General features: G+C 61.8%; 59 protein-coding genes and 3 tRNA genes (2 of these 62 only partly in view). 31 read left to right on the top strand and 31 right to left on the bottom strand.

The annotated features are described in order from the left end of the window. The 8 genes from DES43_RS09005 to DES43_RS23330 form a co-directional block, all read left to right on the top strand. Nucleotides 1–370, top strand: the end of a protein-coding gene (locus DES43_RS09005) for a phage major capsid protein (RefSeq protein ID WP_166647721.1). Its footprint begins 791 nt before the window's first position; 370 of the gene's 1,161 nt are visible here — the last part of the coding sequence; its start codon lies beyond the left edge, outside the window; it ends in the stop codon at nucleotides 368–370. A 3-nt stretch (nucleotides 371–373) separates the two neighbouring features. Beyond that, entirely contained in the window at nucleotides 374–649 is a 276-nt protein-coding gene (locus tag DES43_RS09000) for a head-tail connector protein (protein WP_133675002.1), read from the top strand. Next, nucleotides 646–1,173, top strand: a complete 528-nt coding sequence (locus DES43_RS08995) for an HK97 family phage prohead protease (RefSeq protein ID WP_133675000.1) — start codon at nucleotides 646–648, stop codon at nucleotides 1,171–1,173. The genes DES43_RS09000 and DES43_RS08995 overlap by 4 nt, the downstream gene beginning before the upstream one ends. Next, nucleotides 1,170–2,381, top strand: coding sequence for a phage portal protein (locus DES43_RS08990; RefSeq protein ID WP_133674998.1), 1,212 nt, complete (start codon nucleotides 1,170–1,172; stop codon nucleotides 2,379–2,381). The genes DES43_RS08995 and DES43_RS08990 overlap by 4 nt, the downstream gene beginning before the upstream one ends. After that, nucleotides 2,378–2,575 carry a hypothetical protein gene (locus DES43_RS08985; protein ID WP_133674996.1) on the top strand — a complete coding sequence of 66 codons (198 nt, stop codon included), beginning with the start codon at nucleotides 2,378–2,380 and terminating at the stop codon, nucleotides 2,573–2,575. Before DES43_RS08990 ends, DES43_RS08985 begins: the two co-directional genes overlap by 4 nt. Then, nucleotides 2,563–2,910, top strand: a complete 348-nt coding sequence (locus DES43_RS08980) for a phage head closure protein (protein WP_245514545.1) — start codon at nucleotides 2,563–2,565, stop codon at nucleotides 2,908–2,910. Before DES43_RS08985 ends, DES43_RS08980 begins: the two co-directional genes overlap by 13 nt. Next, nucleotides 2,907–3,446, top strand: coding sequence for a hypothetical protein (locus tag DES43_RS08975; RefSeq protein WP_133674994.1), 540 nt, complete (start codon nucleotides 2,907–2,909; stop codon nucleotides 3,444–3,446). Before DES43_RS08980 ends, DES43_RS08975 begins: the two co-directional genes overlap by 4 nt. A gap of 351 nt (nucleotides 3,447–3,797) precedes the next feature. After that, entirely contained in the window at nucleotides 3,798–4,796 is a 999-nt protein-coding gene (locus DES43_RS23330; protein ID WP_133675025.1) for a tyrosine-type recombinase/integrase, read from the top strand. Here DES43_RS23330 and DES43_RS08965 read toward each other — a convergent pair. From DES43_RS08965 to DES43_RS08945, 5 genes are all read right to left on the bottom strand, one after another. Then, nucleotides 4,755–4,831 (bottom strand) — tRNA-Arg (locus tag DES43_RS08965). The two genes, DES43_RS23330 and DES43_RS08965, sit on opposite strands and share 42 nt — an antisense overlap. Before the next feature lie 45 nt (nucleotides 4,832–4,876). Then, nucleotides 4,877–5,182, bottom strand: coding sequence for an ETC complex I subunit (locus DES43_RS08960; protein ID WP_133674992.1), 306 nt, complete (start codon nucleotides 5,180–5,182; stop codon nucleotides 4,877–4,879). A 109-nt stretch (nucleotides 5,183–5,291) separates the two neighbouring features. Next, nucleotides 5,292–5,368: transfer RNA gene (locus tag DES43_RS08955), tRNA-Pro, on the bottom strand. Nucleotides 5,369–5,518: 150 nt separating this feature from the next. Continuing rightward, on the bottom strand, nucleotides 5,519–6,046 hold the full coding sequence (locus DES43_RS08950; RefSeq protein WP_035026044.1) for an OsmC family protein: 528 nt from the start codon (nucleotides 6,044–6,046) through the stop codon (nucleotides 5,519–5,521). Between the two features lie 240 nt (nucleotides 6,047–6,286). Beyond that, nucleotides 6,287–7,456, bottom strand: coding sequence for a cystathionine beta-lyase (locus tag DES43_RS08945; RefSeq protein WP_035026047.1), 1,170 nt, complete (start codon nucleotides 7,454–7,456; stop codon nucleotides 6,287–6,289). Between the two features lie 443 nt (nucleotides 7,457–7,899). Here DES43_RS08945 and DES43_RS08940 point away from each other — a divergent pair, with 443 nt between their 5' ends. The 4 genes from DES43_RS08940 (at nucleotide 7,900) to DES43_RS08925 (ending at nucleotide 12,194) form a co-directional block, all read left to right on the top strand. Continuing rightward, a complete protein-coding gene (locus tag DES43_RS08940; protein ID WP_035026050.1) occupies nucleotides 7,900–8,928 on the top strand; it encodes an amino acid ABC transporter substrate-binding protein in 1,029 nt (342 codons plus the stop codon). A gap of 98 nt (nucleotides 8,929–9,026) precedes the next feature. Next, on the top strand, nucleotides 9,027–10,211 hold the full coding sequence (locus DES43_RS08935; RefSeq protein WP_051520520.1) for an amino acid ABC transporter permease: 1,185 nt from the start codon (nucleotides 9,027–9,029) through the stop codon (nucleotides 10,209–10,211). Nucleotides 10,212–10,214: 3 nt separating this feature from the next. Further along, the gene (locus tag DES43_RS08930) at nucleotides 10,215–11,375 is read left to right on the top strand and encodes an amino acid ABC transporter permease (RefSeq protein ID WP_035026053.1); all 1,161 of its coding nucleotides are present in this window, start codon (nucleotides 10,215–10,217) and stop codon (nucleotides 11,373–11,375) included. Between the two features lie 15 nt (nucleotides 11,376–11,390). Beyond that, complete coding sequence (locus DES43_RS08925; RefSeq protein ID WP_035026056.1) at nucleotides 11,391–12,194, top strand: amino acid ABC transporter ATP-binding protein; 804 nt, start codon at nucleotides 11,391–11,393, stop codon at nucleotides 12,192–12,194. A gap of 106 nt (nucleotides 12,195–12,300) precedes the next feature. Here DES43_RS08925 and DES43_RS08920 read toward each other — a convergent pair whose 3' ends face one another. Beyond that, nucleotides 12,301–13,524: an FAD-dependent monooxygenase gene (locus DES43_RS08920; protein WP_035026058.1), complete on the bottom strand. Its 1,224-nt coding sequence runs from the start codon at nucleotides 13,522–13,524 to the stop codon at nucleotides 12,301–12,303. Nucleotides 13,525–13,548: 24 nt separating this feature from the next. Beyond that, nucleotides 13,549–13,794: a zinc-finger domain-containing protein gene (locus DES43_RS08915; protein ID WP_035026219.1), complete on the bottom strand. Its 246-nt coding sequence runs from the start codon at nucleotides 13,792–13,794 to the stop codon at nucleotides 13,549–13,551. A gap of 163 nt (nucleotides 13,795–13,957) precedes the next feature. On the opposite strand from DES43_RS08915, the gene DES43_RS08910 reads away from it, so the two are divergent. Next, entirely contained in the window at nucleotides 13,958–16,159 is a 2,202-nt protein-coding gene (locus DES43_RS08910; protein ID WP_035026059.1) for an RNA degradosome polyphosphate kinase, read from the top strand. Next, nucleotides 16,159–17,694 (top strand): exopolyphosphatase, encoded by a 1,536-nt coding sequence (gene ppx, locus DES43_RS08905; RefSeq protein WP_035026061.1) that lies wholly within the window; start codon nucleotides 16,159–16,161, stop codon nucleotides 17,692–17,694. The genes DES43_RS08910 and ppx overlap by 1 nt, the downstream gene beginning before the upstream one ends. 33 nt (nucleotides 17,695–17,727) lie before the next feature. Here the strand turns inward: ppx and DES43_RS08900 are convergent, their stop codons facing one another. The 9 genes from DES43_RS08900 to moaA form a co-directional block, all read right to left on the bottom strand. After that, nucleotides 17,728–18,231: an Lrp/AsnC family transcriptional regulator gene (locus DES43_RS08900; protein ID WP_051520521.1), complete on the bottom strand. Its 504-nt coding sequence runs from the start codon at nucleotides 18,229–18,231 to the stop codon at nucleotides 17,728–17,730. 73 nt (nucleotides 18,232–18,304) lie between these two features. Continuing rightward, nucleotides 18,305–19,174 carry an NAD(P)-dependent oxidoreductase gene (locus DES43_RS08895; protein WP_035026063.1) on the bottom strand — a complete coding sequence of 290 codons (870 nt, stop codon included), beginning with the start codon at nucleotides 19,172–19,174 and terminating at the stop codon, nucleotides 18,305–18,307. A gap of 61 nt (nucleotides 19,175–19,235) precedes the next feature. Continuing rightward, the gene (locus DES43_RS08890; protein WP_035026065.1) at nucleotides 19,236–20,069 is read right to left on the bottom strand and encodes an ABC transporter permease; all 834 of its coding nucleotides are present in this window, start codon (nucleotides 20,067–20,069) and stop codon (nucleotides 19,236–19,238) included. Then, entirely contained in the window at nucleotides 20,066–20,779 is a 714-nt protein-coding gene (locus DES43_RS08885; RefSeq protein ID WP_035026067.1) for an ABC transporter permease, read from the bottom strand. Before DES43_RS08885 ends, DES43_RS08890 begins: the two co-directional genes overlap by 4 nt. Before the next feature lie 107 nt (nucleotides 20,780–20,886). Beyond that, complete coding sequence (locus tag DES43_RS08880; RefSeq protein ID WP_035026070.1) at nucleotides 20,887–21,663, bottom strand: ABC transporter substrate-binding protein; 777 nt, start codon at nucleotides 21,661–21,663, stop codon at nucleotides 20,887–20,889. A 184-nt stretch (nucleotides 21,664–21,847) separates the two neighbouring features. Further along, entirely contained in the window at nucleotides 21,848–22,357 is a 510-nt protein-coding gene (gene mobB / locus DES43_RS08875; protein WP_035026073.1) for a molybdopterin-guanine dinucleotide biosynthesis protein B, read from the bottom strand. Next, nucleotides 22,354–22,974: a molybdenum cofactor guanylyltransferase MobA gene (gene mobA / locus DES43_RS08870; RefSeq protein WP_035026075.1), complete on the bottom strand. Its 621-nt coding sequence runs from the start codon at nucleotides 22,972–22,974 to the stop codon at nucleotides 22,354–22,356. The genes mobB and mobA overlap by 4 nt, the downstream gene beginning before the upstream one ends. Nucleotides 22,975–22,985: 11 nt before the next feature. Further along, nucleotides 22,986–23,906 (bottom strand): DMT family transporter, encoded by a 921-nt coding sequence (locus tag DES43_RS08865; RefSeq protein ID WP_035026076.1) that lies wholly within the window; start codon nucleotides 23,904–23,906, stop codon nucleotides 22,986–22,988. Nucleotides 23,907–23,991: 85 nt separating this feature from the next. Then, the gene (moaA, locus tag DES43_RS08860; protein ID WP_035026077.1) at nucleotides 23,992–24,987 is read right to left on the bottom strand and encodes a GTP 3',8-cyclase MoaA; all 996 of its coding nucleotides are present in this window, start codon (nucleotides 24,985–24,987) and stop codon (nucleotides 23,992–23,994) included. A 170-nt stretch (nucleotides 24,988–25,157) separates the two neighbouring features. On the opposite strand from moaA, the gene DES43_RS08855 reads away from it, so the two are divergent. Continuing rightward, a complete protein-coding gene (locus DES43_RS08855; protein ID WP_035026078.1) occupies nucleotides 25,158–25,514 on the top strand; it encodes a gamma-butyrobetaine hydroxylase family protein in 357 nt (118 codons plus the stop codon). 57 nt (nucleotides 25,515–25,571) lie between these two features. Here the strand turns inward: DES43_RS08855 and DES43_RS08850 are convergent, their stop codons facing one another. Continuing rightward, on the bottom strand, nucleotides 25,572–26,033 hold the full coding sequence (locus DES43_RS08850; RefSeq protein WP_035026080.1) for a MarR family winged helix-turn-helix transcriptional regulator: 462 nt from the start codon (nucleotides 26,031–26,033) through the stop codon (nucleotides 25,572–25,574). Between the two features lie 49 nt (nucleotides 26,034–26,082). Between DES43_RS08850 and DES43_RS08845 the strand changes: the two genes are divergently transcribed. After that, the gene (locus tag DES43_RS08845) at nucleotides 26,083–26,997 is read left to right on the top strand and encodes an alpha/beta hydrolase (RefSeq protein WP_035026082.1); all 915 of its coding nucleotides are present in this window, start codon (nucleotides 26,083–26,085) and stop codon (nucleotides 26,995–26,997) included. A 3-nt stretch (nucleotides 26,998–27,000) separates the two neighbouring features. Here the strand turns inward: DES43_RS08845 and DES43_RS08840 are convergent, their stop codons facing one another. Next, on the bottom strand, nucleotides 27,001–27,396 hold the full coding sequence (locus tag DES43_RS08840; RefSeq protein ID WP_035026084.1) for a rhodanese-like domain-containing protein: 396 nt from the start codon (nucleotides 27,394–27,396) through the stop codon (nucleotides 27,001–27,003). Nucleotides 27,397–27,576: 180 nt separating this feature from the next. Between DES43_RS08840 and DES43_RS08835 the strand changes: the two genes are divergently transcribed. Further along, complete coding sequence (locus DES43_RS08835; RefSeq protein WP_035026085.1) at nucleotides 27,577–29,433, top strand: L,D-transpeptidase family protein; 1,857 nt, start codon at nucleotides 27,577–27,579, stop codon at nucleotides 29,431–29,433. On the opposite strand, the gene DES43_RS08830 is transcribed toward DES43_RS08835, so the two are convergent. Further along, complete coding sequence (locus tag DES43_RS08830) at nucleotides 29,430–29,657, bottom strand: DUF2842 domain-containing protein (RefSeq protein WP_035026087.1); 228 nt, start codon at nucleotides 29,655–29,657, stop codon at nucleotides 29,430–29,432. The two genes, DES43_RS08835 and DES43_RS08830, sit on opposite strands and share 4 nt — an antisense overlap. Nucleotides 29,658–29,808: 151 nt before the next feature. Here DES43_RS08830 and DES43_RS08825 point away from each other — a divergent pair, with 151 nt between their 5' ends. Continuing rightward, a complete protein-coding gene (locus DES43_RS08825; protein ID WP_166647720.1) occupies nucleotides 29,809–30,903 on the top strand; it encodes a COX15/CtaA family protein in 1,095 nt (364 codons plus the stop codon). Here the strand turns inward: DES43_RS08825 and DES43_RS08820 are convergent. Genes DES43_RS08820 through speB form a run of 3 tightly spaced genes read right to left on the bottom strand, consistent with a single transcriptional unit; the run spans nucleotide 30,887 to nucleotide 33,677 of the window. Further along, a complete protein-coding gene (locus tag DES43_RS08820; protein ID WP_035026091.1) occupies nucleotides 30,887–31,729 on the bottom strand; it encodes an aminoglycoside phosphotransferase family protein in 843 nt (280 codons plus the stop codon). The genes DES43_RS08825 and DES43_RS08820 overlap by 17 nt on opposite strands. Next, nucleotides 31,726–32,658, bottom strand: a complete 933-nt coding sequence (gene argC / locus DES43_RS08815) for an N-acetyl-gamma-glutamyl-phosphate reductase (protein WP_035026093.1) — start codon at nucleotides 32,656–32,658, stop codon at nucleotides 31,726–31,728. Before argC ends, DES43_RS08820 begins: the two co-directional genes overlap by 4 nt. 29 nt (nucleotides 32,659–32,687) lie before the next feature. Beyond that, nucleotides 32,688–33,677, bottom strand: coding sequence for an agmatinase (gene speB / locus DES43_RS08810; protein ID WP_035026224.1), 990 nt, complete (start codon nucleotides 33,675–33,677; stop codon nucleotides 32,688–32,690). Between the two features lie 178 nt (nucleotides 33,678–33,855). Between speB and DES43_RS08805 the strand changes: the two genes are divergently transcribed. Then, a complete protein-coding gene (locus tag DES43_RS08805) occupies nucleotides 33,856–35,148 on the top strand; it encodes a DUF445 domain-containing protein (RefSeq protein ID WP_035026094.1) in 1,293 nt (430 codons plus the stop codon). A 134-nt stretch (nucleotides 35,149–35,282) separates the two neighbouring features. Continuing rightward, the gene (locus DES43_RS08800) at nucleotides 35,283–35,783 is read left to right on the top strand and encodes a MaoC family dehydratase (RefSeq protein ID WP_035026096.1); all 501 of its coding nucleotides are present in this window, start codon (nucleotides 35,283–35,285) and stop codon (nucleotides 35,781–35,783) included. 7 nt (nucleotides 35,784–35,790) lie between these two features. Here the strand turns inward: DES43_RS08800 and DES43_RS08795 are convergent, their stop codons facing one another. Then, nucleotides 35,791–36,486: a fumarylacetoacetate hydrolase family protein gene (locus DES43_RS08795; RefSeq protein WP_035026098.1), complete on the bottom strand. Its 696-nt coding sequence runs from the start codon at nucleotides 36,484–36,486 to the stop codon at nucleotides 35,791–35,793. Nucleotides 36,487–36,689: 203 nt separating this feature from the next. Here DES43_RS08795 and serS point away from each other — a divergent pair, with 203 nt between their 5' ends. The 4 genes from serS to DES43_RS08775 all read left to right on the top strand — a co-directional run bounded on the left by serS (nucleotide 36,690) and on the right by DES43_RS08775 (nucleotide 40,831). Continuing rightward, complete coding sequence (gene serS, locus DES43_RS08790) at nucleotides 36,690–37,994, top strand: serine--tRNA ligase (protein ID WP_035026099.1); 1,305 nt, start codon at nucleotides 36,690–36,692, stop codon at nucleotides 37,992–37,994. Then, complete coding sequence (gene surE / locus DES43_RS08785; protein WP_035026102.1) at nucleotides 37,994–38,752, top strand: 5'/3'-nucleotidase SurE; 759 nt, start codon at nucleotides 37,994–37,996, stop codon at nucleotides 38,750–38,752. Before serS ends, surE begins: the two co-directional genes overlap by 1 nt. Beyond that, nucleotides 38,749–39,396 carry a protein-L-isoaspartate(D-aspartate) O-methyltransferase gene (locus DES43_RS08780; protein WP_035026104.1) on the top strand — a complete coding sequence of 216 codons (648 nt, stop codon included), beginning with the start codon at nucleotides 38,749–38,751 and terminating at the stop codon, nucleotides 39,394–39,396. The genes surE and DES43_RS08780 overlap by 4 nt, the downstream gene beginning before the upstream one ends. Before the next feature lie 187 nt (nucleotides 39,397–39,583). After that, nucleotides 39,584–40,831, top strand: coding sequence for a M23 family metallopeptidase (locus tag DES43_RS08775; RefSeq protein WP_035026105.1), 1,248 nt, complete (start codon nucleotides 39,584–39,586; stop codon nucleotides 40,829–40,831). Nucleotides 40,832–40,911: 80 nt separating this feature from the next. Here the strand turns inward: DES43_RS08775 and DES43_RS08770 are convergent, their stop codons facing one another. Then, entirely contained in the window at nucleotides 40,912–41,793 is an 882-nt protein-coding gene (locus DES43_RS08770; RefSeq protein ID WP_035026107.1) for an ATP-binding protein, read from the bottom strand. 176 nt (nucleotides 41,794–41,969) lie between these two features. On the opposite strand from DES43_RS08770, the gene yajC reads away from it, so the two are divergent. The 4 genes from yajC (at nucleotide 41,970) to DES43_RS08750 (ending at nucleotide 46,215) form a co-directional block, all read left to right on the top strand. After that, on the top strand, nucleotides 41,970–42,305 hold the full coding sequence (gene yajC / locus DES43_RS08765; protein ID WP_035026109.1) for a preprotein translocase subunit YajC: 336 nt from the start codon (nucleotides 41,970–41,972) through the stop codon (nucleotides 42,303–42,305). A gap of 63 nt (nucleotides 42,306–42,368) precedes the next feature. Then, nucleotides 42,369–44,936: a protein translocase subunit SecDF gene (secDF, locus tag DES43_RS08760; RefSeq protein WP_035026110.1), complete on the top strand. Its 2,568-nt coding sequence runs from the start codon at nucleotides 42,369–42,371 to the stop codon at nucleotides 44,934–44,936. A gap of 39 nt (nucleotides 44,937–44,975) precedes the next feature. Next, the gene (locus DES43_RS08755; protein WP_035026111.1) at nucleotides 44,976–45,365 is read left to right on the top strand and encodes an Mth938-like domain-containing protein; all 390 of its coding nucleotides are present in this window, start codon (nucleotides 44,976–44,978) and stop codon (nucleotides 45,363–45,365) included. A 4-nt stretch (nucleotides 45,366–45,369) separates the two neighbouring features. Continuing rightward, on the top strand, nucleotides 45,370–46,215 hold the full coding sequence (locus DES43_RS08750; protein ID WP_035026113.1) for a phytoene/squalene synthase family protein: 846 nt from the start codon (nucleotides 45,370–45,372) through the stop codon (nucleotides 46,213–46,215). 3 nt (nucleotides 46,216–46,218) lie between these two features. On the opposite strand, the gene trmFO is transcribed toward DES43_RS08750, so the two are convergent. The 3 genes from trmFO to DES43_RS08735 form a co-directional block, all read right to left on the bottom strand. Further along, nucleotides 46,219–47,628 carry a methylenetetrahydrofolate--tRNA-(uracil(54)-C(5))-methyltransferase (FADH(2)-oxidizing) TrmFO gene (gene trmFO, locus DES43_RS08745; protein WP_035026115.1) on the bottom strand — a complete coding sequence of 470 codons (1,410 nt, stop codon included), beginning with the start codon at nucleotides 47,626–47,628 and terminating at the stop codon, nucleotides 46,219–46,221. A gap of 339 nt (nucleotides 47,629–47,967) precedes the next feature. Further along, nucleotides 47,968–48,108, bottom strand: a complete 141-nt coding sequence (locus DES43_RS08740) for a DUF1127 domain-containing protein (RefSeq protein ID WP_084496468.1) — start codon at nucleotides 48,106–48,108, stop codon at nucleotides 47,968–47,970. Nucleotides 48,109–48,156: 48 nt separating this feature from the next. Then, a complete protein-coding gene (locus tag DES43_RS08735; RefSeq protein ID WP_084496469.1) occupies nucleotides 48,157–48,297 on the bottom strand; it encodes a DUF1127 domain-containing protein in 141 nt (46 codons plus the stop codon). 236 nt (nucleotides 48,298–48,533) lie between these two features. On the opposite strand from DES43_RS08735, the gene DES43_RS08730 reads away from it, so the two are divergent. Next, nucleotides 48,534–49,655 (top strand): DUF2157 domain-containing protein, encoded by a 1,122-nt coding sequence (locus DES43_RS08730; protein WP_035026121.1) that lies wholly within the window; start codon nucleotides 48,534–48,536, stop codon nucleotides 49,653–49,655. After that, the gene (locus DES43_RS08725; protein ID WP_035026123.1) at nucleotides 49,652–50,239 is read left to right on the top strand and encodes a GDYXXLXY domain-containing protein; all 588 of its coding nucleotides are present in this window, start codon (nucleotides 49,652–49,654) and stop codon (nucleotides 50,237–50,239) included. Before DES43_RS08730 ends, DES43_RS08725 begins: the two co-directional genes overlap by 4 nt. A gap of 61 nt (nucleotides 50,240–50,300) precedes the next feature. On the opposite strand, the gene DES43_RS08720 is transcribed toward DES43_RS08725, so the two are convergent. Beyond that, a tRNA-Leu gene (locus tag DES43_RS08720) sits at nucleotides 50,301–50,385 on the bottom strand. Nucleotides 50,386–50,744: 359 nt separating this feature from the next. Here DES43_RS08720 and tig point away from each other — a divergent pair. After that, the gene (tig, locus tag DES43_RS08715; protein ID WP_035026225.1) at nucleotides 50,745–52,217 is read left to right on the top strand and encodes a trigger factor; all 1,473 of its coding nucleotides are present in this window, start codon (nucleotides 50,745–50,747) and stop codon (nucleotides 52,215–52,217) included. Between the two features lie 217 nt (nucleotides 52,218–52,434). Here tig and DES43_RS08710 read toward each other — a convergent pair whose 3' ends face one another. The 3 genes from DES43_RS08710 to DES43_RS08700 form a co-directional block, all read right to left on the bottom strand. Next, the gene (locus tag DES43_RS08710; RefSeq protein WP_133675019.1) at nucleotides 52,435–52,974 is read right to left on the bottom strand and encodes an NUDIX hydrolase; all 540 of its coding nucleotides are present in this window, start codon (nucleotides 52,972–52,974) and stop codon (nucleotides 52,435–52,437) included. Nucleotides 52,975–53,180: 206 nt separating this feature from the next. Continuing rightward, nucleotides 53,181–53,678, bottom strand: a complete 498-nt coding sequence (gpt, locus tag DES43_RS08705; protein WP_035026126.1) for a xanthine phosphoribosyltransferase — start codon at nucleotides 53,676–53,678, stop codon at nucleotides 53,181–53,183. 111 nt (nucleotides 53,679–53,789) lie between these two features. Next, on the bottom strand, nucleotides 53,790–53,989 hold the 3' end of the coding sequence (locus DES43_RS08700; protein ID WP_035026129.1) for a universal stress protein. Its footprint extends 634 nt past the window's final position; the window shows 200 of its 834 coding nt (coding positions 635–834); its start codon lies off the right edge, out of view — the gene reads right to left on this strand; the stop codon is at nucleotides 53,790–53,792.

The following is a 53,989-nucleotide window of genomic DNA, read 5'->3' as shown; positions in this document are numbered from 1 at the left end:
CGACCTGATCGGCGCGCTCGCGCTCGACGACGTGACCGGCACCACGGGCTTCCTGACGAACCCGGCCGTTACCAACGCCGCGCGGAAGATCAAGTTCGACGCCGATAGCAATCGGCCGCTTTCGATCGCGGAGACGTTCCACGGCGAGCGTGTGGTTTCTACGAATCAGGTTCCGGGCTCCGGATCGCCGGCCGCGCATCCGCTCATTTTCGGCGCGTGGTCGAACCTTCTCGTCGGGTATTGGAGCGGCATCGACATTTTGACCAACCCTTACAAGGACGCGTCGAAGGGCGGGCTTTGGCTGCATGCGTTCCTCGACGCTGATGTCGCGGTGCGCCACGACGAAGCGTTTGCGTGGAAAGCTATCTAACGCATGGCGCTTTCGCTTGCGGAGGCCAAGGCGCATCTCCGGGTCACTTTCGACTCGGACGATGCGTACATTGAAAGCCTCATCGACGCGGCGATGGACTATGTGAGTGCGATCGGGGTGGGCTTTGATAGCCCGCCCCAACCCGCCGTGGTCCATGCCGTCAAGCTTCTAATCAGCCATTGGTATAGCGCGCGCGATGCGGCCGGCGAGAAGCCGAGCCATGCCGTTCAATTCGGCGTTGACGCCCTTTTAGCGCCCTATCGGGAGATCCATCTATGACCATCGAAAAACGCGCGGCGACCGAGACCCGCGCAGAAGGTCGAAAGCTGATCGGCTATGCCGCGGTCTTCGACCAAGAAACCCGCATTGCGGACTTCCACGAGGTGATCCGCAGGGGCGCGTTCTCCGGCTCGCTGGCGGACGGCAAAGACAAGCTCGCGCTGGTCGACCATGATTCCGGTAAGGTGCTGGCCCGGACCAAGAGCGGCACCCTCCGTCTCCATGAGGATGAGCGCGGCCTGCGCTTCGAAATCGATCTGCCAGAGACCACGCTCGGCCGGGACATACTCGCCCTTGCCTCTCGTGGCGATCTGGGCGGGGCCAGCTTCGCATTCACCGTGCCTGACGGCGGCGAGGCGTGGAGCGGTGACAAGCGCGAACTGCGCAGCGTCGTCCTGCATGAGATCAGTGTCGTCCAGTCCTTCCCGGCATATGGCGGAACGACCGTGCAGGCCCGGTCGCGTCAGCAGCGTACGGACGCTGATCGCCGCATTGCCCTACTCGAACTGGAGGCCGCGCAATGAAGTGGTGGCCCTTCGGAAAGGCAGAGCAGCGCATAGCGTCAGACGACCCGTTCCTTGGCGAGTTCCTTGGTGCGCGCTGGCAGGCGCGGGCCGACATCGAGAAGGCCAGCGGCCACGCCGTCGCCCATCGGTGCATCAGCGTCATTGCGGAGAACCTCGCCAGCGTCCCGCTGAAGCTTTATCGGCGCACCGAAAACGGCGGCCGCGAGGCTGCGACGGACCATCCGCTCTATGCCGTCCTGCATGACCAGACCGCGCCGACGCTTACCGCATTCGAGGCGCGCGAATGGCTGCTGGCGTCGGTCCTGACCTACGGCAACGGCTTCGCGAAGATTGAGCGGAACGGTCGCGGACAGGTTGTCGCCCTGCATCCCCTCATGGCCGGATCGGTGACGGTCGAGCTTCTGAAGAACGGCCGATTGCGCTACAAGCACGCTCTGCCAGACGGCGGGACCGATGTGCTGCTTCAGGAGGAAGTACTTCACCTGCGTTATCGGACCAAGGACGGCATCCTCGGGATGAGCCCGATCCAGATCGCCGCGGCGGCCTTCGGTCTGGCGCTGGCGCAACAGGATCAAGCCGGGAGCGCTGCGGAGAACGCCTTCCGCCCCTCCGGTGTCCTAACCTTCCCGAACAAGCTCGGCGCTCCGGGTAAGGACGATGCGCTCGAAAAGTTCCGGGCTCGGTTCATTGGCCAGTTGAAGGCAAATGATCCAATCGTGTTGGACGGAGGCGCTACATGGTCGCCTATCGCCATGAGCAGCAGGGATGCCGAGTTCCTTGAGTCACGCAAGCTTTCCAATCTGGACGTGGCAAGGGTCTACGGCGTTCCGCCGTCAGTCGCCGGCATTGTGGACGGGCAGAACTACTCCAGCATCTCGGAAGAGAGCCGGGCGCTGGTGTCGCGATGCCTCGCGCCCATGGCGAAGCGCATCGAGCAGTCGCTAAACGTTGCCTTGCTGACCCCGGAAAGCCGGAAGGCGTTCTTCATCGAACATGATCTGGCGGGCCTGCTTCGTGGTGACCTGTCGACCAGATACGCGGCTTACCGCGTCGGCCGCGAGGGGGGATGGCTCAACGTCAACGAGATCAGGGCCTTTGAAAACCTGTCATCGATCGGCGCGGACGGTGATCAGTACATCCAGCCCCTCAACATGGGATTGGTCGGGGCGAACGATAACCGAGGCAGGCTGGAGGACGCGGCATGACGAGCGCCATTGAAATCAGACGCCAGCTTGCCGCGATGGATGAGGCCGGCTGGGCAATGGTCGGGCTTGAGGATGAAGGCTGCGGCTGGATGCGATACATGCGCGACGATGAGCATCCGCGGTTCATGCGCCAGTACCGAAACCTGCGCGACAAACTCTTCGAGGAAGAGGAGCCGAACCAATGGCTGCACTGACCACCGCTGGCGATCTTCGCGAGGTGATCGACATCCAGAACTATGTGGAAGTCGATGACGGCTATGGAGGCGTCATTCAGGAATGGCAGACCGCCTTCACCGCGCCGGCCCGCATCCAGATCCTGCGCGGCACCGAGACGGTGATGGCCGCCCGCCTCGCCGGGACGCAGACCATCGCGATCACGATGCGCTGGCAACCTGCCATGGCCGATGTGACGCCTGCATGGAGGGCGAAGAACGGCCGCACCGGCACAATGTACAATATCCGCAGCGTCGAGCCTGATGAGCGGCGCGCTTGGGTGAACCTGCTCGTGGAATCGGGAGTTCCGGCATGACCGACCTGACCGTCAACGTGATGGGCGTGAAGATGACGCCGCGCTCGCCAGATTTCTCGCGGAAGTGGACGCCCATGGCGTTCATCGACATCACCATCCCGGAGCTTCAGATGGAGGTGAACGGTGCGCTTCTGGCGCACCAGAAGGGGAAGTACCTCGCCCATTCCCCGAAACCGACCGCGCGGGGATCGGGGGTGCAGTGGGCGATCAATTCCCCTCTCGCCAAGATCGTGGCAGAGAAGGCTGTGCGGCAGTACGAGGCCATGGGGGGCAAGATGCCGCCCGAGCCGAAACCGCTGCGCCAGTTCATACCGCTCCACGAGCTGGAGCTGTCGCCTGATGAGGGCGTGCCGCTGGAGGAGCGGGTCGAGGATGCGCTGGAGATCGAGGCCCGCAAGCGCGGAGTCGAATGCTTCACAGAAATCTGGACCCGACCCGAGCCCGAGGCCGATGACGACGAGGCTGTCGACGGGCTGCACCGGACGCTGGGTATTGATCCTGCGGTGTCGGAGGCATGTGACCGTGCCGGCCTGTGACATCCTTCCTCGTGGCCTTCGTAGGGCACAGGCGGCGGCGTATCTCGGGATCAGCCCCAGTCATTTCGACAAGCAGCGGCAGGCCGGGGCAATCCCGGCCCCGCGCCAGCTATTCGGAGTTGAGCTTTATGATAGACACGACCTAGATTTGCTTTTCGACGGCAAGGCCATGGTGGCCTGCAACGACAACTATTGGGACAAGGCGTGCGCGAGAAGCGGTTGAAATACGTCAACGTGTATACGGACAGGACCGGGAAGCGGCGGATCTATCTTCGCCGCCCCGGTCATCCCCGTATTGCTCTACCTGGCCCGTATAAATCGGAGGCCTTCTGGAAGGCCTATCATGCTGCGATGGACGCTACCGAGCAGGCGGAGAAGACCACGAGGAACGCGCCCGGCACGATCGGCGCGGCCATAGTCGGTTACTATGCATCGACCGAGTTCAGGGCCTTGGCCTCATCGACGCAGGCGGTCTATCGCGGCATCCTTGAGCGGTTTCGGGAGAAGCATGGTGATGGTCCGATTGCGACCATCAAGACGCACCATGTGAACAACCTGATCGACGAGATGGCGGACACGCCGGCAGCGGCAAGCAACTTCCGCAAGCGGCTGATCGGGGTCTTCGACTATGCTGTGGGAGCAGGGCTCCGAACGGACAATCCGGTCAGGGCGGCCAAGAAGCCGAAGATCAAGACCGATGGGCATCGCACATGGACGGAGCACGACATCGCTGCCTATCGGGCTCGGTGGCCTGAGGACACGCCGCAGCGAGTCGCGATGGAGATTCTTCTCCACACCGGCCTCCGACGGTCGGACGCGGTTCGAATCGGCTGGGCGAACCTGCATGACGATCTGATCGTCGTGAAGGCGAAGAAGACCGGTGCTGAGCTTCATATCCCGGTCCATGCAGACCTGCGGCGCTTCATCCAGAAGTGCCCTCGATCGGCCGCGACCTTCATCTCGAAAGGCAATGAGAAGGCACGGTCGGAGAAGGCCTTCTCGGCCTATATCTCGGGCGCGGCAGCGAAGGCAGGACTTCCGGAGGGATCATCTCCTCATGGTCTTCGCAAGGCCGCCTGCCGCCGTCTGGCGGAAGCCGGATGCTCCGCCCTGGAGATCATGTCGATCACCGGCCACACCGACATCCGAGAGGTCGAGCGCTACTGCCGTGAGGCTCAACGCAAGCTTCTGGCGCGATCTGCTATGGACAAATCGGCCAAGGCCTTCGACACTGAATTGACTAACGGCAATCCTGTTAGTCAGAATACCGAGGATAACACCTTGGAAAACAACGGAGAAATAAGAGAATGGCGATCCCGGCAGGATTCGAACCTGCGACCATCGGCTTAGAAGGCCGGTGCTCTATCCGGCTGAGCTACGGGACCGTACGTCCGCCGCAGGCGTTTCATCCTGCGTGGCGGATATGTTGTTCAATGCGTCCAGGGTGTGCGGCGGTCATAGCGGAAGTTGTCGGCATATGAAATCTGGCGCCGCTTCGGCAGATTGCGTTCCTGGAGGCGATAAGCCAGACCTTCACGCTCGGCATAGGCGATCGCCTCTTCCTTCGTCTGGAAACGAAGCCTGATCTGGCTCTTCATGTCGCCGGAGGTCGTGTAGCCCATAAGGGGGTCGATCTTGCGCGGCTGTTCGGGTTCGAACTCCAGAACCCAGTAGCCGGTCTTTGCGGTGCCGGATTGCATGGCAGTCTTGGCGGGACTGAAAATGCGCGCGGACATGGAAACCTCATTGCTGTTCGGCCATTCAGCCGTTGCCGACTGCTTACTGCGCAAAGAGCGCGGCGGCAAGATCGCAAACGCCGCAGCATGGTTTTCCAACGGTGAAAAGTGGTCGGAGTGGCGTGATTCGAACACGCGACCCCCTGATCCCAAATCAGGTGCGCTACCAGGCTGCGCTACACTCCGATGACCGTCTCCTGAAAGGCAGCAGGCCGAGTGCCGACCTCAGAAGATGACGGATGCCGTATCAGCACGATTGCCCGTACGCAAGCCCGCTTTTGAAACTTACCGATCGGAAAGCATCTGATTTCGGCTGATGCAGCTGAGGCTTGCAGCCTATACGGCTTCGAGTTCGGAAACCTTGTTGTGACGGAGATCGAGTTCCACCGGCGTCGGATTGCGAAGAATGTCCAGAACGGGGCAGTGACGGTCGACTATGCTCTTGAGCCGAAGCAGATCCTGCTCGGGCGCCGTGCTGTCGATGGTTACTTCGGCAACGATCCCCTGAAAACCGGGGCGAACGGATTTGTCGACGTTGAACAGGCCCCGCAGATCGATGTCGCCTTCTATCCGTACCGACACGCCGTTTACCGGAATGCCCAGAGCATCCGCATAAAGCCGGTAGGTGATCTCCTGACACGAGCCGAGAGCGGCGAGGATGTATTCGACAGGATTGGGCGCGGTGTCGGTTCCTCCAAGCACTTCCGGTTCATCGACAGCGACATTGAACTGCCGGATGGCAACGTTGCTGTTCACGCCTTCGCCGAGACGGGAACGGGCGGCGAACTTCGCCCGGGCGTTCCCCGGCTCTGCGGAGAGCGCTGCGTTCGTGCTGTCGAATGCGGTCTTGAATCTGAAACTCATGTTGGTGCGTCCTCGCCGACAAACCGGGCCTGTTGTTGCAAGGCCGAAGTCTGCCGATGCAGGCGCATCGGATAAAGGAATGCGCTGCCCTCGAACGAGGCGTTGTGAGAATGATTTTTTGGAGATCCGGACCTTGAAGAGAATGCTGAAAGGCAGAACCCTCGCCGTTCAGGTGAGAGGGTTCCTGTAGCCTGCAAAAATGCCCGCGATATTGTCGCGCGCGTCAAGGCAGGGACGATTTCAGACCGCTGCGGCCGCTTCGAGTCCACGCTGGATGTCGGCCTTCAAATCCTCCACGTCTTCCAGCCCGATCTGGAGACGTATGACCGGGCCTTCATAAGGTCCTTTGGCGATCGTGCGGTCGGCCAGCGAGACCGGTACCGCGAGGCTTTCATATCCGCCCCACGAATAGCCCAGCCCGAAAATTCGCAGCGCGTCCAGGAATGCATGCGCCTGCCTCTGGCCGCCGCCGGCCAGAACGATCGAGAAAATGCCGCTGGAGCCGGAGAAGTCACGCTGCCAGATGGCATGATCGGGATGGCTGGGCAGGGCAGGATGGAGCACGCGCGAGACGCCGGGGCGGGTCTCCAGCCAGCCGGCGATGTCCAGCGCGCTCTTGCGATGATGCTCCAGCCTGATGCCCATGGTGCGCAGGCCGCGCAGCACCTGATAGACATCGTCGGGTGCAGCGCAGCAACCCAGCGTGATGAGCCCGTCGTGCAGACGCTGCCAGTGTTCCCTGTTGGCCGACACCGTTCCGAGCAGGACATCGGAATGCCCTGCGGGATATTTGGTGGCGGCGTGGATCGAGATGTCCACGCCGTGATGCAGCGGCCTGAAGTAAAGCGGGGTGGCCCAGGTGTTGTCCATCATCACCACGGCGCCGGCCTTTCCGGCTACTGCGGAAATGGCCGGGATATCCTGCACCTCGAACGTGTTCGAGGCAGGAGATTCGGTGAACACCACCTTCGTATTCGGGCGGATCAGGGCCTCGATGCCGGCGCCGATGTGCGGGTCGTAATACTCCACGTCCACCCCAAGCCGGCTGAGCATGGTGTCGGCGAAGTGGCGGGTGGGGTTGTAGACCGAATCGACGATCAGCACATGGCTGCCGGCTTCGGCGAAGGTCAGCAGCGGTATGGTGACTGCGGCAAGCCCGGACGGAACGATAATCGTGCCTGCGGAGCCTTCGAGTTCATCGATCGCCGAGGCCAGCGCATCGGTGGTCGGGGTGCCGCGTGTGCCGTAGGTGTATTTTTGCGAGCGGCTGACAAGCGTTGCCGAATCGGGAAAGAGAACCGTCGAGGCGTGAACGACGGGAGGATTCACGAAGCCGTGAAATTCGCGCGGGTCGTTTCCGCAATGCGCAAGTCGCGTGTTCACACCCAGTTCCAGGCTGTTCTTGTCCATATCCCGATCATCCCAATGAAAAGTGCCGGAGTCTTAGGCCCGCGCCCGGCGTGGCGCAACCTCGGGCGGTCGCTCAGAGGCACCCGCTCTGTTGATCCAGCCTGTTGGAAACGGGTCGTCAGGCATGATTTTTGAGGCAATCAAGCGACATTTTTTGTCGCATGGAGGACATTCCGGACGGTTCCGCAAGGGAAGATTCCTGCCGGATTCCGGGCAAATCATCCCGGAAAATCAACCCCTTCTTTCGCAGGGGGCGCAAAGGCTGGCCCAATCATTCATTTTTCTTGACCTCACGAAGATTATCGCCTTCGATGATGTGCGTGAATGGGAGCGGGTTACGGGTCTGCAACGACTTTACATCCCGGGAGAAAGCGGCCGGCAAGGTCGCCTAGGCACGACGAAGCCGGGTCGGATCCCGGATAACAGAAAAGGGTCTGTGGGTTATGAAAAAGTTGGCAATCGGTCTTTTGAGCGCAGCCGCGATCGGCGTTGTAGCCACCGCAGCAAGCGCCGATACGCTTGACGACGTCAAGAAGAAGGGTTTCGTCCAGTGCGGCGTCAACACCGCGCTCGCCGGGTTCTCCGCCCCCAACGACAAGGGTGAATGGACTGGCCTGGACGTCGACTACTGCCGCGCCGTCGCCGCCGCTGTCTTCGGCGACGGAACCAAGGTGAAGTTCACCGGTCTCAGCGCCAAGGACCGCTTCACGGCGCTCCAGTCGGGCGAGGTGGATATTCTCTCGCGCAACACGACCTGGACGGTCAACCGCGATACGGCGCTCGGCCTCAATTTCGCGGGCGTCACCTACTATGACGGCCAGGGCTTCATGATCAACGCCAAGAAGCTGCCGGGCGTGAATTCCGCACTGCAGCTTTCCGGCGCTTCCGTATGCGTGCAGGCCGGCACCACGACGGAACTCAACCTCGCCGACTACTTCAGCGCCAACAAGATGGAATACAATCCTGTGGTGTTCGAGAAGTTCGAGGAAGCCAACGCAGCGTATGACGCCGGCCGTTGCGACGCCTATACGACCGACCAGTCGGGTCTCTATGCGGTGCGCCTGCAGATGTCGGCGCCGGACGATCACGTCGTTCTGCCGGAGATCATCTCCAAGGAGCCGCTCGGGCCTTCGGTGCGCCAGGGCGACGACAAGTGGTTCGATATCGCCAAGTGGACCTATTTCGCGCTGCTGAACGCCGAGGAAGCCGGCATCACGCAGGCCAATGTCGACGAGATGAAGAACAGCTCGAATCCCGACATTCGCCGTCTGCTCGGCACCGAGGCGGAGACCAAGATCGGCACCGATCTTGGACTCAGCAACGACTGGGTGGTGAATATCATCAAGGCTACAGGCAATTACGGCGAAATCTTCGAGCGTAACGTCGGCTCCGGCAGCCCGCTCAAGATCTCGCGCGGCATCAATGCGCTGTGGACCAAGGGCGGCCTGCAATACGGCATGCCGATCCGCTAAGCGGAATGACCGGGGAGCATGTGCTCCCCGGTCTTCTTTCTTGCCGGAACAACAAAACAAAGGCCGGCAGGGACAGACACCAGGTTAAGGGGAACCATGTGTCAGAACATGTCATCAGAGAAGAATCCGTACGGGTCCCGCTGATCTACGATCCGAGGGTGCGCAGCATCTTCTTCCAGCTGCTTCTCGTCGCGCTGCTGGCGCTGGGAATCTGGTGGATTGTCGACAACACGATCGAAAATCTGCGGCGCTCCAACATTTCCACCGGCTTTGCGTTTCTGCGCGGCCGCGCCGGCTTCGATATTTCCGACCGCCTGATCGACTACACCTCCGATTCGTCCTATGGGCGCGCGCTTCTGGTCGGCATCGCCAACACGCTGGCTGTGGCGGCGGCGGGCATCGTGACGGCAACCATACTGGGCTTTCTCGTCGGCATCGGCCGGCTTTCCCAGAACTGGCTGATACGCAAGCTGGCGATGATCTACGTCGAGGTGTTCCGCAACATACCGCCGCTGCTGGTCATCCTGTTCTGGTATCAGGGCGTTCTGGCGGTGCTGCCCAATGTACGCGACAGCCTGTCGCTTCCGTTAGGCTCCTATCTCAACAATCGGGGTTTCTATTTCCCGAAACTGGTGTGGGAACCCGGTTCGGGGCTTATCCTGGCCGGTTTTGTCGCTGCCGTCATCCTGAGCTGGTACGTCGCGCGGCGCGCCCGGGCCAGGCAGATGGCAACCGGCGAGAGGTTCCCGGTATTCCTGACGAGCGCCGGCCTCATCATCGGCCTGCCGCTGCTGGCCTACCTCGTCTCCGGCATGCCGGTGTCGGTGGACTATCCGCAGAAGGGCACCTTCAACCTGACCGGAGGCACCAACATCAAGCCGGAATTCCTGTCGCTTTATCTGGCGCTTTCCTTCTACACCGCCTCGTTCATCGCCGAGATCGTGCGTGCAGGCATCATGGGGGTGCCGAAGGGGCAGACGGAAGCCTATTCAGCGCTTGGAATGAGCTCGAATGACGGATTGCGCCTTGTGGTGATCCCGCAGGCCATGCGCATCATCATTCCGCCTCTTACCAGCCAGTACCTGAACCTGACGAAGAACTCGTCCCTGGCGGTGGCGATCGGATACCCGGATCTCTATGCCATCGGAGGCACGATCCTCAACCAGACAGGGCAGGCGATCGAGGTGGTGGTCATCTTCATGACCGTCTATCTCAGCATCAGCATTCTCACCTCGTTGTTCATGAACTGGTTCAATACCAAAATGGCGCTGAAGGAGAGATGAGCCATGCAGGAACATGACATCTCCTGGGTGCGTACGGAAATGGCCCTGGCCGAGACGGCTCCGCGGTCACAGACCGGTCTCGGCGCATGGGTGCGCAAGAACCTGTTCGCGACGCCTTTCGACTCGGTGCTGACGATAATCGCGCTTCTCGCGGTCGCCTCGTTCTTGCCGCGGATACTGGACTGGCTGTTTTTCAGCGCGGTGTGGACCGGCACCGACCGCACGGCATGCCTGACGACGGAGCAGGGCGGCCAGCTGCCGGCCGGATGGTCCGGTGCCTGCTGGCCGTTCGTCAGCGGCCGTTTCGGCCAGTTCATGTTCGGGCGCTATCCGATGGACGAGCGGTGGCGCGTGGTCCTGACCGGCATCCTCTTCATCTTGCTGCTGGCGCCGCTGCTCATCCCGCGCGCTCCCTTCAAGAAGCTCAACGCGATCCTGTTCTTCGGGGTCTTCCCGTTCGTCGCCTTCCTGCTTCTGGTCGGCGGTGCGTTTGGGCTGCGCTATGTCGAGACGCCGCTCTGGGGCGGTCTCATGGTCACCCTGGTGATTTCCTATGTCGGCATCGTGGTTTCGCTGCCGCTTGGTATCATTCTGGCGCTCGGGCGGCGCTCGCACATGCCCATCGTCAAGCTTCTATCGGTGATTTTCATCGAAACCGTGCGCGGCGTTCCGCTGGTGACGGTGCTGTTCATGGCCAGCTTCATGCTGCCGCTGTTCGTGCCGCCCGGCACGAGCTTCGACAAGCTGTTGCGTGCCTTGATCGGCGTGGCGCTTTTCGCCTCGGCCTATATGGCGGAGGTCGTGCGCGGCGGATTGCAGGCGATACCCAAGGGGCAATATGAGGGGGCGGATTCGCTCGGCCTGGGCTACTGGCCGAAGATGGGCCTCATCATCATGCCACAGGCGCTGAAGCTGGTGATCCCCGGCATTGTCAACACCTTCATCGGCATGTTCAAGGATACGACGCTGGTGCTCATCATCTCGATGTTCGACCTGCTCGGCGTCGTGAAGCAGAACATCTCGGGCGACCCGACATGGGCAACGCCGCAAACCGCGAAGACCGGCTACATATTTGCGGCCGCGATCTTCTGGGTATTCTGCTTCGGGATGTCGCGCTATTCTCAATATATGGAACGCCGGCTCGATACCGGCCACAAACGCTAGACAGGGGAATGGCACATGGCCACCGAGAACGCAGTCAGCGCGCAGGAAATTGAGGTCGATACCGGCAAGATGCAGGTCTCGAAGACCGATGTCGCCATCGAGATCATCGGCATGCACAAGTGGTATGGCGAGTTCCATGTCCTGAAAGACATCAACCTGAAGGTCATGCGCGGCGAGCGCATCGTCGTCTGCGGGCCTTCCGGCTCGGGCAAGTCGACCATGATCCGCTGCATCAACCGGCTGGAGGAACACCAGAAGGGCAAGATCATCGTCGATGGCAAGGAATTGACCAACGACCTCAAGAAGATCGATGAGGTGCGCCGCGAGGTCGGCATGGTGTTCCAGCACTTCAACCTGTTCCCGCACCTGACCATTCTGGAGAACTGCACGCTGGCGCCGATCTGGGTGCGCAAGGTTCCCAAGAAGGAGGCCGAGGCCACGGCCATGCACTATCTGGAAAGGGTCAAGATTCCCGAACAGGCGCACAAATATCCGGGTCAGCTTTCCGGCGGCCAGCAACAGCGCGTCGCCATCGCGCGCTCATTGTGCATGAAGCCGAAGATCATGCTGTTCGACGAGCCGACCTCGGCGCTCGACCCCGAAATGGTCAAGGAGGTTCTGGAAACGATGGTCGGCCTTGCCGAAGAGGGCATGACCATGCTGTGCGTGACCCACGAAATGGGCTTCGCGCGCAAGGTTGCGAACCGGGTTATCTTCATGGATCAGGGCCAGATCGTCGAGCAGAACACCCCGGCCGAGTTCTTCGACAATCCCCAGCACGAGCGCACGAAGCTGTTCCTCAGCCAGATCCTGCACTGAACGGTTTCTGCGCGTAAGCCTGCTTTCGGCATCTCCGTTCAGAAGCCGAAAGCAGCGGAAGATTCGCTTTCAGGGAAACGGAAGGTCTGTTCCGGGACGGCTGCCCTCAGCCTGCCCGCGGCAGCCGCCAGCCATAGAGCCAGTCGAGATCGGCGGCGAGGCTTTCGGGCGATCGGAAGCTGAAAACGAGATTGCGCGCCAGAGCGACGGGGCCGGTGGCATTCCACGCCAGCTTGTTCAGGGCTCCGCGTCGCGCCACCTTGATTACGCGCGCCTTGCGCTGCTCTTCCCATGCGGAGATTGCGGCTTGCCTTGAGCCCGCAGTGCTTGCCAGCGCATGTGCGAGCAGGGCGGCATCTTCTATCGCCATGGCCGCGCCCTGCGCGGCGAATGGCGTTACGGCGTGGGCTGCATCCCCGATCAGCACCATGCCGGGAGCGCTCCACCTCGCGGCAGGGTCGACCGTATTGAGCGGCCATGCGGTCCAGGGGGCGGCGAGTTCGGCAAGGGTCAGGAGCTGCGAGGAACCGAGGGCCAGGGCGCGCATCAGGATTGCGGGATCGGCATCCGCTGCCCATCCATCCGCAATTCTGTCGGCCGGCGTGAACGCAACCAGATTGATCTCTCTGCCGGCACGCAGGGGATAGGCAACGAGATGGAACCGGCCATGCAGGAAGGTTGTGACACTGCCCGTTTCGGCAATCGCGCGGAAAGCCTGACCGGCCTCGCTGTCGATCATGATGGTGGTGCGCCACGCTATCTGTCCGCTGAACCGGCTGTCGGCCGATCCGTCCATAAGCTGGCGCGTTCTGGACCAGACGCCATCGGCGCCAACCAGCAGGCTGCTCTGCGCGACTTCGGCGCGGCCATCCTCATTTTCGAAGCGGGCCGTGACATTGCCTTCCGCATCGGCCGACACGTCGGACAGGCGCATTCCGGTCGTCAGAGCGATTTCCGGCCGTGTGGCTGCCTCTGCAAGCAGAGCCTGCTGCAAATCGGCGCGGTGCGCGACCAGATAGGGGGCTTTCCAGCGTCGTTCGGCTTCCTGCCCCAGCGGTATGCTGGTCAGCATGCGCAGCGTCCCTGCATCCCTCAGCTGCACGGTTTCCGGCTGGACGGCTTGCGGCCGCAAGCGCGACAGAACGTCGAGTTCGAGCAGGATATGTGCCGCATTCGGCGAAAGCTGGAGCCCGGCGCCGAAGGCTTCCAGTTGCGCAGCCTGTTCATACAGCCTGCTGGCCACACCCCGGCGCGCCAGGGCAATCGCCAGCGTAAGGCCGGCGATTCCGGCCCCTGAGATCAGAACCGGCCGTGTGTCCGCGGTTGTCATCGATGTCTGGCGCCTGTCTTGCGATCAGGCAGCGCGCTCGATGTAAGCGCAACCGGCAGGGACGGTCTGTGAGGGACCGAGCTTTGCGTTGTGGCGATAGAGGGTCGAGCAATAGGGGCAGATCTTCTCGTCATCCGCGCCCATGTCCAGAAACACATGGGGGTGATCGAACGGCGGATTGGCGCCGACGCACATGAACTCCCTGACGCCGATCTCGATTGCCGCGTGACCCTGATCGTTCTGGAAGTGGGGAATGGTACCGCCAGCCATGATCATCTCCTTCGAGCTGTTATCCAGCGTTTGGAGCATAAGTCGGTTCTTTGCAAGCATATGAAATGAAACTGTCGCAAAACCCTGCCAGAGGATAATGTGAAAAGTGTAGCCGGCTGGCTGGCCGGGGCACCGGCCAGCAAGGGGCGAGGAAAGCGGGGATATGACAGAGTTGAGGCCGAAGCAGGCAGAGTTCACCACCCTGGACGTGACCGCGGACGAGAGCGGCAATCCGGACCGTTTCGTCAACCGCGAGTTTTCATGGCTGCAATTCAACAGGCGCGTTCTCGAAGAAGCGCGCAATGAACGCCACCCGCTTCTCGAACGGGTTCGCTTTCTGTCGATTTCCGCTGGAAATCTCGACGAATTCTTCATGGTGCGTGTGGCCGGCCTTGCCGGGCAGGTCCGCCAGCGCATCACGTTGAAGAGCCCGGACGGGCGTACGCCGGAACAACAGCTCGAACAGGTGCTGCGCGAGGTGGAGCGGCTTCAGTCGGACCAGCAGAAAATTCTCGCTGAACTGATGTCGCTTCTCGAAAAGGAGGGTATCGAGACGGTCGACGTTTCAGCCCTCACCAAGGATGAAAAGGTCTGGCTGGAAGAATATTTCCGGGAACAGGTGTTTCCGGTTCTGACGCCGTTGTCGATCGACCCTGCACATCCGTTCCCCTTCATTCCCAATCTCGGGTTCTCGATGGCGCTTCAATTGCGTCATTTGCGGGAAGGGGAAGACATGAGCGCGCTTCTGCGCCTGCCGCCGGCTCTCAAGCGCTACATTCGCCTGCCGGACCGAAAGGGCCGCGTGCGCTTCGTGCAGCTGGAAGATGTGGTGGGCCTTTACATCGGGCGCCTGTTCCCCGGCTATGAAGTCAAGGGCTCCGGTACATTCCAGATCATCCGCGACAGCGATATCGAAGTCGAGGAAGAATCGGAGGATCTGGTGCGGCTGTTCGAAACCGCACTCAAGCGCCGCCGGCGCGGCTCGGTGATCCGCATAGAATTCGACAGCCGCATGCCGGAAAGCCTTCGGGAATTCGTGGCGGGCGAGCTGGGTGTGGCCGGAAACCGCATCAGCGTTATCGACGGACCGCTGGCGCTCAGCCAGATTTCCGAGATCGTCAGCGTGGCGCGCGATGATCTGAAATTCACGCCCTACAATCCCCGCTTCCCGGAGCGTATTCGCGAGCATGGCGGCGACTGCTTCGCCGCCATTCGCGAGAAGGACATCGTTGTCCATCACCCTTACGAATCGTTCGATGTGGTCGTGCAGTTCCTCCGCCAGGCCGCGCTCGATCCTGAGGTGGTGGCAATCAAGCAGACGCTCTACCGCACATCGAACGACAGCCCGATCGTGCGTGCGCTCATCGATGCGGCTGAAGCGGGAAAATCGGTTACGGCGCTGGTCGAGCTCAAGGCACGCTTCGACGAGGAGGCAAATATCCGCTGGGCGCGAGATCTCGAGCGCGCGGGCGTTCAGGTGGTCTTCGGGTTTCTTGAACTGAAAACACACGCCAAGATGTCGCTGGTGGTGCGGCGTGAAGACGGCAAGCTGCGCAACTACGTCCATCTGGGTACGGGCAACTACCATCCGATCACGGCGCGCATCTATACCGACCTGTCATTCTTCACGACGGCCCCGCAGATCGCCAGCGACGTGTCGCAGATATTCAATTTCATCACCGGCTATGCGGAACCGGCGGAGGAGATGACCATCGCCATGTCTCCCTTCACCCTGCGCAGCCGGATCCTGTCGCATATCGAGGGCGAGATTCGCCATGCGCGGGAAGGACGGCCGGCGCGCATCTGGATGAAGATGAACTCGCTCGTCGATCCGCAGGTCATCGACGCGCTTTACGATGCGAGCCGGGCAGGTGTGGAAATCGATCTGGTCGTGCGCGGCATCTGCTGCCTGCGGCCGCAGGTGCCGGGCCTGTCGGAAAACATCCGCGTCAAATCCATCGTCGGGCGTTTTCTGGAACACAGCCGCATCTATTGCTTCGGAAATGGCCATGGCCTGCCGTCCGACGAGGCGATCATCTACATCAGCTCGGCCGACATGATGCCGCGAAATCTGGATCGGCGGGTTGAAACCATGGTGCCAATCGCCAACCCGACCGTGCATGAGCAGATCCTGGGGCAGATCATGCTCGGCAATCTGGTGGACAACCAGCAAAGTTTCGAAGTATTGCCCGACGGAACGTCGCGCCGGGTGGTGCTTGAAGAGGGCGAGGAGCCATTCAATGCGCAGGAATATTTCATGACCAATCCCAGCCTTTCGGGACGGGGTGACGCCTTGAAGTCGCATGCGCCGAAGCGGATCGCCCAGTTCAAGCGCCGCAAGAAAACTGTCCCGACGACCGGTTGATGATGGCAGCTTCCCAGGGCCGGCTTCAGGACCGGCGTCCGGTTTCGATCATCGACATCGGCTCGAACTCCATCCGGCTTGTCGTCTACGAAGGGCTGGCGCGTTCTCCTACGATGCTGTTCAACGAAAAGATGCTTGCCGGCCTCGGCCGCGGCATCGTTTCCACGGGCAGGCTCGATCCCGAGGCGGTAACGCGGGCGATGGAGGAATTCCGCCGCTTCCGCGCACTTTCCGATCAGGCCGGCGCCGTCCACATGCACGTCGTGGCAACGGCCGCAGCGCGCGAGGCCGAAAACGGCCCGGACTTCATCCATCGTGCCGAAGAGGTGCTGGGCACCGAAATCCATGTTCTGAGCGGCCGGCAGGAAGCCTACTACTCGGCGCTCGGGGTGATCTCCGGCTTCCGGCCGGCGAACGGCATTGCCGGCGATCTGGGGGGCGGCAGTCTCGAGCTTGTCGATATAGATGGCGAAAATATCGGGGACGGCATAACCTTGCCGCTCGGGGGCCTGCGCCTTCAGGACATGGCCGGAAATTCACTGGAGCAGGCGGCGAAGATCGCGCGCGCGGAGGTGGCCAGGGCCAAGCTGCTCAAGGCGGGGCAGGGGCGTACTTTCTATGCCGTGGGCGGCACCTGGCGAAATCTCGCCCGCCTCCACATGGAAAAGACCGGCTATCCGCTGGATGTCATGCATCATTATGAGATCGGCACCGAAAGTGCGATGCCGTTCCTGAAGCAGGTGGCAAAGGGAAATCTGGAGCGCATGAAGGGCATCGAGGGCGTGTCCAAGGCGCGTCGCGCCCTGCTGCCCTATGGCGCCATCGTGCAGAAGGAAATCATCGGCGCCATGAAGCCGGCCCGTATCGTGGTCTCGGCCGTGGGGGTGCGCGAGGGATATCTGCATTCGCTGCTGACGCCGGCCGAGCAGCAGGCGGACCCGCTGCTTTCGGCCTGTGAGGAGCTTGCGCGACTGCGCTCCCGCTCCTTCACCCATGCGCAGGAGCTTGCCGACTGGACCGGACAGGCTTTCGAAATGTTCGGTGTCGAGGAAACGGAGGATGAGGCACGCTATCGCAAGGCGGCCTGTCTGCTGGCAGACATCGGCTGGCGTGCGCATCCCGAGTACCGGGGCACGCAATCGCTCAACATCATCTCTCATGCCGCGTTCCTGGGCGTGGATCATCCCGGCCGGGCCTATCTGGCGCTGACGAATCTCTTTCGTCACGAAGGGGTGTTCAGCGAATCGGCCGCCGAAATCCGGTTGCTGGCAACGCCGCGCTATCTGGAGCGGGCACGTATTCTGGCCGGTACGATGCGGGTGGTGTATCTTCTGTCGGCGGCGATGCCGGGTGTCATCCCGCAACTGACGTGGAACAGACGGGAGGACGGCACGCTGGAGATCGTGCTGCCTTCCAACCTTGCCGCCCTCTATGGCGAGCGGCCCGCGGCGCGGGTGACGCAACTGGGCAAGGTGCTCGGACGCCGCATGGCCTTGGCGGTCGAAGGGCGGCAGGCCGGTTCTGCCGCCAGATAGAGCGGCGGAACGCCTGTCCTGGGAGGGGGTGAATTACGCCATTTCCGGCTTCATGCCGAGCGCTGTGCGGTCCACCACCTCGCGCAGCGCGAAGGACGAGTTGATGCGCGTCACATGGGGCATGGCCGACAGCCATTCCTTGTGGATGCGTTCGTAGTCCGCGAGATCGCGCGCGGCGATGCGCAATATGTAGTCGTATTCACCGGACATGAGGTGGCAGGACAATACGTTCGGGCAGCGCTTTATCGCCGCTTCGAAGTCGGACAGGGTCTTCTCGAACTGGCCCGACAGCGAGATATGGACGATCACGGTCGTATGGTGACCCAGCGCGGCGTTCGACAGCCGGGCGTGATAGCCCCGGATGACACCGGACCGTTCGAGGTTGTCGAGCCGGCGCGAGCAGGCCGATTGCGACAGGCCCACCTTTTCGGCCAGCGCGGCGTTGGGAATGCGACCGTCCTTCTGCAACGTATCGAGTATGGCGATATCGATGCGGTCGAGTATCGTTTTGCGTGGTTCCTGCGAAGCGCTTGCCATGATCTGCAATCATTATGGGATTGAACGGTGTCAGCAAGCAAGAATGCTGCTTTTAAACGGATAATTCCCGTGCTCAGCGCTCGAGTCGCGCCAGCAGGGAGGACGTGTCCCAGCGCCCGCCGCCCATGGACTGGACGTCCTTGTAGAACTGATCGACCAGCGCCGTGACCGGAAGGATCGCCCCGTTGCGGTCCGCTTCGGCAAGGCAGATGCCGAGGTCCTTGCGCATCCAGTCGACTGCAAAGCCGAAATCGTATTTGCCTTCGTTCATCGTCTTGTGGCGATTTTCCATCTGCCACGAGCCCGCAGCGCCCCGCGATATGACCTCGACCACCTTTTCGATGTCCAGCCCGGCCTTCTTGCCGAAATGGATCCCCTCGGCAAGACCCTGCACAAGCCCGGCAATGGCGATCTGGTTGATCATCTTGGTGAGCTGGCCGGCGCCGGCAGGCCCCATCAGGCCGACCATGCGGGCAAACGAATCGATGACCGGACGGGCGCGGTCGAATGCCGCCTCTTCTCCGCCAACCATGACTGTAAGGACGCCGTTTTCGGCGCCGGCCTGGCCGCCCGAGACGGGGGCATCGAGGAACGAGAAGCCGGCTTCGGCGGCCCTGGCGGACAATTCGCGCGCAACCTCGGCCGACGCGGTGGTGTTGTCGATGAAGATCGCGCCTTTCTTCATGGTGGCGAAGGCGCCGTCGGGGCCGATGGTTACCGAGCGCAGGTCATCGTCGTTTCCCACGCAGGCGAAAACGAAATCCTTGCCTTCCGCCGCTTCGGCGGGGGTGCTGGCGAAACGGCCGCCATGTTCGCCGATCCATTTTTCGGCTTTGGCGGCGGTGCGGTTGTAAACGGTGACGTCGTGGCCGCCCTTGTTCTTCAGATGGCCTGCCATCGGATAGCCCATCACGCCAAGACCAAGGAAAGCCACTGTTGCCATTATCGGAGTCCTTTCACGCAAGCACGCCTGCGTCTTAAAGCATTGTTGCAGGTAAGGGGAGTCAGCGCCTGAGATGGCGCGTGATGCGTTCCTCGACCCAGTCGACCGCGTGGCGCAGGGTTTCCACGATCAGCAGGTAGATGATCGCGGCCCACAGGTAAGCCTGGAAGTCGAAGGTGCGGGAATAGGTAAGGCGGGTCACGCCCATCAGGTCGTAGACGGTGATGATGGCAACGATAGCCGATCCCTTGACCATGAGGATCAGCTCATTGCCATATGGCCTCAGCGCCACGATCAGCGCCTGCGGAAAGATGATCTTGCGCAGGGTGAGCAGGCGCGGAAGCCCCAGCGATTCGGCACCTTCCCACTGGCCTTTCGGCACGCTCTGGATGGCGCCGCGCAGGATTTCGGCCTGGTAGGCCGCCGTGTTCAGCGAGAATGCGAAAAGCGCACAGTTGAAGGCGTCGCGGAAGAAGCTCCATAGGCCGATGGCATCGAGTTGCGGACGGAACGATCCGAAACCGTAATAGACAAGGAATGCCTGCGCGAGCAGCGGCGTGCCGCGGAAGAAATAGACATAGGCATAGGCGAAGCTGGCGATTATCGGATTGCGCGACATGCGCCCGTAGGCGATCGGGACCGACAACAGCGCGCCGATGACCACGGAAATCGCCACCAGCTTGATGGTGACCCAAACCCCGGACAGATATCCCGGAGCGTATCTCCAGAACATATCCGGCTTCCATGCCGAGACGAGGTAGGCAACGAGGCCAACGAGCGCCAGCGCCCACAGGAAGACCAGGATGTAGCCGATGACGCGTTCGCGCGGCCAGCCGCGCGGGGGCGGTGGCGGGCGCAGGACTTCGGTGGCGGCTGGATGGTCGACAGCGCTCATCGCTGAAGCTCCTGCTTGCCGACGTGGCGTTCAATCAGCCCGATGCCGATGGAGGAAAGGATCGCCAGTGCGAGATAGATCAGGGTGGCGAAGCCGAAAAACAGGAAAGCCTGCTTGGTGACGCGCGCGGCCACGCCTGCCTGACGCAAGATGTCCGTCAGGCCGATGGCGGAAACGAGCGATGTATCCTTGAGCAGGATGAGCCACAGATTGGCGAGCCCGGGCAGGGCAATGCGTACGAGTTGCGGCAGAACGACGAGCCGCATCGTCTGGAATTTCGAAAGGCCGATGGCGTAGCCGCCTTCATATTGTCCGCGTGGAATGGCCCTGAACGCCGACAGGAACACTTCGCTGGCATAGGAAGAGAACACCACGCCAAGGGCGATCATACCGGAAACGAAGCTGTTGACCTCGACGCTGGCAGTGGGATTGAAGACCCGCACCACCTGCTGGATGCCGATCTGAGCGCCATAGAATACAAGGAACAGCGTCAGAAGCTCCGGCAGGCCGCGGAAGATGGTCGTATAGATGTCGGCCGCCAGTTTCAGGGAGCGCTCTTGCGACTGTTTGGCCACCGCGATCAGGAAGCCGATGAGCAGACCCAGCGGCAGCGTTGCGAGAGCCAGGCTGACGGTGATGAAAACGCCATAGGCAATTTCATCCAGCCATCCCTCCGGCCCCCAGCTCAGCAGCGTCCAAACGCTCTGCATTACCCCGCCCGTATCCCTGTGATTTCCGTTGTTGTCGAAACTGCCGACTGGTGCAAAGCCGGCAGGAAAGCCGGGGCAAAGCTTTCGGCTCCGCCCCAGCTATTCAATCAATCGCCATATACATCAAAGCTGAAGTACTTGTCGTTGATTTCCTTATACTTTCCGTTCTCCCGGATGGCCTGGATCGCGGCGTTGAAGCGATCGCGCAGCGCGGTTTCACCCTTGCGGATGGCAATGCCGGCACCGGGGCCGTGGATTTCATCGACAGGCGTGATCGTTCCAGCCAGCCTGCAGCAGGCACCATCAGGCGAATCCAGCCATTGGGTGAGGGCGATGATATCGTCATTGGCAGCATCGAGACGGCCATTGGCGAGATCGAGCTGATATTCCTGCGCTGTCGGGTAGGGTTTTACCGTGCTGTCGGTGTAGGTCACGGTCGAATAGTTGAAATGGGTCGTGGATGCCTGCGCGCCGATCGTCTTGCCCGCCAGGTCTTCCTTGCCGACCCCGTTGATGTCGCTGTCCTTCGGGACTGCAAGACCGGGCGGCGTGTTGTAATATTTGTTGCTGAAATCGACCTGTTGCAGCCGTTCCGGGGTGATGGACATGGACGCTATGATGGCGTCGAACTTGCCGGCCTGAAGAGCCGGAATGATGCCGTCCCATTCCTGGGCGACGAACTCGCACCTGACCTTCATTTCATCGCAAAGCGCCTGTGCGATATCGATGTCGAAGCCTTCCAGCTTGCCGTCGGAAGTCAGATTGTTGAACGGCGGGTAGGCGCCTTCCGTGCCGATGCGGACGACTTCTTCCTGCGCGTGGGCCGAACCAAGTGCAAACAGCGCGCTGGCAGTTGCAATAAGCACGTATCTTCCAAATCGCATGACGTTCCTCTCTGGTTATCGCGAATATCGAAACGATACCCGCAGACGGTTCTTCCGACCGCCGGATAACGGATATTCCCATTGTTTTTGCTTGAAAAGCAACACCAAAAACCTGCTGTATGACGGTGTGCGGCGATGTTGCGGCAGAACCTTCACGGCGACTGTGCCGGAGGTGTCGGGCGGCCTAGACTCCCAGCCGGGTTGCATTCTCGATGAAGTCGGCAATCGCCTGGATGTCGTCGATATCGAATACCGGAAGGGTCTCGCGCGGCTGCGGACAATCGGCGGCGACAGCGACGATGTTCGGGTCATTGGGCGACAGGGGCGCGTGTTCGCGCGCGTCGCGGCGGCGGGCCTCGATCTTGAGGTGGGTTTCGTGCTTGTAGCCTTCCACCAGAACGATGTCGCAGGGGGCGATACGTGCAAGGATGTCGCCAAGCGCGGGCTCCTCCTCGCCATGGAGTTCGTGCATCAGCGCCCAGCGGCGGCCGGACACAATGGCGACTTCCCTTGCTCCCGCTTCGCGGTGGCGAAAGCTGTCGGTACCTTCCTTGTCGATATCGAAGCCGTGATGCGCATGCTTGACGGTGGAGACCGTCCGCCCACGCGCAACCAGTTCCCGCACAAGCCGCTCGGTGAGGGTTGTCTTGCCGGAGTTCTTCCAGCCCGTGATCCCAAAGACGCGCCGGCTCATTTCCGGTCCCCCGACATCAGGCGTTGTGCTTCTGCCAGATCCTCAGGCGTGTTGATGTTGAAGAAAGGATCAATGCCTCGCGCACAGTCGAAATTCACGGAGACGATCGGCCTCGAGCGGACGAAATCGAAAACCTTCCTGCCGCCTTCATGCAGATAGGCGCGCAGTGGCGCGGATATTCCTGCCGGCCAGAGCGCAAAGACCGGATGTTCACGACCGCAGGAACCTGCAACGGCGATTGCCTGAGGATCGTTGCGTGTCGCGTCCGACAGCCGGGCTGCGAGATCGCATGGCAGGAAGGGCGTATCGCCGGCCACGGTCATGAGCGTTCGATGCGACGGCTGCGCTTCGACCCATTCCAGACCGGCCAGCACGCCCGCCAGCGGGCCGGGAAATCCGGGCACCGTATCCGGCAGAACCGGCAAGCCGAATGCGGCGAAGCGGTCGACCTGGCCGTTGGCGTTGAGGGCCAGCGTGGCAACCTGCGGTCCTATACGGCCGATGATGTGGTGCAGCACCGGCTTTCCATTCAGCTCCAGCAGGGATTTGTCACCGCCGCCCATGCGGCTCGACAAACCGCCAGCCAGAATGAGTCCTGCAATCGCATCATCATGCATGCCGCCAGTTCCTATATGCCGTCGGGGCCCATGCTGGGGCCTGCACTTTCGGCTGCCGTCTTGTACCGGCCGACGGAACGCTCACGATAGAGCGTATAGAGACCTGAGGCGACAATGATCGTTGCGCCGGCAATCATGGACAGGTCCGGAAACTCCGAAAACAGGATCATGCCGAGCAGGATCGAACACAGAAGCGATGTATAGCGGAAGGGAGCGATGAACGAGACTTCGCCGATGCGCATCGCCATTATGATGAAATTATAGCCCAGAAGCAGAAGCGTGGCGCTCAGCGCCAGCAGGGCTACCCCCGAGATTTCCATGGGATTCCATCCCCCCATCGGCTTGAGCAGGATGGCTCCCGTGACCGTCACGGAAACCGAGGTGATGGTGGAAACCAGATGGGTTGGAATGTCCGATGGCAGGCGGCTGGTGGCGAGGTCGCGCACCGTGCAGAAGCCCACGCTGGCAAGCGCGAACAGCGAGTAGACGCTGAAGCCCTCATATCCGGGCCGCACGGTGATGATGACGCCGGTGAAACCGGCGCAAATGGCAAGCCATCTGCGCCAGCCGACGCTTTGTCCGAATGCGAGCGCGGCACCCATGGTCACCGCAAGCGGGAGGGCTTGCAGAACGGCGGAGACATTGGCGATGGGAAGATGGGCCAAAGCCAGCAGGAAAGTGACGGTCGCCGCGACTTCGCCTGCCGCGCGCAATGCGACCAGCGGCTGCCGGATCATGCTCATCTGCAAGAACGCACCCCTTTGCCAGCCTATCAGCGCAATGATGACGGAGGCGAAAAGGCCCCTGACCAGCATGACCTGGGCGACGCTGATCGCTTCCGCCATCAGCTTGGTAATGGCGTCATTGGTCGCAAAGCTGACCATGGCGATGGCCATATAGGCGGCACCGCGCATATTGCTGGAAAGATTCAAACAAACGTCCCCTTTGACTGGCTCGGGAAGAGCTCTACCAGCCGGTTCGCAAACGGCAATGGACCATGAGGCCGAAAAGACGCGGTCAGCCGCCGGTCACGCTCATGTGGCGGGAGACGGATGGACGATTTGTGCGCCTGTCTATGATGAAGTCGTGGCCTTTGGGCTTGCGGCCAATGGCTTCATCGATTGCTGCCGACAGAAGCTCGTTGCCTTCGGAGGCCCGCAAAGGAGCGCGGAGGTCGGCCGCGTCCTCCTGACCCAGGCACATGTAAAGCGTTCCGGTACAGGTGAGGCGCACGCGATTGCAGCTTTCGCAGAAATTGTGGGTCATGGGCGTTATGAAACCCAGACGCCCCCCGGTTTCCGCCACCTCGACATAGCGGGCGGGGCCACCGGTCCTGAAGGGAATATCTGTCAGCGTGAAGCGGCGCTCAAGCTGCGCGCGCAGCACGGAAAGCGGCAGGTACTGATCGGTGCGGTCGGCATCGATCTCGCCCATCGGCATGGTCTCGATAACGGTCATGTCCATGCCGCGGCCATGAGCCCAGCGCAGGATATCGGGCAGTTCCATATCGTTGAAGCCGCGCAGGGCGACAGCATTGATCTTGATGCCGAGTCCAGCCTGCTGTGCGGCATCGATGCCGGCCATGACCTTGTCGAGATGGCCCCAGCGGGTGATGGCGTGGAATTTTTCCGGGTCGAGCGTATCGAGGGAAACATTGATGCGTCGCACGCCCGCATCCGCCAGTTCCCCGGCGAAGCGCCAGAGCTGCGAGCCGTTGGTGGTGAGGGTGAGCTCCTCCAGCGCCCCGCTCCGGAGATGACGGGAAAGCTCGCGCACGAGGTGCATGATGTTCTTGCGCACCAGCGGCTCGCCTCCGGTAAGTCGCAGCTTACGAACGCCTTTCTCTATGAAGACTGTGCAGAGCCGGTCCAGTTCCTCAAGCGAAAGAAGGTCCTTCCGGGGCAGGAACGCCATGTCTTCCGCCATGCAGTACACACAACGGAAATCGCAGCGATCCGTTACCGAAACCCTGAGATAAGTGATGGCGCGACCGAAAGGGTCGATCATATCCATTGCGCGTTCCAGGCTTCCCGCAGCAGTTTCCCAATCGTTATATGCTCCTATGTGATACGAAGCACCGTACTGTTCAAGACGAATTTGCGCTGCTTTCGCGACATGCCTTCCCGTGTGGAAGCGGGCGAACGGGTGCTGTATCGTAGGCGGACTCATTCGGAAGGATTGTCATGGCCGCGCCGAGCGAACTGCGGGTGTCGAAGGACCGCAGACTGTTGACCATAACGTTTCCCGGCCGCGATCCGGTCGAACTGCCGGCGGAGATGCTGCGCGTTCTTTCACCTTCGGCCGAAGTGCAGGGGCATTCGCCCGAGCAGCGGGTTACCGTTCCGGGCAAGCGCGATGTCACGATCACGCGCATCGATCCGGTTGGAAACTACGCGGTGCGCATCACGTTCGACGATTTCCACGGTACCGGAATTTTCACCTGGACCTATCTCAACGAACTGGGTGAACACAAGGAAGCCCGCTGGCAAGCCTATGTCGACGAATTGGCTGAAAAAGGGCTCAGCCGTGACAGGAGATGACGGGGCGTTTATTTCCAATAGCCTGTCGGGCTTTCCTGATGTTCCGGATGTGGCGCTTCAGAATTCGCGCGCCTTATCCAGCACGTCCGTGATGCGCCGCATCTGATCCCCCATCACGTCGCACTGGGCAGGGCTCGACTCGGCCATCGCCAGTTCGATGAGGGCCGTGTAGATTTTCAGCGCTTCCATCAGCAGCGTGGTTCCGGCATCGGTGAGGGCAAGGCGCAGGATGCGCTTGTCTTTCGGATCGCCTTCACGGCGAACGATCCCGCGCTTTTCAAGCTGCGGCAACAGCATGGTGATATTGGACCGCCCGACCAGCAGCTTGCGGGCGAGGTCATGCTGCGACATGCCGGGATGGCGATAAAGGTTCATCAGCACATCGAGCTGGGCGGGCTTGAGGTCGAGCGGCGCCAGCCGGGCCGCCAGCGTGCGTTCGAGCGCATGGCAAGCCCGTGCCACCGCCACCCAGTTGCGGAAGCGGGGGTTGTCCCAGGGAAGCTCTTGTTTGTTGTTCATTCTTGAACTAATAATTGTTCATTATTGAACCAGTATCGGATTTCGCACTATGGCACCATTTCAGCAGAAGGTCATCCGCTGCATGTTCGGTGTCGGGGAAAAGGTGGCGCCGCAGCTTACCGGGCGCGTTGCATTCGGACTGTTCTGCCGTACGCCCAATCCTCGGAAACTGACGCCGAAGGAACGCATGGCCGTGATCGCGGCGGGCGATTTCATGCAGCATGCCCGCCGGCATTGCCTGACGACGCCGACGGGTCGCGTCGCGGCATATGAGTTTCGGCCGGAGACACCTGTGCGATGGGCTGGCACGGTGCTTATCCTCCATGGCTGGCGCTCGCGTACGGAATATATGCGTTTCCTCATCGCAGGTTATCGCGATGCCGGCTACCGGGTCGTTTCGCTCGATCTTCCCGGCCATGGCCAGTCCGGCGGCAGGAGGCTGACGCTGGTGAATGCCGTCGAGGCTGTACAGATGGCCAGCCAGTGGTTCGGGCCGTTCGAGGCCGTGGTCGGTCACTCGTTCGGCGGGGCGGTTTCCCTCAACGCAGCCGCCGGCTCCATGCCAGGAATATTGCCGGTGGAGACGAAGCGGCTGGTGCTGATCGCGGCGCCGAACTCCATTCCCTCGGTGTTCGAAGGATACAGCCGTCAGCTCAATGTCGGGCCGCGCGCGCAGGCCAGCATGGCGGAAAGCGTGCGGCGTCTTTGCGGACGGCGGCTCGATGAGTTCATGGGCTCCCGCCAGCTTGCCATGTTGCGCCTGCCCACGCTGATCGTACATGCGCCGGACGACCGCGAGGTTCCGGCCGATCAGGCGAGGGCCTTTGCCGAAGCGGGGCAGCATGTCGAGCTGTACTGGGTGGACGGGCTCGGTCATCGGCGCATTCTGGCCGATCCCGCCGTGGTCGGGCGGTCGGTGAGTTTCGTCAGGGACCGGCAGGGCGTACCTTTATCGGTGCATTGAGGCTCAGGCTCTGGGTTTGGCGGGCTCAACCGGAAGCCCGGCCTTCTTCCACGCTCCGAAGCCACCTTCGATGTGCCTGACGGGCTGAAGGCCCATGTCCTGCGCAGTCTTTGCCGCCAGCGCCGATCTCCAGCCGCCGGCACAGAAGAACACGAAGGAGTTGCCGGTGGCGAAGAAGGGCTTGTGGTAGGGGCTTTCCGGATCGATCCAGAATTCCAGCATGCCGCGGGTGCAGTGCTTCGCCCCGGGAATGTTGCCTTCCCGCTCGAATTCACGCGGGTCGCGCAGGTCCACGAAGGTGACGGTTTCATTGCCGAGAAGCCTTGCCGCCTCGTCCGGAGAAATCGTCTCGACTTCGGCATTGGCCTCGTCCAGCAACGCCCGGAAACCCTTCTTCATGCACCGTTCCTCCACTTGTGCGCATTGACCGGAATGGATGACACAGCGCGTGCGCGCTGGCCACCCGCGCCGGAGAATTCAAACATATTTAACCAAATCGTAGTGAATCAATATAGGTACAATGCCGTACCGCGCTCTTGTCTGCGGTGCGGCCATGTGTTCGCAAACAGGTGATCGCTCATGAGGCAGCTCAAAAAAGCCGCGTGGCTTGCATCCGCAGCCCTGCTTGGGAGCGCTCTCGCGCTGACGGCGCAGCCCGCAAGCGCCCAGACCCTCATGGACATGCTTTTCGGCGGCCCGTCAAAGCGGCGCTCCGCTCCGCTGCAAGGCGAATTTCCGCCGCCGCCAAAACCGAAAGCGGCCGCTCCGATCAAGAAAATCGCTGCGCCGACCTATAATGCCTACAAGCCGGACAAGCTGACACGGGTCGATTTCACGGCGCTGACAGCGGCACCGCAAAAGGCATCTTTTTCTCCCGGCGATCCCGACGGGAGCTTTGCGGAATCCGTTTCCGCCCTCGAGGGGTTCGAGCTGATGGCCGAACCGTCCATCGCCAGGGCTCTTGTCGATTATTATTCGGCCAACCCGGATTTCATCTGGATTGCAAACGGCGCTCCCGATGAAAAGGCGCGGGAGGCAGTCCGCGTTCTCGGCGAGGCGTCCAGTCACGGATTTTCGCCTGCGGATTACACGGTCGACGTGCCGGATGCGGGGGAGGGTGCGGAGCGGGCAACCGATCGTGCCGGCCTGATCCGTTTCGAGATGGCTCTTTCGGCGCGTGTGCTTCGTTATGTGCGCGATGCGCGGCAGGGCCGCATCCAGCCGAACCGCATTTCGGGCTATTACGACTTTCCGGAAAAGCCGGTAAATCTTTCCGGCGTTCTGGACATTCTGGCCCACACAAGGGAAGTGCGCGCCTATCTGGAGTCGCGCCATCCGCAGACTCCGGAATACGAGGCGCTGCGGGTAGAGCTGGAGGCGCTGGAGGCCAGTGCGGAGAACGACATCGTTGTCGACGCCGGACTGCTTCTGAAGCCGGGTCAATCGAGCCCCGAACTGCCGAAGCTGCTGAGGCTGATCCAGCGGGACCTCGACGAGGACATGCGCGCGCGCCATGGCGAAGTGCTGACGCGCCTTTCCGCCAGCGAGGTTTACGGGCCCGAACTGGTACCGCTGTTCGAGGACGTGCAGAAAAAGGCCGGTCTCAAGCCGGATGGCATCGTCGGCGCACGCACGGTTGCCGCCATAGCCGGCGAATCGAAGGCCGACAGGCTGAACAAGGTGCGCATCGCCATGGAGCAGATACGCTGGCTGCCTTCCGATCTCGGCAGTCCGCGCGTGTTCATCAACCAGCCGGCCTTTACCGCAAGCTATATCGAGGGTGGCGAGGAGAAGCTGAAGACGCGCACGGTCATCGGCAGCATCAGCAACCAGACCAGCTTCTTCTACGACGAAATCAAACAGGTGGATTACAACCCCTATTGGGGCGTACCACAGTCCATCATCGTCAACGAGATGCTGCCCAGACTGCGCAGCGATCCGGGCTATCTCGACCGCGCAGGCTACGAAGTGACCGATGCCAAAGGCAAACGCATTCCCTCGTCCGCGATCGACTGGGGGCAATATGGCGGCAAGGTGCCGTTCAATGTGCGCCAGGCCCCCAGCGAGGCGAATGCACTCGGGGAACTGAAAATCCTGTTTCCGAACAAGCATGCCATCTACATGCACGACACGCCGCAGAAAGCCTATTTCCAGCGCGACATGCGTGCGCTTAGCCACGGCTGCGTGCGCTTGCAGGACCCGCGCGGCATGGCTGCGGCCGTGCTCGGCACTTCCGTCGACCACATTGCCGAGAAGCTTAAAAAGGGCCATTCCACGGAAAAGGTGACGCGCCGTATTCCGGTCTATGTGGCCTATTTCACCGCCTGGCCCAACATGTCGGGGAAGGTCGAATATTTCGGCGATGTCTATGGGCGCGACGACCGGCTGAAGCAGGCGATCTCCGCCACCGAAGCGGTGCGCTCGCCTTCGGGCTAGCCGTTACCTGCCCGGCGCGGCTTCGGCTCCCTGATCATCCATTTGATGATCAGCATGGCCGGCAGGATCCAGACCAGCCCTCCGATCAGGAAGAACAGCAGGTGGACGACCGGCCCGGATTGCGAAAGCTGCGCCACCGCAATCAGCGTGGCAAGGATGGAATAGACCACGACGAGAAGCACCAGCAGGATCGTTCCGATCAGTTTCTTGAGGCGAACCGGCATCTTGACGTCCTTTCCGTTGCCCTCGCATAGGGCCTGAACGAAAGCGGCGCAAGCCAAAGCGGCGCGACGGCGTGCCGCGCCATGCGCTCTTGCCAGTGTCCGCGCCATGGTCCACCAATCCGGCGCTTCTTCGATCCGCTGGAGACACGCAATGGCCCTCGACGCCGACCACGCATCGTCCATGCCCGACCGGGACCGTCTCCTGCGGAACCGGGCGCAGGTGCGTTTCTGGCTCTATTGCATTCTTCTGGTGCTGTTCGCTTTGATTCTCGTCGGTGGCGCGACGCGCATGACCGGTTCCGGCCTGTCGATCACGGAATGGAAGCCGATCCATGGCGTCATCCCGCCGCTGAACGAGGCGGAATGGCAGGAGGAATTCCTGAAGTACCAGCAGATCCCGCAATACGAGAAGATCAACCACGGGATGAGCCTGTCCGAGTTCAAGTTCATCTTCTGGTGGGAGTGGGCGCACCGGCTTCTGGCCCGCGGCGTAGGCTTCATCTTCGCCATCCCGCTGGTATTTTTCTGGGCGACGCGCCGCATCGAGAAGGGGTTGATGCCGAAGCTCATCGGCATACTGGCTCTCGGCGGCCTGCAGGGCGCCATTGGCTGGTGGATGGTGGCCTCGGGGCTGGTCGAGCGCGTCAGCGTCAGCCAGTACCGCCTCGCGACCCATCTCACCCTCGCATCGCTGATCTTCATGGCCACAATGGTCGTCGCGCGCGGGCTGGCCCCGCATTCGCAGGAGGCAGCGGATCGCGGCACCCGGCGCATGGCCGGCATCCTCACCTTTCTGATCATGGTGCAGATCTATCTCGGCGGGCTCGTCGCGGGGCTTCATGCCGGTCTGAGCTACACGACATGGCCGCTGATGGACGGCAAGGTTATTCCCGACGATCTGCTTTTGCTCGAACCTGCATGGCGGAACTTCTTCGAAAGCCCGAAGACGGTGCAATTCGTGCATCGCATCGGCGCTTACACCCTGTTCGTCGTGGCGTTGTGGCACATGATTGCCACCGGCAGGCGCTTTCCGGGAACGACGCATGCGCGCCGCGCGGTGTTTCTGTTCATCCTCGTGCTGACGCAGGCGATCATCGGCATCGCCACTCTGGTGATGCAGGTGCCGCTGCATCTGGGCCTTACACATCAGGGCTTCGCTCTGGTGGTTCTGGGGTTCGCGGCTGCGCACTGGCGGGGCACCAAGGGTGCATATCCGCTGCCCGGCGAGGTCAGAACCGCTTCCTGACCTCGCGAACGGCATCGGCCACGGCAAGTTCGCGGTTTTCATCGGCGACGTTGTCATCTTCGTGATGCCATGCAGCCGACAGACAGCCATAAGCGAAAGCGTGGTCGAGAAGACGGCGCGGGTCCTGACGCATTGCTTGCGCAAGCTGCTCCGCCATGCGGGCAATGCGTTCGGGGTCGAGGCACAGATCGTCCCGGTCCAGCGGGTTGCAAAACAGATTGGCAGCATCGAAGCCGATGTCGCCAAGCAGGCCCTTGGGGTCTATCGCCAGCCAGCCGCGCGGTCCTTCGAGAATGTTTTCGTGGTGGAGATCGCCGTGCAAAGGGCGAATGTCGCGTTCGGTGTCGAGCAGTTGCTGTGCCAGTTCTGCCGCGTCGACATAGGCTGAAAGCACGCCGGCGGCGCGATCCTGCTTCGCCTTCCTGAACAATGCCTCATAGCGTTCGGCCAGAGGCTGCAATCCGGATGGCGCAGGGCCGTCGCCCGGTGCATGGAGCCGCTGCATCAACTCTGCGGCGATGCCGGTTGCCGCCGCATCGCCTCCGGTTTGGAGCACATCGGCCAGATGCCGCTCGCCGGCGTACTCGATCAGCATCCGGTTCCGGTCCTGACCGATCAGCCGGACAAGACCGCGCCCGTTCCGCCATGCCAGCAGATGGGCGCCGCGCAACTCGTCCTCGATATCGTCGAAAGGCTTCAGGTCCTTGACCACGGCAACAGAACCGTCGCCAAGCGTGACCTTCCAGACGCGGCTGCTGAACGTGTCCGCAATCAGCCGCGCCGCCGCAATGTTCCAGTGCGCAGGAAATGCCGGCGTTTCCGTCACACACCCTTGCCGATCATGAGGTCGAGATTCTGCACCGCGGCACCGGACGCCCCCTTGCCGAGATTGTCATAGACGGCGATCAGCAGCGCCTGCGCCCGCTCGTCATTGGCGAACACATGGAGTTTCATGCGGTTGGTGCCGTTGTAGCGCTCCGGGTCGATGTCGGGCACGCGCTCGACCTGCTCGTAGGGCGCGACCTCGACCACGCTGCCCGCAATGGCGGCATAGTGATCGGCAATGGCCGCATGCAGTTCGGCACCGCTTGGGATGTAGTCCAGCGTTCCCAGTTGCAGCGGCACGATGGTGATCATGCCTTGCGCGAAATTGCCGATTGCCGGTTGCAGGATCGGATCGCGGCTGAGGCGGCCATAGGTCCTGATCTCGGGAATGTGCTTGTGCTGGAGCGACAGGCCATAGGGGAAGAATTCGCAGGCGCTCTCCCCTTTGGCCTCATAGTCCTCGATCATGGTGCGCCCACCCCCGGAATAGCCGGTGATGCCGTTGATCGTGACCGGGAAGTCGGCGGGCAGCAGGCCGGCATCGACCAGAGGGCGCAGCGTGGCGATCGGCCCCTGCGGCCAGCAGCCGGGATTGGCCACCCGTCTGGCGGCGGCTATCCGGGCCGGCTGGTCCTTGTCCATCTCGGCGAAACCGTAATCCCAGCCCTCGGCGACCCGGTGCGCGGTGGAGGCGTCGATGACGCGCGTGGTGTCGTTGGCGATCAGGGAGACGCTTTCACGCGCGGCATCGTCGGGCAGGCAAAGGATGGCGATGTCGGCGGCATTGAGATATTCCGCGCGCGCTTCCTTCTCCTTCCGGCGTTCGGCAGGCACGGAAATGATGTCGAGATCGGCGCGGCCGGCCAGCAGCGTACGAATCTGGAGCCCGGTGGTGCCGTGTTCGCCGTCGATGAAGATTTTCGGTTTCATTCCTGTGTCTGCCTGAATGCGGGGAAGGACTAGATGTCCTGACCGTGGTGGGTGTTGTTTGCGGCGTTGTCCTGCTTTGCCTTCCGTTCGGCCAGCAATCCCAGATAGTGCATGGCGATCATGGAAGCGGCGATAGAGGTAATATCGGCGTGGTCGTAGGCCGGCGCAACCTCTACGACATCGGCGCCGACGATGTCGACCTGTCCCAGCTTGCGCAGGGTGGAGAGCATGCGTGCCGAGGACGGGCCGCCGGCCACGGGTGTGCCGGTACCAGGCGCGAAAGCGGGGTCGAGACAATCTATGTCGAAGGTGAGGTAGGTCTTGCGGCCGCCCGTGCGTTCCACGATGGCATAGGCGATTTCGGCGGCGCGCATTTCCTCCACCTCATATCCATGGAGGATCTTGATTCCGAACGTTTCCGGAGCGTGGGTCCGGATACCGATCTGGATCGAGCGGTCGGGATCGATGATGCCTTCCCTGACGGCGCGGCCGACAAAGGAGCCATGATCGATGCGCCTGCCGTCATCCGGCCATGTGTCCTGATGGGCGTCGAACTGCACCAGCGCCAGCGGGCCGTGGATGGCGGCATGCGCCTTGAGCAGCGGCCAGGTGACGAAGTGATCGCCGCCGAGCGTGAGCAGAAACGCGCCGGATTTGAGGATTTTGGCCGCCTCGCGCTCGATGGTAGCCGGCGTCCTGTTGTGGTTGCCGCTGTCGAGCAGGCAGTCGCCATAATCCACGACGGCGAGGTCCTCGAACAGGTCGCGGGAAAAAGGATATTGCGGATCGTTGTCGAGGATTGCCGAGGCACGGCGAATCGCCTGCGGTCCGAAGCGCGCGCCGGGGCGGTTGGTGACGGCGGCGTCGAAGGGGATGCCCCAGACCACGGCATCTGCGCCCGTGACATTCTTGGTGAACTGGCGGCGCATGAACGAAAGCGCCCCGGCATAGGTCGGATCGGAGGCGGCACCGCGCTTGCTGCGGGCGGTGAAGGCGTGGTCGATGGTCCTCGAAGGCATGATCGCTCCCTGAACATCTTTGTCGCAGTGCAACAACTACAGAAGAGCCGTGCAACTTGCCAGCGTGTCGGCGGTTAAAGTGGCAAGCGGGCCGGGGCCGGTAAAAACACATGCCGCTCCATGGCTGCGCAGGGCGGTCGCGCCGATAATGGCCGGACGAATCGAATGGAACGATGCAATGGCAAGATCGACGGCGGGTGTTTTGCAGGGGGATGCCGCCCTGCAGGAGCAGGCGAAGGTGGCGGCTCTGCGGCGCACGAAGATCGTGGCGGCGACTGCCCTGGTGGGCTGCATTGCCCTTTTTGCCGTGGCAAAGACGCTGGAGGCAGCATGGCCCGCCATGGGCTTCGTCGCCGCCTTTGCCGAGGCGGCGACCATCGGCGGGCTGGCGGACTGGTATGCGGTCGTCGCCCTTTTCAGGCGGCCTCTCGGCCTGCCTATCCCGCACACCGCCATCATTCCCGCCAACCAGACCCGCATTGCCGACAATCTCGGCCGCTTCATCGAGGTGAATTTCCTTGCTCCCGGACCGGTGCGGGAGAAGCTGAAGGAAGTGGATTTCGCCGCGCTGGTCGCCGACTGGCTGGTGGACGAGAAGCGCGCCGCAGGGCTGTCACGCTTCGTTGGCCGGCTGGTCCCGCAGATGCTGGCCGCGGTCGAGCAGTCCGGCCTGCGCGATTTCGTCGGCCAGCGTCTGAAGGACGAGCTTGAAAAGGTGAAGGTGGCGCCGCTCGCTGCCGATCTTCTTTCCACCTTCACCCATGATCGCGGCCACCAGAAGCTGTTCGACGAGATCGTACGGGCGCTTTCGGGCGTGCTTGCGGACGAGAAGGCGCTGGAGGCGATGCGCGAGAAGATACGCGCCGAACTGCCGTCGCTGTTCAACATGTTCCGCGCCGATGCCTATCTCCTGAAAAAGATCGTCGCGTCGGCCGCAACCTTGCTGAACGATGTGGAGGCGGACGCCGATCATCCGCTGCGCGAGGAGTTCGACCGTTTCGTGCAAGGGTTCATCGCGGAGCTTCGGACATCGCAGGACTACGCCCGCCGTGCCGAGAAGCTGAAGCATGACCTTCTGGCACGGCCCGAAATGCGCGATCTCGTCGGCACCATGTGGAACAGCCTGCGTGCCTTCATCGAGGATGGAGCAGCCGGCAGGAATACGGCGATCCAGACACATATGACCAGCATGTTCGTGGAGGTCGGACGCCATCTGGCACGCGATCCGAAGGTCAGGGCGGATATGAATGCAGGCTTCGTCGTGGCGCTTTCGGCCTTTGTGGAAAGCCAGAAAAGCGGCGTTTCCACCTTTATTGCGGATCAGGTGAAGCGCTGGGATCTGGCCCAGCTTACGAGGCTGATTGAAATCAACATCGGCAGGGACCTGCAATATATCCGCTTCAACGGCATGATCGTGGGTGGCATTGCAGGCGTCGCGCTCTATATCTTCGAGCGAACGTTTCTTTCGTGAAGGCGGGATTTATATCGGTCGGATTCTACGTTTGAATGAGTTGAAGTTTCTGATCCGGTTATCCAATAGTATTGGCGAACGAAAACCACTTCCCAGGAAGATTGAAAATCTGCGGCGCGGACCGGAAAGGCGGAATGCGAAAGACACCACCGACATTCGACGAACTGAAAACCATGATCGGGCAGGAGCTTGGCGTCTCGGACTGGACGCTGGTGGACCAGTCGAGGATCGACCAGTTTGCCGAGTGCACGGGCGATCGCCAGTGGCTGCACACCGATCCCGAGCGGGCGAAGCGGGAAAGCCCGCTGCGCGTGACCATCGCTCATGGCTATCTGACGCTGGCGATCATCGGGGCGCTGTGCCATGAGCTCGGTGCAATACCGGAGAACACGCAGGCCGCGTTCAATTACGGGCTCGACAAGGTGCGTTTTCTTTCCCCGGTGCGTGTGGGATCGCGCGTGCGCTTGCGTGCGACCTTGCTGGCGATCGACGAGAAGGGCCCCGGCCAGTATCTGATGAAGTTCCTCAACACCGTCGACATCAAGGGCGAGGAGCAGCCGGCGCTGACCGCCGAGACGCTGGTCATGTTCTATGAACGGCGTCGAAGGGCGGCCAGGCGCACGATGGCCCGCTGATTTGGCGCTATCTGGCCGGGCCGATTTCCAGCTCGACCGTGCCGATGCCTTCCACCTCGCCGCTCAAACGGTCGCCGGCCTTCACGGGTCCGACACCCGAGGGCGTGCCTGTGAAGATCAGGTCGCCCGGCTGAAGTTCCACGGCTTCGCTGCAAATTGCGACGATGTCGGCTACGGGCCAGATCATTTCGGCAAGGTCGCCCTGCTGGCGCAGCTCGCCATTGACGGCCAGCCGGATGCGGCCTTTTTGCGGATGACCGCTGGTTGCGGCAGGAACGAGCGCGCCACAGGGGGCGGACTGGTCGAATGCCTTGGCCCAGTCCCACGGCCGTGCCGCCTTCTTCGCCACGTCCTGAAGGTCCCGGCGGGTCAGGTCGATGCCGACGCCGTAGCCCCAGATGTGGTCAAGCGCCGCATCGCGGTCGATACGGATGCCGCCTTTGCCGATGGCCACGACCAGTTCGATCTCATGATGGAGGTTTTCCGTTGCAAGCGGATAGGGAATGGTGCTGCCCGTTTCGACCAGCGCATCCGCCGGTTTGGTGAAGAAAAAGGGCGGATCGCGCTCGTCATTGCCCATTTCGCGGATATGCGCGCCGTAGTTGCGGCCGACGCAGAAAACGCGCCGCACAGGAAACCGCTGCTTGCTGTCCCTGATGGCGGCGGAAACGACAGGGGGCGGGGGCAGAACGAAATCGGTCATCGGCTCTTCGGCTTTCTGTAGTGACGTGATTCTCTTTTCAGGCTTTCGTACCTCGCACATTCGTCCCGATTTGTGGGGCGGGCAAGAAGCGATGGCGGGAAACGGCCCAATGCGCGAAAATTTGGCCCGGCAGCAAGGCCAAGCTTGAAACGTTTCCGGATGCGGTTTAGGCCGGTGGCGCTTTACTGAGGAATGAGCCCGCCATGCTGGACATCAAGTGGATTCGCGAGAACCCCAACGCTCTTGTCGATGCACTGAAGAAGCGTTCCTGGTCGGAGGCCGAGGCGAGGTCGACCACAGACGATCTCATCGCCAGGGACGAGGCGCGCCGCGCTCATGTCCTTAAGCTTCAGCATGCGCAGGAGCGCCGCAACGCCGCCTCGAAGGAGATCGGCAAGGCCATGGCCGCCAGGGACATGGCATTGGCCGAAAAGCTCAAGGCCGAGGTCGGCGACATCAAATCCTTCATTCAGGATGGCGAGGCGGAGGCGCGCCGCCTCGACAGGGCGTTCACCGATGCGCTGGCCGTGATTCCCAATCTTCCGCTCGACAACGTGCCGGCCGGCAAGGACGAGAACGACAATGTCGAACTGCGCAAGGTCGGCAAGGTCTCACCGCCCGCAAACTGGGCGCGTGAGCATTTCGACATCGGCGAGGAGCTCGGCCTGATGGACTTCGAGCGCGCGGCGCGCCTTTCCGGCTCGCGCTTCACCGTGCTCAGAGGCCAGCTTGCGCGGCTGGAACGGGCGCTCGGCCAGTTCATGCTCGACCTGCACACCACCGAGCATGGCTATACCGAGGTACAGGTGCCGCTTCTTGTGCGTGACGATGCACTTTTCGGTACGGGCAATCTGCCGAAATTTGAGGAGGACCTGTTCTTCGTGCCCCATGGCGAGAGCAGGCTGGGCCTTATCCCGACTTCCGAAGTTCCGCTCACCAATCTGGTCCGCGAAGAGATCACGGCGCATGAAAAGCTGCCTCTGCGCTTCACTGCGCTGACGCCGTGCTTCCGCTCCGAGGCCGGATCGGCCGGCCGCGACACGCGCGGCATGCTGCGCCAGCACCAGTTCTACAAGGTGGAGATGGTGTCGATCACCGATGCCGACAGCTCGGTCGCGGAGCACGAGCGCATGACCGCATGTGCGGAGGAGGTTCTGAAGCGTCTCGACCTGCCGTTCCGCACCGTGGTGCTGTGCACCGGCGACATGGGTTTCGGGGCGCGCCGTACGCACGACATCGAGGTTTGGCTGCCCGGCCAGAAAACCTACCGCGAGATTTCCTCCTGTTCCGTGTGCGGCGATTTCCAGGCGCGGCGCATGAATGCCCGCTACCGGGACAAGGATGGAAAGGGCAATCTTTTCGTCCACACGCTGAACGGATCCGGCGTGGCGGTCGGCCGCGCGCTGATCGCGGTGATGGAGAACTACCAGAACGAAGATGGCTCGATCACTGTCCCCGATGTCCTGCGGCCCTATATGGGCGGCCTTGAGAGGATCGAAGTGAAATAATGCGCATCCTTCTTACGAACGACGACGGCATCCACGCCGAGGGCCTTGAATCGCTTGAACGTGTCGCCCGCACGCTGTCAGACGATGTTTGGGTGGTCGCCCCCGAAAACGACCAGTCGGGCTATGCGCACTCGCTGTCGATCTCGGAGCCGCTGCGCCTGCGCAAGATTGGCGAGAAACGCTATGCCGTGCGCGGCACGCCGACCGATTGCGTGATCATGGGCGCCCGCAAGGTTTTGCCCGACCTGCCCGATCTGGTGCTGTCGGGCATCAATTCGGGCTCGAACATTGCCGACGACGTGACCTATTCGGGCACTGTCGCGGGTGCGATGGAAGGCACGCTGCTTGGCATCCGCTCCATAGCGCTCAGCCAGGCCTACACCCGCGAAGGGGACGAGCGCGTCGTGCCATATGCCACGGCCGAGGCCCTTGCGCCCGATCTGTTGCGCAAGCTTCTGGCGATGCCGCAGCAGGAAGGCGTCCTCATCAACATCAATTTCCCGAGCTGCGCGCCGCAGGATGTGAAGGGCACGCAGGTGACCTCGCAGGGCAAGGTGGTGCACCGGCTGTGGATCGACGAGCGCCGGGACGGGCGCGGACTGCCTTACTACTGGATGCGGTTCGGCCGTGGTGAAAGCAACGGCAAGACCGGCACCGATATCCATGCCGTCGAGAACGACTATGTTTCGGTAACGCCGTTGCAGCTCGATTTCACTGCGTATGAAATCCGCGATCAGCTTGTCAAGGCTCTGGCATGACGGAAGACGATCGCGAGGGATTCGCCGCCTTCCTGTTGCGTCTGCGCGGCAAGGGGACCGTTCCCAAGGCGCTTATCGCCGCGATCGAGGCCACACCGCGCCGCGGCTTTCTTGCCCCGCAGTTCAGCGCCGTCGCATGGTCGGAACGCATGCTGCCGATAGAGTGCGGCGAAGCGATCGAGGGCGCGGACATCCAGACGGCCATCATCGCCGCCATGGCGCCGGAACCGGGCATGCGCATCATGGAAATCGGTACGGGTTCGGGCTACACTGCGGCCGTCATGTCCCGGCTTGCTGGCCGTGTAGTCACGATCGAGCGCTACAGGACCCTTGCGGAGCAGGCGCGCCAGCGCTTCGAGGCGCTCGGCATCACGAATATCATCGTGCGTCATGCGGACGGTTCCAGCGGCCTGCCGAATGAAGGTCCGTTCGATCGTATTGTTGTCTGGGCGGCTTTCGAATCGATCCCGCGCTTCCTTCTTGAGCAGCTTTCCAGCGGTGGCGTGGTGATCGCGCCGATCGGCCCGGAAGAGGGCGAGCAGGTGGTTGCGAAACTCACCAAGGTCGGCAGCCGTTTCGAGCGTGAGGACATCGGCATCGTTCGCCTGCAACCCATGCTCCCCGGCGTTGCCGCCGTTCTCTGAAGCCTTCAAAACCGGTTTTCCGGTACGGGCCTTACGTCCCGGTCGCCGGCGGTCCTGCCGCAGCAGGACATGCTATCGATGCGATTTTCAAGATAAATTGCCGCTCATTTTAACGGTTTAACCGACCGGTAACATTAACGCGCTTTAATCGTACCCAGTTCGTTCCGGGTCAGCGCGGGTTAGTGTCATGCAGTTCAGCGTTTTGAAAGCAAGAGGGCGCAATCTGGCGCGAGGCTGTGCCGTTCTCGTCATTGCCGCCGCGGCATCGGGGTGCAGTTCCGGTGCCATGCGCTTCACGGATGGGCTGGACGGCATCACGACAGCGTCCACGCCTCAGGCCAGTGTCGGCAGTTACGGGCAGGCATCGCAGCCGTATCCCGGCGATGTCGCCGCGCAGCAGCCTGTCTACAACAGCGGGGGATACAGTTCCGGTTCCGTCGGGCGTTCGTCGCTCCCGCCTCCGTCCCAGCCTTCCGTGGCGCAGGTTCAGCCGGCGCCGGTGCAGACGCAGGTGGCCTCCGCGCCTGCCCTCGACAACACCACCACGGGCACCATCCGGCAGGCGCAGCCGGTGCCCATGCCGTCCAGCAAGCCGTTCCAGTCCGCAGGCGAGGAAGCGAAGCGCATTGCCGAGCGTGGTGCGAGTGCGGCAGAGCAGCCCCGGCAGGTTGCGGCTGTGCCGCAGGTGAGCGCGCCCTCGGCGGGTTCGGCCCAAACCGTCGCAGGTGGAAGCTACACCGTCCAGCAAGGCGACACCCTTTCCGCCATCTCGCGCAGGACCGGCGTCAGCGTCGCCTCGCTTCAGCAGGCAAACGGCCTGGCGGACGGCAATATCCGTATCGGCCAGACGCTGAAGATTCCCACAGGCGCTGGCGTGCCTGCGGCGGCCACGAGCGCTGTTGCGGTGGCGAAGCCGCAGCCCGCAAATGTCGATCCGGTCAAGACAGCCTCGACGCCGCCTCCGGCACAGCAGGCGCCAGGCGAGAAGCTTGCTTCCTATACACCTCCCAAGCAGGCGACCAAAACGGTCGAGCAGGTGGATGACGATGGCGCTGCCGCCCCCAACTCCACCGGAATCGGCAAGATGCGCTGGCCTGTGAAGGGCCGGGTGATCTCCGGCTTCGGACAGGGCGGGGATGGCATCGACATCTCCGTTCCGAAGGGCACGCCGGTCAAGGCGGCCGAGAATGGCGTGGTCATCTATGCCGGAGACGGTCTCAAGGAATTCGGCAACACGGTTCTGGTGCGCCACGACAACGGGCTGGTTACCGTCTACGGCAATGCCAGCGAGCTGAACGTCAAGCGCGGACAGACCGTCAGGCGGGGCGACCAGATCGCGCTGTCAGGCATGAGCGGCAATGCATCGGCTCCGAAGCTGCATTTCGAGATTCGCAAGAACTCCGCTCCGGTCGACCCGTCCACCTATCTGGAGTGAATGGAAAAATCTGGTCGCGGGCCGCCTGACCTCCAGTCCGGCCCGCTTTTCAGGCCCGCCCCGCTTAAGGGGCGGGTTTTTCAGTTTGCGGCCTTGAGCGGCTTTCCCAGCCGGCCGGCAAGGTCCTGGATGAATTGCCATGCGACGCGACCGGAGCGGCTTCCGCGCGTCGTGGCCCATTCAAGCGCCTCTGCGCGAAGGTCTTCCTCATCCAGTTCCAGCCCATAGTGGCCGGCATAAGCATTCACCATCTCCAGATAGTCGTCCTGCGAACATTTGTGGAAACCTAGCCACAGCCCGAAACGATCCGACAGCGACACCTTTTCTTCCACGGCCTCTGAAGGATTGATCGCCGTCGAACGCTCGTTGTCGATCATATCGCGCGGCAGAAGGTGGCGGCGGTTGGAGGTCGCGTAGAAGATGACGTTTTGCGGCCGCCCCTCGACGCCGCCTTCGAGCGCCGCTTTCAGGGACTTGTAGGAGGTGTCGTCATGGTCGAACGAAAGGTCGTCGCAAAAAAGGATGAAGCTGTAGGGCGCCGCCTTGAGGATGGCCATCAACCGGGGGAGGGTGTCGATATCCTCACGATGAATCTCGATCAGTTTCAGTGGCTTGTCCGTCTTTCCGGATGCATTGATGGCGGCGTGCGAAGCCTTGACGAGCGAGGATTTCCCCATGCCGCGCGCGCCCCAGAGCAGCACGTTGTTGGCCGGCAATCCGGCCGCGAAACGCTCCGTATTGTCGATGAGGATGTCGCGAACCCGGTCCACGCCCTTGATGAGGTCGATGTCGACGCGGTTGATGCTGTGCACCGGCTCCAGAAACGACGTTTCAGCCTGCCATACGAAGCAGTCGGCGCAATCCAGGTCGCTGGGGGGAGGTTGAGAAGGGGCGAGGCGGGCTATCGCCTCGATCAACTGGTCGAGCTTTCGGTTCAGGATGTCAACGCTGCTGTCGGTCATGGGAAATACGTTTCATGCCTGTCAATTGAGGAACATGGCAGGCTGTAGCATGCGCCGATTGGTGCGAAAAGCGCGGGATGGCCTGCCAAGCGCGGTTGCAATGGCCGCTTGAGCGACTATATTCCGGCGGATTTTCTGGCCGGATTGCGGCTTTCCTTACATTCCAGGAGTAATTCATGTTCGTGACCCCGGCATATGCGCAGGCAGCAGGCGGCGCTCCCGATATGCTCATCAGCATACTGCCGTTCATCCTCATTTTCGTGGTAATGTATTTTCTGATCATCCGCCCGCAGCGCGCGCAGATGAAGAAGCGTGGCGAGATGCTGCAGGCCATCCGCCGTGGCGATACGGTCATCACGGGTGGCGGTCTTGTCGGCAAGGTAACCAAGGTGATCGACGATAACGAGCTGGAGGTCGATCTCGGCGGCATGAAAGTGACTGCGCTTCGTTCGACCATTGCCGATGTGCGCGTCAAGGGTGAACCGGTAGCGAACCAGAACGCCAAGAAATAACCGTATTGGGGGCCGATGGCCCTCATTACATCGCCTACGGGCACGCCAACAGGTTTTCGACTGATGCTTTATTTCTCGCGCTGGAAGACGTTTTCTATCTGGGCCGTCGTCCTGCTGGGCGTGCTGTTCTCGCTGCCCAACATCTATCCGCAGTCGCTGATATCGTCTCTGCCGAACTGGTTTCCCACCCGGCAGATGACGTTGGGGCTCGATCTGCAGGGTGGATCGCACATCCTGCTCAAGATCGACACCAACGATCTGATCAAGGCACAGCTCGAAAGCGCGCGCGACGAGATCAGAACGCAGCTTCGCGATACGCGCATCGGTTACACCGGGCTTTCGGGAACCGGCAAGGTCGTACAGGTCCGCATCCGCGATGCGAACCAGATCGCCGCCGCCAAGGAGGCGCTGAAATCGCTGACCACGCCGGTTTCTTCCGGATTGTTCGGCACGGGCAGCGTTACGGAAATGGCGATGGACGAGCCGGAGCCCGGCCTGCTCCGCTTCACCATGACCGACGAAGGCATCAGCTATCGCACGGCAACCGCCCTCAACCAGTCCATCGAGGTGGTGGGGCGCCGCGTCAACGAACTCGGCACCACCGAGCCGATCGTCCAGCGTCAGGGCGACGACCGCATTCTTGTACAGGTGCCGGGCCTGCAGGACCCTCAGCGCCTCAAGGACATCCTTGGCCAGACCGCGAAGCTGACCTTCCAGATGGTCGACCAGACCGTGCCGGTTCAGGAAGCCATGGAAGGGCGTCCTCCAGCCGGATCGACCGTCATGTTCTCGCGCGACGATCCGCCAGTTCCGTACCTGATCGAGAACAGGGTCATCGTTTCCGGTGAAAACCTTATCGATGCGCAGGCGACTTTCGACCAGCGCACGAACGAGCCGGTCGTCTCGTTCCGCTTCGATTCGAAAGGTGCCGGTCGCTTCGGTCAGGCGACCCAGCAGAATACCGGCAAGCTCTTCGCCATCATCCTCGACAATCAGGTGATCTCGGCGCCGCGCATCAACGAGCCGATCCTCGGAGGCTCGGGGCAGATTTCCGGTTCCTTCACGCCACAGAGCGCGAACGATCTCGCCGTGCTGCTGCGCGCTGGCGCGCTGCCCGCCACGCTGACGATCGTGGAAGAGCGGACCGTCGGCCCGAGCCTCGGCGCGGACTCCATCAGCGCCGGAAAATTCGCCTCCATGGTCGGCGCCGTTCTGGTGATCGGCTGCATGCTGCTGGTCTATGGAAAGCTCGGCCTCATCGCCAACCTGGCGCTTGCGGCCAACGTGGCGATGATGATCGCCATACTGACCCTGATGGGGTCGACGCTCACATTGCCGGGTATCGCCGGTATCGTTCTTACGATGGGCATGGCGGTCGACTCCAACATCATCATCTTCGAGCGCGTACGTGAGGAACGTGCGTATGGGAAATCGATCGTCCAGTCCTTCGATCAGGGCTTCAAGCAGGCGCTCGCCACCGTTGTCGACGCGAACCTCACCACCTTTATCGTTGCGGTGATCCTTTTCTATGTGGGCACGGGCCCGGTGCGCGGCTTTGCCGTGACGCTCGGCATCGGTATCATCACCACCGTCTTCACGGCTTTCACGCTGACGCGCTGGATGGTTGCGTTCTGGATCAAGCGTTCCAAGCCGACCGAGTTCCCCAAGGGGCTCGTGCATTATCTGCCGCTGGAGCCGTCTCTGCCCTTCATGAAGTTCCGCAACTGGGCATTCGCGCTTTCGGGCATCTTGTCCGTCGCCATCATCGCCATGATGTTCGTCAAGGACTTCAACTACGGCGTCGACTTCAAGGGCGGGTCGATGATCGAGATACAGGCGAAGTCCCATCAGGCGGATGCCGCCGACGTACGTTCACGTCTCGAACAGCTTAATCTCGGCGATGTCCAGGTTCAGGAGTTCGGTACCGAAGGCGAGCTGATGGTTCGTGTCGCGGCGCAGGATGCGGGCGACAATGCCGAGCAGTCCGCCGTGGAGAAGATCAAGGGCGAGTTCGCCGAAGACTACGATTTCCGTCGCGTCGAGACGGTGGGCCCGACCGTTTCAAGCGAACTGGCATGGACCGGCACCATTGGCATCCTCGTCTCGATGCTGGCCTTGCTGGTGTACATCTGGTTCCGCTTCGAATGGCAGTTCGGCATCGGAGCCGTCGTCTCCACAGCTCATGACGTCATCATCATCGTGGGCATCTACGTATTCTTAGGGCTGGAGTTCAATCTGTCCTCCATTGCGGCAATCCTTACGGTGGTCGGCTATTCGATCAACGATACGGTCGTGATCTATGACCGGATCCGGGAAATGTTACGCAAATACAAGAAAATGCCGATTGAGGAGATTATCAATCTGGCGCTCAACCACACGCTGTCGCGCACGATCCTGACAGGTCTGACGGTGCTTCTGGCTCTGGCCGCTCTCTACCTCTATGGCGGCGAGGTGATCTCTTCCTTCGTGTTCGCGATCATCGTCGGTGTGTTCGTAGGCAGCTACTCTTCCGTGTTCATCGCCGGTCCGATGCTTATTCTGTTCAAGCTGCGGTCGGAGACGTTCGAAAAGGAGGATGGGGCCAGGAAGAGCGGCGCATCGTCCACGGTGGCTCCGGCCTCTGGCAGCTAGCCTGTGGCGACGGAGCAAGAGAGCGGGTACTGTTCACGAATGGGACAGGGTATCGTCATGCGCGAGGCGCATTTTCCCGGCCGTGCGCCCATCGAGGCGTATGGAAACGGCGGGTTCCGCTTTGCGGAAATGTCGCACAAGGGGTCGATCCTGTGCCTTCCTTCCGGCATATATGGCTGGGAGCCGGCGGATCGGGAGAGGCTGACCGCCGACGACTTCAATCGCGTGCTTGCCGAGGCGGGAGAGATCGAGATCTTTCTGGTGGGCACGGGTGTCGACCTGAGACCCGTGCCCAAAGATCTGCGGTCAGTTCTCAAGGAAGCCGGAATCGCGTCCGATCCCATGTCGACCGGGGCTGCCGTGCGCACCTACAACGTTCTGCTCGCAGATGATCGCGCCGTCGCCGCCGCACTGATCGCCGTCGACTGATTTCATGGACAGCGCATCGCCCCTGGTCATGCAGGCCGTGCGCGAGGCCGATCATGACCGCTACCTCGCCGCGCTCTATGCCCCGCCGGAGAAGCGTGATGCGCTTCTTGCGCTTTATGCGTTCAACGCCGAGATCGCGGGCGTGCGCGACCGTATCCGCGAGGCACTGCCCGGAGAGGTGAGGCTGCAGTGGTGGCGGGACACGCTCAGCGCGCCTTACGATCCGGTGGAAACGGGGCAGCCCGCCGCCGACGCCTTGCGCGCGGCCATCGCGCAGTTTCATCTGCCGCTTCCGGCCTTCGGGAACTATCTGGAAGCCCGTATTTTCGACCTCTATGACGATCCGATGCCTTCGCGTACCGATCTCGAAGGTTATTGCGGCGAAACAGCCAGCGCCATCATCCAGCTTGCGGCGCTGGTACTTGATCCAGGGGCTGCACAGCGGTTTTCGGAGCTTGCGGGTCATGCCGGCTGCGCGCAGGCAATGACGGGCCTGTTGCTTCTCCTGCCGCTGCACCGGGCAAGGGGGCAATGCTACATCCCGGCCGACCTTCTTCAGGCTGTGGGCAGCTCGCCGGAGGATTTTGTCAAAGGGCAGGACAGGGAAGGCGCCTTGCGGGCCGTGGCAGCGATGATCGCGCTTGCAAGAGAGCATCTTCTGGCTTTCCAGAAAGGGGCGTCCTCACTGCCGGTCTCGTTGCGCCCCGCATTCCTGCCGCTGGCTTTGACCGCGGAAACCCTGCGGCGCATGGAGGGCCGGCAGCAGGATGTTCTGGGCGGAAAAATTGCGCTTTCGCATTTTCGCCGCCACTGGCTTTTGTGGCGCCATGCCGCCAGAGGATGGCGGTAGAGCCTATTCGGCTGCCCGGGTGTCTCCGGCCACCCCCAGCCATGCCGAGCAGTCCTGAAGGGCGCGCGCCGTCATGGCCCTTTTCCTGGCAAGGGTCTTTTCCTTGCCGCGCAGCCGCTTGCCTTCCACTTTGGGCGCTTCCACCGGAGGGAACAGACCGAAGTTGATGTTCATCGGCTGGAAGGAGCGTTTTCCGGGCTCATCGTCCGAAACGATATGGCCGCCGGTGATGTGGTTGAGCAGCGCGCCGAAGGCGGTGGTGAGCGGCGGCGCGGAAAGCGGGCGGCCGAGGCGCGCGGCGGCGGCGAACCGTCCGGCAAGAAGGCCGATGGCGGCGCTTTCGACATATCCCTCGCAGCCGGTGATCTGGCCGGCAAAGCGAAGTCCGGGGCGCGCCCTGAGCTGCAATGTGCCGTCCAGCAGTTGCGGCGAATTGATGTAGGTGTTGCGATGCAACCCGCCAAGCCGTGCAAAATCGGCATTCTCCAGCCCCGGAATGGTGCGGAAGATCCGGACCTGATCGGCATATTTCAGTTTCGTCTGGAAGCCGACCATATTGTAGAGCGTGCCCAGCGCATTGTCCTGCCGCAACTGCACCACGGCATGGGGCTTGACGGTCGGATTGTGGGCATTGGTAAGCCCCATCGGCTTCATCGGCCCATGACGGAGCGTTTCAGGGCCACGTTCGGCCATGACCTCGATCGGCAGGCAGCCGTCGAAATAGGGCGTGCCTTCCCACTCCCTGAATTCGGTTTTGTCGCCCGCGAGCAGCGCTTCGATGAAAGCGTCGTATTGCGCCTTGTCCATCGGGCAGTTGATGTAGTCCTTGCCCGTTCCTCCGGGGCCGACCTTGTCGTAACGGGACTGGAACCAGGCGACGTTCATATCGATAGTATCGAAATGAACGATTGGCGCGATGGCATCGAAAAAGGCCAGAGCATCGGCACCGGTCCTTGCGGCAATGGCAGCGGCAAGGTCGGGCGCGGTCAGCGGACCGGTGGCGATGATTGCCTGATCCCACTCGTCCGGCGGCAGCGACGCCATCTCTTCACGCACGATGGTGATGAGCGGGTGCGACTCCAGCCTTGCCGTCACCGCCTGCGAGAATCCGTCGCGATCGACGGCGAGGGCTCCGCCTGCCGGCACCTGATGCGCATCGCCCGCTTGCATGATGAGCGATCCCGCCAGCCGCATTTCGGCGTGAAGCAGCCCGACAGCGTTGGTTTCGGCATCATCCGACCGGAACGAATTGGAGCAGACGAGTTCGGCCAGCCCTCCGGTCTTGTGGGCCTCTGTGCCGCGCACGGGGCGCATTTCGTGGAGGATGACGGGGACACCGGCCTGCGCGGTCTGCCATGCAGCTTCGGAACCGGCGAGGCCGCCGCCGACGATGTGAACGGGCTTGATGCTCATGCCGCGCACTTAATCCTTCGGGATATGGAATGCAATGCGTGGCCGGACGCCACATGCTTTCCCGCAAACGACAACACCCGCCGGGGGAGGAGGTCCGGCGGGTGTCGTTAGGGTGGTCGATCCTGGGAGGAGGAGGAGATCGACCGTTCGCCGTTGCCGGGGAGGAGGTCGGCTTCGGCGAAACTGGCTGCTCCAAAGGGAGCTGAATTTTTCTTAACAGCGCCCGCCGGGGGAGGAGGTTCCGGCGGGCGCCGTTAGGGTGATCAGCCAATTGGGAGGAGGAGCGGCTGATCTTATTCATCGAAGCGGGGAGGAGGTCGCTCCGATGAAATTCCGTTGTCAGAATGTCTTGCGCACGATCTGTTCGATCTCGAAGCGCGAAATTCCGACATCATCGAGCTGGCGGTTGGACAAACGACCCAGTTCGCTCATCGTCTTCCGGTAAGAACGCCAGTTACGGTAGCTGCGGATCAGGTTCATCGTCTTTTACCAGCGAAACTGTTCGGGGTGATGGCCACCCCGAAGGGGTCAGGCCGACTTGCGGGCTACGAAATGAATGTCGCTGCGGCTGATGCCGAGGTCATTCAGTTCACGGTTGCTCAGGCGGCTCAACTCGGAAACGGTTTCCCGGTAACGGCGCCAGTTGCGATAGTTGCGGATCAGGTTCATGGTCTTGCTCGTCTTATTGTTCTTGCGGTTTCTGTCGTCTTCGTACGCAGCCTAGATAGGAGGACACGCCGGGCTTTGAAAGAGCAGAACTCGCATGGCAGCAATGCATTTTGTGCAATGCAATATCGCATCCCTTTCACATCCGTGACATAAAAAGGCCAAATTCAAAAAACGACGATTTGCCAACAGTTTGGAAATGTGGATTGGTAAATCTACTGATTTAATGGAAAATGCATATGGCGCGCTACGCGGTGCAACTCAGGCAGGACGTTGAGCGCTGGGTTTCATCGGGCCTGATCGACCGTTCCACGGCGGAAAAGCTGGTTCTCGATGCTGAGCGGCGCGAGCGGAAGCCGTTTGGTCCGGGTGCTGTGCTTGCATTGATGGCGGCACTGCTGTTCGGCGCCGGGATTCTCATATTCATTGCCGCGAACTGGGAAGCTTTCCCGCGACTGGCCCGCGTCGCGGCGCTGTTCGCTCTTATCTTCGGCGGTTATGTCGGCGGCGCATACGCCAGGCTCAGGGGGCACGTCGCCATCGGTGAAGCGCTCTGGATCGTGGCTGCCGCAGCTTTCGGTGCCTCTCTCGCCCTGATCGGGCAAATGTATCATATGAGCGGAGACGAATCCGCCGCCATTCTGACATGGTGCGCGGCGACCGCGCTTGCAGCGCTCGTGCTGCGCTCCGGGCCGCTTACGGTCGCGGCGACGGGTATCGCCGATGTCTGGCTCGCGGCCGCCCTGACAGGCGGCCTGACCGCCTCTTTCAGAGTCGATTCTCCGGCGCTGTTCTTGCCTGTGGCGGCGGTCCTGTTCGGCATATCCTACTGGACGCGCAGCCAGGCGACGCGCCATCTCATCCTGCTTTCCCTTATAGCCTATGCGACATGGCATGCAGTCGATAGCGACACCTTCCAGATTGCATTCATGATGGCGGGTGTGTCGGCGTGTCTCTTTGCCGTTGCGCATATCCTGCCGGCGGAGGTGGACAACGTGGTTCGCATCAACCGACGCCTGCCGATCCATGCCCTGATCGGTTTTCTGGTTGCCATGATGCTTATCCAGATCGATGTCGAGGGCGAAAGCAGCTTCCCCGTTGCCGCGGCGGTGACGCTGGCCGGCATCGTGGGCGCGCTCGTGCTGCAGGGGCGCGAAAGCCGGGGGTTGCGCTGGATCGCCTATCTGGCCTTCGCCATCGAGCTCTGCCTGATCTATGCGATAACCATGGGCACGATGCTGGGAACGGCGGGCTTCTTCGTATTCGCCGCCGTTCTGGTGGGGCTGCTTGCCCTGCTGATCATCCGGCTTGAGCGCCGTCTCGGCAGCGATGCCCCGCAGGCCGAAGGAGGCAACGCATGAGCAAAGGCAGGAGGCTCGTTCTGTCCGCGCTTTTGCTGGCGCTTGTTCAGACAGGATTTCTGGGCTGGATGATCGTCGGCAGGGCTGCTGTGCTGCGCGATGGCCGCGAGGTGCTGCTGAAGGTGGAGCCGGTCGATCCGCGGGACCTGTTGCGCGGCGATTACGTGATCCTGAACTATGAAATATCCCGCATACCGCTGACGATCATTTCCGACATCGGCGAGGTTGGCGAGAGGCTGGACTCGGCCGGCAAAATCACCGTGCGTCTCGGCAGGGACGACGATGGCTACTGGCGCGCCAGGAGTGCGTGGATCAGGAATCCGCCGGTTGGCCCGGCAGGCACCGACGAAATCGAGATTGCCGGTCAGATTCCGCCGTTGAATCTTGCCTATATCGGGGAGGACGTGCGGGTTACCTATGGCATCGAGCGCTTTTATCTGCCCGAAGGGGAAGGGCGTGCCATCGAGCGGGATATGCGCGTGCGTCCGTTCGGCGTGAGGGTGGCGGTGCCTGCTTCCGGAAACGCTCAGGTCAAGGCGCTGATGGACGGCGACCAGGTTCTTTTCCGGGAGCCGCTTTATTAGTTCCGTTGCCGGCTTTTCGTTCCGGCCGGCCAGAAGAAGCTTTATAATGACCCGGATTGGATGGTGCGGATGAAGGGACTCGAACCCCCACGCCTTTCGGCACCGGAACCTAAATCCGGGGCGTCTACCAATTCCGCCACATCCGCGAGGCCCCGCAATTCCCATGAAGGCAGGTCCGTGTCAATGCGGACCTGCCGGCGGCGGCGGCTCGCGAGGGTATTTTTAGCCGCGCCTCCCGGGCGTTAAGATGGTTGAAAATTGGCCTCGCCTGTGACAAAAGGCGTGTCGAATGTGACGGGATGCGACGATCCGCTTCTGCATCATGTGAAAAGAAGTCGGAAGAACAAAGACTTACTCACATTGCTGGAGCGTATCGGGTGGTCGGGTCATGGTATGATCTGCTCATCCGGCTTCGCCCCGAAGCCAACCCCGGAAGAATTTACCGGCAGGCTGTGAACGGCAAAGGCCGTCTTGCAGTCTTTCAGGTCAAGATAAAGGTTTGATGATGCAGGTCACCGAAACGCTCAACTCCGGCCTCAAGCGCGAGATTAAAGTCGTCGTGCCGGCTGCCGATATGGAAGCCAGGCTCATGACGCGTCTGGCCGATGCCCGGGGCAAGGTCCGCATCAACGGCTTCCGTCCTGGCAAGGTGCCGGTCCAGCATCTGCGCAAGGTGTACGGCAAGTCTTTCATGGCCGAGGTCGTCAACGAGATTCTCAACGACGCGCGTTCCGTCATTGCCGAGCGCGGCGAAAAGGCGGCCATGCAGCCCGAGGTCATCATGACCGAGGACGAGAAGGAAGCCGAGAAGATCCTCGAGGGCGGCGTCGATTTCGCGTTCAGCCTGAACTACGAGGTCATTCCGCCGATCGAGATCAAGGACTTTGCCGACATCAAGGTGAACCGTCCTGTTTACGATGTGCCGGATTCGGAGATCGACGAGCAGGTGCAGCGCGTCGCCGAATCCACCCGCAGCTACGAGCCGAAGGATGGCAAGGCTGCGGAAGGCGACCGCCTGACGATCGACTATGTCGGCAAGATCGACGGCGAGGCGTTCGCCGGCGGCACCGGTTCCGACCAGCCGCTGGTTCTGGGCTCCAAGGAGTTCATTCCCGGATTCGAGGATCAGCTCGTCGGCGTCAAGGCCGGTGACGAGAAGCAGGTCGTCGTGACCTTCCCCGAGGACTACCAGGCCGCGCAGCTTGCCGGCAAGGAAGCCACCTTCGACGTCACCGTCAAGGAAGTCGCCAAGCCGGGCGAACTGAAGATCGACGACGAGACCGCCAAGGCGCTGGGGCTGGAGTCGCTGGAGCGTTTGCGCGAGATCGTGCGCAGCCAGATCGAAAGCCAGTTCGGCTCGATCACCCGCCAGAAGGTGAAGCGTCAGCTTCTGGACCAGCTCGATGCCGCTTACACCTTCGAGGCACCCTCCAAGCTGGTCGAGGCCGAGTTCAACAACATCTGGAATCAGGTCAACCGCGATCTGGAAGCAGCCGGTCGTACCTTCGCCGACGAAGATACCACGGAGGACGATGCCCGCGCCGAATACCAGCGCCTGGCAGAGCGCCGCGTGCGGCTCGGTCTCGTCCTGGCCGAGATCGGTGAAAAGGCCGCCGTCACGGTTTCCGACGAGGAACTGCAGCGCGGTCTGTTCGAGCAGGTCCGCCGCTTCCCGGGCAACCAGCAGCAGGAAGTGTTCGAGTTCTACCGGAGCAACCCCGAAGCCCTGAACACGCTGCGCGCGCCGATCTTCGAGGAGAAGGTGGTCGATCACCTGCTGGGCCAGATTTCAGTCACGGACCAGAAGGTGAGCAAGGACGAACTGCTGGCCGACGACGAGGACAGCGAGACCGAGGCGAAGCCGGCCAAGAAGAAGGCCGCGCCGAAGAAGGCTGCCGCCAAGGCCGAGGAAGGCGAGGCGGAAGCTCCGAAGAAGAAGGCGGCGCCGAAGAAGAAGGCCGAGAAGGACGCAGAGTAAGCATCGCTTCCGCCAAATAAGACAAAGGCCGCCTTCAGGGCGGCCTTTTTCGTGCACAGGGCACGGTTGCCGTTCGTCAACCTGAAGCTGCCGCCCGCAAGCCGGAACCGGTTTTGGGACAACGACATGCGTAAAAGCCGGAACTTGAAGCGCAAGGAGCGAATCTGAAAGATCGCGACACGCTTTAATGTCCGGCGCTCTCTTCTTTCAGGAAATTCTACAGTCTGGCTGGCCGGCTGTTATCTGGAGCTTCCGTGCAGGGCTTGTTCGGACCCTGATTCTGCCTGCTGAGGCAGAAGTGGCCGATGATTTCGGCAAGGTCGGATTCCGCGACCTCGCGTTGCGCATCGGAGCCTTTCATCCAGCGGCGGATTCGCTGGCGGCTTTCTTTCCAGTGGTCCGAGACGGATTCAACAAGCAGCGGGAAGACAAACACCTCGCAAGGAACGTCGTGTCCGCCCGTCATGGCTTTTGCATAGAAGTAACGGCCTGCTTCGAGCGTTGAAACCCGTCCTGAAATACCTGCCTCTTCGCCGGCTTCGCGCGCGGCCGCTTCGCAAAGCGGCTCGCGCGCCTCTGGCCAGCCCTTGGGCAGAACCCAGCGGCCTGTACCCCGGCTGGTGATGAGCATGATCTCGACGTTGCCGTCCAGTTCACGCCAGGGCAGGGCAGCGACCTGCAACCGGCATGGCACTGTCCCGAACAGCTTGCGCACCCTTTCGGCGAGATGCGCATGTGAGTGAGGCCCTGTCAGCATCGTAGCAGCGCCCGCTGAGAATCGCTTTCCAGTTAACAAGGCTACACCTTTCATGGTGTAGGGAAAGTAAATGGCGCTAAAAGCGTGTCGCGATCTTTCAGATTCGCTCGTCACGCCTGAAGTTCCTGTTTTTACGCATGTCGTTGTCCCGAAACCGGTTCCGGCTTTCGGGCCACATGCCTTGGCGCGGGCTCTTTAATGGGGCGTTATTTCACTTGATCGTCGGCAATGGGCTTCTGGTAGGTGAAACCCATATCCCAGGGGAAGTAGATCCAGGTGTCCTGGCTTACCTCGGTGACGAAGGTGTCGACCAGCGGCCGGCCCTTCGGCTTGGCGTACATCGTGGCGAAGTGAGCCTTGGGCAGCATGGCGCGCACAATACCGGCCGTCTTTCCGGTATCCGTCAGATCGTCGATGATGAGGACAGACTCACCGTCATTTTCCAGCAGCGCCGGATTCACTTCCTTCAGCACCTGCAACTGTCCCTGAGAAGCGTAGTCATGATAGGAGGCGACGCACACAGTTTCGATGATGCGGATACCGAGTTCGCGTGAAATGACGGCTGCTGGCACCAGTCCGCCTCTGGTGATGCAGACAATGGCTTTCCATTTCTGGTTGGCGCCGGCAAGCCGCCACGCCAGTGCGCGCGCGTCGCGGTGGAACTGATCCCAGGATATCGGGAAGGCTTTGTCTGGCAGGGACATTCGGGCGCACTCCGCAGGCGCGCCTGAGCGCGCAGTGAGATGGAATGCGGCCGGAATTAGCCGGAAATCGACATGCTTGGCAAGGGGCAGCACAAGGCCGCGACGATCCGCTCAGCGCGACAGAAGCACGGTGACCGGCGCGGAGCGGAGAATGGAGCGTGTGACCCCTCCAAAAAGCAGTTCCCTGAGCCAGGAATGGCTGTATGCGCCCAGCACGAGGAGATCGGCGCCACTGGCCGTCAGCCGCTCCTGAATCACGCCGTCGACCGACTGGCCGCGGGAGCTTTCAATGGATACTCCAACCGTTACGC

This window comes from Aquamicrobium defluvii (genome assembly GCF_004363725.1).
Lineage (GTDB): Bacteria > Pseudomonadota > Alphaproteobacteria > Rhizobiales > Rhizobiaceae > Mesorhizobium > Mesorhizobium defluvii.
The sequence above is the reverse complement of the archived record's forward strand: the minus strand, read 5'-3'. Positions and strand labels throughout refer to the sequence as shown.

Bases quoted from the DNA above. Each gene is read 5' to 3' on its own strand.
- DES43_RS09000 (WP_133675002.1), top strand. From the start codon at position 374: ATGGCGCTTTCGCTTGCGGAGGCCAAGGCGCATCTCCGGGTCACTTTC.
- DES43_RS08995 (WP_133675000.1), top strand. From the start codon at position 646: ATGACCATCGAAAAACGCGCGGCGACCGAGACCCGCGCAGAAGGTCGA.
- DES43_RS08990 (WP_133674998.1), top strand. From the start codon at position 1,170: ATGAAGTGGTGGCCCTTCGGAAAGGCAGAGCAGCGCATAGCGTCAGAC.
- DES43_RS08985 (WP_133674996.1), top strand. From the start codon at position 2,378: ATGACGAGCGCCATTGAAATCAGACGCCAGCTTGCCGCGATGGATGAG.
- DES43_RS08980 (WP_245514545.1), top strand. From the start codon at position 2,563: ATGGCTGCACTGACCACCGCTGGCGATCTTCGCGAGGTGATCGACATC.
- DES43_RS08975 (WP_133674994.1), top strand. From the start codon at position 2,907: ATGACCGACCTGACCGTCAACGTGATGGGCGTGAAGATGACGCCGCGC.
- DES43_RS23330 (WP_133675025.1), top strand. From the start codon at position 3,798: ATGGACGCTACCGAGCAGGCGGAGAAGACCACGAGGAACGCGCCCGGC.
- DES43_RS08960 (WP_133674992.1), bottom strand. From the start codon at position 5,182: ATGTCCGCGCGCATTTTCAGTCCCGCCAAGACTGCCATGCAATCCGGC.
- DES43_RS08950 (WP_035026044.1), bottom strand. From the start codon at position 6,046: ATGAGTTTCAGATTCAAGACCGCATTCGACAGCACGAACGCAGCGCTC.
- DES43_RS08945 (WP_035026047.1), bottom strand. From the start codon at position 7,456: ATGGACAAGAACAGCCTGGAACTGGGTGTGAACACGCGACTTGCGCAT.
- DES43_RS08940 (WP_035026050.1), top strand. From the start codon at position 7,900: ATGAAAAAGTTGGCAATCGGTCTTTTGAGCGCAGCCGCGATCGGCGTT.
- DES43_RS08930 (WP_035026053.1), top strand. From the start codon at position 10,215: ATGCAGGAACATGACATCTCCTGGGTGCGTACGGAAATGGCCCTGGCC.
- DES43_RS08925 (WP_035026056.1), top strand. From the start codon at position 11,391: ATGGCCACCGAGAACGCAGTCAGCGCGCAGGAAATTGAGGTCGATACC.
- DES43_RS08920 (WP_035026058.1), bottom strand. From the start codon at position 13,524: ATGACAACCGCGGACACACGGCCGGTTCTGATCTCAGGGGCCGGAATC.
- DES43_RS08915 (WP_035026219.1), bottom strand. From the start codon at position 13,794: ATGGCTGGCGGTACCATTCCCCACTTCCAGAACGATCAGGGTCACGCG.
- DES43_RS08910 (WP_035026059.1), top strand. From the start codon at position 13,958: ATGACAGAGTTGAGGCCGAAGCAGGCAGAGTTCACCACCCTGGACGTG.
- ppx (WP_035026061.1), top strand. From the start codon at position 16,159: ATGATGGCAGCTTCCCAGGGCCGGCTTCAGGACCGGCGTCCGGTTTCG.
- DES43_RS08900 (WP_051520521.1), bottom strand. From the start codon at position 18,231: ATGGCAAGCGCTTCGCAGGAACCACGCAAAACGATACTCGACCGCATC.
- DES43_RS08895 (WP_035026063.1), bottom strand. From the start codon at position 19,174: ATGGCAACAGTGGCTTTCCTTGGTCTTGGCGTGATGGGCTATCCGATG.
- DES43_RS08890 (WP_035026065.1), bottom strand. From the start codon at position 20,069: ATGAGCGCTGTCGACCATCCAGCCGCCACCGAAGTCCTGCGCCCGCCA.
- DES43_RS08885 (WP_035026067.1), bottom strand. From the start codon at position 20,779: ATGCAGAGCGTTTGGACGCTGCTGAGCTGGGGGCCGGAGGGATGGCTG.
- DES43_RS08880 (WP_035026070.1), bottom strand. From the start codon at position 21,663: ATGCGATTTGGAAGATACGTGCTTATTGCAACTGCCAGCGCGCTGTTT.
- mobB (WP_035026073.1), bottom strand. From the start codon at position 22,357: ATGAGCCGGCGCGTCTTTGGGATCACGGGCTGGAAGAACTCCGGCAAG.
- mobA (WP_035026075.1), bottom strand. From the start codon at position 22,974: ATGCATGATGATGCGATTGCAGGACTCATTCTGGCTGGCGGTTTGTCG.
- moaA (WP_035026077.1), bottom strand. From the start codon at position 24,987: ATGGATATGATCGACCCTTTCGGTCGCGCCATCACTTATCTCAGGGTT.
- DES43_RS08855 (WP_035026078.1), top strand. From the start codon at position 25,158: ATGGCCGCGCCGAGCGAACTGCGGGTGTCGAAGGACCGCAGACTGTTG.
- DES43_RS08850 (WP_035026080.1), bottom strand. From the start codon at position 26,033: ATGAACAACAAACAAGAGCTTCCCTGGGACAACCCCCGCTTCCGCAAC.
- DES43_RS08845 (WP_035026082.1), top strand. From the start codon at position 26,083: ATGGCACCATTTCAGCAGAAGGTCATCCGCTGCATGTTCGGTGTCGGG.
- DES43_RS08840 (WP_035026084.1), bottom strand. From the start codon at position 27,396: ATGAAGAAGGGTTTCCGGGCGTTGCTGGACGAGGCCAATGCCGAAGTC.
- DES43_RS08835 (WP_035026085.1), top strand. From the start codon at position 27,577: ATGAGGCAGCTCAAAAAAGCCGCGTGGCTTGCATCCGCAGCCCTGCTT.
- DES43_RS08830 (WP_035026087.1), bottom strand. From the start codon at position 29,657: ATGCCGGTTCGCCTCAAGAAACTGATCGGAACGATCCTGCTGGTGCTT.
- DES43_RS08825 (WP_166647720.1), top strand. From the start codon at position 29,809: ATGGCCCTCGACGCCGACCACGCATCGTCCATGCCCGACCGGGACCGT.
- argC (WP_035026093.1), bottom strand. From the start codon at position 32,658: ATGAAACCGAAAATCTTCATCGACGGCGAACACGGCACCACCGGGCTC.
- speB (WP_035026224.1), bottom strand. From the start codon at position 33,677: ATGCCTTCGAGGACCATCGACCACGCCTTCACCGCCCGCAGCAAGCGC.
- DES43_RS08805 (WP_035026094.1), top strand. From the start codon at position 33,856: ATGGCAAGATCGACGGCGGGTGTTTTGCAGGGGGATGCCGCCCTGCAG.
- DES43_RS08800 (WP_035026096.1), top strand. From the start codon at position 35,283: ATGCGAAAGACACCACCGACATTCGACGAACTGAAAACCATGATCGGG.
- DES43_RS08795 (WP_035026098.1), bottom strand. From the start codon at position 36,486: ATGACCGATTTCGTTCTGCCCCCGCCCCCTGTCGTTTCCGCCGCCATC.
- serS (WP_035026099.1), top strand. From the start codon at position 36,690: ATGCTGGACATCAAGTGGATTCGCGAGAACCCCAACGCTCTTGTCGAT.
- surE (WP_035026102.1), top strand. From the start codon at position 37,994: ATGCGCATCCTTCTTACGAACGACGACGGCATCCACGCCGAGGGCCTT.
- DES43_RS08780 (WP_035026104.1), top strand. From the start codon at position 38,749: ATGACGGAAGACGATCGCGAGGGATTCGCCGCCTTCCTGTTGCGTCTG.
- DES43_RS08775 (WP_035026105.1), top strand. From the start codon at position 39,584: ATGCAGTTCAGCGTTTTGAAAGCAAGAGGGCGCAATCTGGCGCGAGGC.
- DES43_RS08770 (WP_035026107.1), bottom strand. From the start codon at position 41,793: ATGACCGACAGCAGCGTTGACATCCTGAACCGAAAGCTCGACCAGTTG.
- yajC (WP_035026109.1), top strand. From the start codon at position 41,970: ATGTTCGTGACCCCGGCATATGCGCAGGCAGCAGGCGGCGCTCCCGAT.
- secDF (WP_035026110.1), top strand. From the start codon at position 42,369: ATGCTTTATTTCTCGCGCTGGAAGACGTTTTCTATCTGGGCCGTCGTC.
- DES43_RS08755 (WP_035026111.1), top strand. From the start codon at position 44,976: ATGGGACAGGGTATCGTCATGCGCGAGGCGCATTTTCCCGGCCGTGCG.
- DES43_RS08750 (WP_035026113.1), top strand. From the start codon at position 45,370: ATGGACAGCGCATCGCCCCTGGTCATGCAGGCCGTGCGCGAGGCCGAT.
- trmFO (WP_035026115.1), bottom strand. From the start codon at position 47,628: ATGAGCATCAAGCCCGTTCACATCGTCGGCGGCGGCCTCGCCGGTTCC.
- DES43_RS08740 (WP_084496468.1), bottom strand. From the start codon at position 48,108: ATGAACCTGATCCGCAGCTACCGTAACTGGCGTTCTTACCGGAAGACG.
- DES43_RS08735 (WP_084496469.1), bottom strand. From the start codon at position 48,297: ATGAACCTGATCCGCAACTATCGCAACTGGCGCCGTTACCGGGAAACC.
- DES43_RS08730 (WP_035026121.1), top strand. From the start codon at position 48,534: ATGGCGCGCTACGCGGTGCAACTCAGGCAGGACGTTGAGCGCTGGGTT.
- DES43_RS08725 (WP_035026123.1), top strand. From the start codon at position 49,652: ATGAGCAAAGGCAGGAGGCTCGTTCTGTCCGCGCTTTTGCTGGCGCTT.
- tig (WP_035026225.1), top strand. From the start codon at position 50,745: ATGCAGGTCACCGAAACGCTCAACTCCGGCCTCAAGCGCGAGATTAAA.
- DES43_RS08710 (WP_133675019.1), bottom strand. From the start codon at position 52,974: ATGCTGACAGGGCCTCACTCACATGCGCATCTCGCCGAAAGGGTGCGC.
- gpt (WP_035026126.1), bottom strand. From the start codon at position 53,678: ATGTCCCTGCCAGACAAAGCCTTCCCGATATCCTGGGATCAGTTCCAC.